This window comes from Achromobacter sp. PD1, assembly GCF_048541815.1.
GTDB classification, from domain to species: Bacteria; Pseudomonadota; Gammaproteobacteria; order Burkholderiales; family Burkholderiaceae_B; genus Achromobacter; species Achromobacter bronchisepticus_A.
Window position 1 is genome coordinate 2,905,139 of sequence record NZ_CP183349.1, and the last position, 57,671, is coordinate 2,962,809.

47 protein-coding genes (2 of these 47 running past the window's edge) are annotated in these 57,671 nt (G+C 68.3%); 26 read left to right on the forward strand and 21 right to left on the reverse strand.

The features are described 5' to 3' along the window. Positions 1–47 carry the start of a TRAP transporter substrate-binding protein gene (locus tag ACM1PE_RS13685; protein ID WP_059380142.1) on the reverse strand. The gene continues 1,078 nt to the left of window position 1, outside the view, so the window shows 47 of its 1,125 coding nt (coding positions 1–47); its start codon is at positions 45–47; its stop codon lies beyond the left edge, outside the window. Positions 48–311: 264 nt separating this feature from the next. Here ACM1PE_RS13685 and ACM1PE_RS13690 point away from each other — a divergent pair, with 264 nt between their 5' ends. After that, positions 312–1,049, forward strand: a complete 738-nt coding sequence (locus tag ACM1PE_RS13690; protein ID WP_280016865.1) for a hypothetical protein — start codon at positions 312–314, stop codon at positions 1,047–1,049. Here ACM1PE_RS13690 and ACM1PE_RS13695 read toward each other — a convergent pair. The 4 genes from ACM1PE_RS13695 to ACM1PE_RS13710 all read right to left on the reverse strand — a co-directional run bounded on the left by ACM1PE_RS13695 (position 1,036) and on the right by ACM1PE_RS13710 (position 5,125). Next, the gene (locus ACM1PE_RS13695) at positions 1,036–1,701 is read right to left on the reverse strand and encodes a glutaminyl-peptide cyclotransferase (RefSeq protein WP_251879782.1); all 666 of its coding nucleotides are present in this window, start codon (positions 1,699–1,701) and stop codon (positions 1,036–1,038) included. The two genes, ACM1PE_RS13690 and ACM1PE_RS13695, sit on opposite strands and share 14 nt — an antisense overlap. 35 nt (positions 1,702–1,736) lie before the next feature. Then, positions 1,737–2,966 carry a helix-turn-helix domain-containing protein gene (locus ACM1PE_RS13700; RefSeq protein WP_419343582.1) on the reverse strand — a complete coding sequence of 410 codons (1,230 nt, stop codon included), beginning with the start codon at positions 2,964–2,966 and terminating at the stop codon, positions 1,737–1,739. A 111-nt stretch (positions 2,967–3,077) separates the two neighbouring features. Then, positions 3,078–4,466, reverse strand: a complete 1,389-nt coding sequence (locus ACM1PE_RS13705) for an ATP-binding protein (RefSeq protein WP_419343584.1) — start codon at positions 4,464–4,466, stop codon at positions 3,078–3,080. Continuing rightward, complete coding sequence (locus ACM1PE_RS13710) at positions 4,463–5,125, reverse strand: response regulator transcription factor (protein ID WP_059379509.1); 663 nt, start codon at positions 5,123–5,125, stop codon at positions 4,463–4,465. The genes ACM1PE_RS13705 and ACM1PE_RS13710 overlap by 4 nt, the downstream gene beginning before the upstream one ends. 139 nt (positions 5,126–5,264) lie before the next feature. Between ACM1PE_RS13710 and ACM1PE_RS13715 the strand changes: the two genes are divergently transcribed. The 10 genes from ACM1PE_RS13715 (at position 5,265) to ACM1PE_RS13760 (ending at position 14,664) form a co-directional block, all read left to right on the forward strand. Continuing rightward, on the forward strand, positions 5,265–5,402 hold the full coding sequence (locus ACM1PE_RS13715; RefSeq protein ID WP_251879778.1) for a hypothetical protein: 138 nt from the start codon (positions 5,265–5,267) through the stop codon (positions 5,400–5,402). After that, a complete protein-coding gene (locus tag ACM1PE_RS13720; RefSeq protein ID WP_419343586.1) occupies positions 5,399–6,340 on the forward strand; it encodes a LysR substrate-binding domain-containing protein in 942 nt (313 codons plus the stop codon). Before ACM1PE_RS13715 ends, ACM1PE_RS13720 begins: the two co-directional genes overlap by 4 nt. 129 nt (positions 6,341–6,469) lie before the next feature. Continuing rightward, positions 6,470–7,303 carry a DUF3348 domain-containing protein gene (locus tag ACM1PE_RS13725; RefSeq protein ID WP_419343587.1) on the forward strand — a complete coding sequence of 278 codons (834 nt, stop codon included), beginning with the start codon at positions 6,470–6,472 and terminating at the stop codon, positions 7,301–7,303. 10 nt (positions 7,304–7,313) lie between these two features. Beyond that, complete coding sequence (locus tag ACM1PE_RS13730; protein ID WP_419343588.1) at positions 7,314–10,217, forward strand: DUF802 domain-containing protein; 2,904 nt, start codon at positions 7,314–7,316, stop codon at positions 10,215–10,217. Next, on the forward strand, positions 10,214–10,864 hold the full coding sequence (locus ACM1PE_RS13735; RefSeq protein ID WP_059373067.1) for an OmpA family protein: 651 nt from the start codon (positions 10,214–10,216) through the stop codon (positions 10,862–10,864). The genes ACM1PE_RS13730 and ACM1PE_RS13735 overlap by 4 nt, the downstream gene beginning before the upstream one ends. After that, the gene (locus tag ACM1PE_RS13740) at positions 10,854–11,504 is read left to right on the forward strand and encodes a DUF2894 domain-containing protein (protein WP_059373069.1); all 651 of its coding nucleotides are present in this window, start codon (positions 10,854–10,856) and stop codon (positions 11,502–11,504) included. Before ACM1PE_RS13735 ends, ACM1PE_RS13740 begins: the two co-directional genes overlap by 11 nt. Positions 11,505–11,584: 80 nt before the next feature. Continuing rightward, positions 11,585–11,830, forward strand: coding sequence for a ParD-like family protein (locus ACM1PE_RS13745; protein WP_054456412.1), 246 nt, complete (start codon positions 11,585–11,587; stop codon positions 11,828–11,830). Then, positions 11,831–12,622: a type I methionyl aminopeptidase gene (gene map, locus ACM1PE_RS13750; protein WP_419343590.1), complete on the forward strand. Its 792-nt coding sequence runs from the start codon at positions 11,831–11,833 to the stop codon at positions 12,620–12,622. It abuts the gene before it with no gap. Positions 12,623–12,725: 103 nt separating this feature from the next. After that, entirely contained in the window at positions 12,726–13,946 is a 1,221-nt protein-coding gene (locus ACM1PE_RS13755) for an MFS transporter (protein WP_059373071.1), read from the forward strand. Positions 13,947–14,040: 94 nt separating this feature from the next. Further along, positions 14,041–14,664 carry a glutathione S-transferase family protein gene (locus tag ACM1PE_RS13760; protein ID WP_280016872.1) on the forward strand — a complete coding sequence of 208 codons (624 nt, stop codon included), beginning with the start codon at positions 14,041–14,043 and terminating at the stop codon, positions 14,662–14,664. A gap of 12 nt (positions 14,665–14,676) precedes the next feature. Here the strand turns inward: ACM1PE_RS13760 and sodC are convergent, their stop codons facing one another. The 4 genes from sodC to ACM1PE_RS13780 form a co-directional block, all read right to left on the reverse strand. Beyond that, the gene (gene sodC / locus ACM1PE_RS13765; protein ID WP_054456408.1) at positions 14,677–15,201 is read right to left on the reverse strand and encodes a superoxide dismutase family protein; all 525 of its coding nucleotides are present in this window, start codon (positions 15,199–15,201) and stop codon (positions 14,677–14,679) included. Between the two features lie 589 nt (positions 15,202–15,790). Further along, on the reverse strand, positions 15,791–17,110 hold the full coding sequence (locus ACM1PE_RS13770; protein ID WP_373429127.1) for a DUF445 domain-containing protein: 1,320 nt from the start codon (positions 17,108–17,110) through the stop codon (positions 15,791–15,793). Between the two features lie 52 nt (positions 17,111–17,162). Continuing rightward, entirely contained in the window at positions 17,163–18,551 is a 1,389-nt protein-coding gene (locus ACM1PE_RS13775; RefSeq protein ID WP_059373075.1) for a gluconate:H+ symporter, read from the reverse strand. Between the two features lie 139 nt (positions 18,552–18,690). Next, positions 18,691–19,620: a LysR family transcriptional regulator gene (locus ACM1PE_RS13780; protein ID WP_059373077.1), complete on the reverse strand. Its 930-nt coding sequence runs from the start codon at positions 19,618–19,620 to the stop codon at positions 18,691–18,693. A 203-nt stretch (positions 19,621–19,823) separates the two neighbouring features. On the opposite strand from ACM1PE_RS13780, the gene ACM1PE_RS13785 reads away from it, so the two are divergent. From ACM1PE_RS13785 to ACM1PE_RS13810, 6 genes are read left to right on the forward strand one after another with little or no spacing between them, the layout of a single operon-like run. Then, positions 19,824–21,944 carry a 3-hydroxyacyl-CoA dehydrogenase NAD-binding domain-containing protein gene (locus tag ACM1PE_RS13785; protein WP_419343594.1) on the forward strand — a complete coding sequence of 707 codons (2,121 nt, stop codon included), beginning with the start codon at positions 19,824–19,826 and terminating at the stop codon, positions 21,942–21,944. Positions 21,945–21,969: 25 nt separating this feature from the next. Beyond that, a complete protein-coding gene (locus tag ACM1PE_RS13790) occupies positions 21,970–23,151 on the forward strand; it encodes an acetyl-CoA C-acyltransferase (protein WP_419343596.1) in 1,182 nt (393 codons plus the stop codon). A 9-nt stretch (positions 23,152–23,160) separates the two neighbouring features. Continuing rightward, on the forward strand, positions 23,161–24,357 hold the full coding sequence (locus tag ACM1PE_RS13795; protein WP_419343598.1) for an acyl-CoA dehydrogenase family protein: 1,197 nt from the start codon (positions 23,161–23,163) through the stop codon (positions 24,355–24,357). Between the two features lie 9 nt (positions 24,358–24,366). Continuing rightward, a complete protein-coding gene (locus ACM1PE_RS13800; RefSeq protein WP_059373086.1) occupies positions 24,367–25,500 on the forward strand; it encodes an acyl-CoA dehydrogenase family protein in 1,134 nt (377 codons plus the stop codon). A 15-nt stretch (positions 25,501–25,515) separates the two neighbouring features. After that, positions 25,516–27,447 (forward strand): acyl-CoA synthetase, encoded by a 1,932-nt coding sequence (locus tag ACM1PE_RS13805; protein ID WP_419343599.1) that lies wholly within the window; start codon positions 25,516–25,518, stop codon positions 27,445–27,447. A 44-nt stretch (positions 27,448–27,491) separates the two neighbouring features. After that, a complete protein-coding gene (locus ACM1PE_RS13810; RefSeq protein ID WP_059373090.1) occupies positions 27,492–28,475 on the forward strand; it encodes a tripartite tricarboxylate transporter substrate binding protein in 984 nt (327 codons plus the stop codon). A 20-nt stretch (positions 28,476–28,495) separates the two neighbouring features. Here ACM1PE_RS13810 and ACM1PE_RS13815 read toward each other — a convergent pair whose 3' ends face one another. Continuing rightward, entirely contained in the window at positions 28,496–29,110 is a 615-nt protein-coding gene (locus tag ACM1PE_RS13815) for an ABC transporter ATP-binding protein (protein ID WP_118933278.1), read from the reverse strand. A gap of 312 nt (positions 29,111–29,422) precedes the next feature. Between ACM1PE_RS13815 and ACM1PE_RS13820 the strand changes: the two genes are divergently transcribed. Beyond that, complete coding sequence (locus ACM1PE_RS13820; RefSeq protein ID WP_419343600.1) at positions 29,423–36,973, forward strand: autotransporter-associated beta strand repeat-containing protein; 7,551 nt, start codon at positions 29,423–29,425, stop codon at positions 36,971–36,973. 132 nt (positions 36,974–37,105) lie between these two features. Here the strand turns inward: ACM1PE_RS13820 and ACM1PE_RS13825 are convergent, their stop codons facing one another. Beyond that, positions 37,106–37,702, reverse strand: coding sequence for a short chain dehydrogenase (locus tag ACM1PE_RS13825; protein WP_059373096.1), 597 nt, complete (start codon positions 37,700–37,702; stop codon positions 37,106–37,108). Between the two features lie 130 nt (positions 37,703–37,832). Here ACM1PE_RS13825 and ACM1PE_RS13830 point away from each other — a divergent pair, with 130 nt between their 5' ends. Next, positions 37,833–38,723: a LysR family transcriptional regulator gene (locus ACM1PE_RS13830; protein WP_059373098.1), complete on the forward strand. Its 891-nt coding sequence runs from the start codon at positions 37,833–37,835 to the stop codon at positions 38,721–38,723. A gap of 43 nt (positions 38,724–38,766) precedes the next feature. On the opposite strand, the gene gcvA is transcribed toward ACM1PE_RS13830, so the two are convergent. Beyond that, positions 38,767–39,684 (reverse strand): transcriptional regulator GcvA, encoded by a 918-nt coding sequence (gene gcvA / locus ACM1PE_RS13835; protein WP_419343601.1) that lies wholly within the window; start codon positions 39,682–39,684, stop codon positions 38,767–38,769. Between the two features lie 149 nt (positions 39,685–39,833). On the opposite strand from gcvA, the gene ACM1PE_RS13840 reads away from it, so the two are divergent. The 6 genes from ACM1PE_RS13840 to ACM1PE_RS13865 all read left to right on the forward strand — a co-directional run bounded on the left by ACM1PE_RS13840 (position 39,834) and on the right by ACM1PE_RS13865 (position 45,785). Continuing rightward, the gene (locus ACM1PE_RS13840) at positions 39,834–40,508 is read left to right on the forward strand and encodes a cupin domain-containing protein (RefSeq protein WP_419343602.1); all 675 of its coding nucleotides are present in this window, start codon (positions 39,834–39,836) and stop codon (positions 40,506–40,508) included. Beyond that, positions 40,505–41,617: a flavin monoamine oxidase family protein gene (locus tag ACM1PE_RS13845; protein WP_419343604.1), complete on the forward strand. Its 1,113-nt coding sequence runs from the start codon at positions 40,505–40,507 to the stop codon at positions 41,615–41,617. Before ACM1PE_RS13840 ends, ACM1PE_RS13845 begins: the two co-directional genes overlap by 4 nt. Beyond that, on the forward strand, positions 41,614–42,684 hold the full coding sequence (locus ACM1PE_RS13850) for an alcohol dehydrogenase catalytic domain-containing protein (protein WP_419343605.1): 1,071 nt from the start codon (positions 41,614–41,616) through the stop codon (positions 42,682–42,684). The genes ACM1PE_RS13845 and ACM1PE_RS13850 overlap by 4 nt, the downstream gene beginning before the upstream one ends. Before the next feature lie 25 nt (positions 42,685–42,709). Continuing rightward, complete coding sequence (locus ACM1PE_RS13855) at positions 42,710–43,933, forward strand: MFS transporter (RefSeq protein WP_419343607.1); 1,224 nt, start codon at positions 42,710–42,712, stop codon at positions 43,931–43,933. 57 nt (positions 43,934–43,990) lie between these two features. Beyond that, positions 43,991–45,019, forward strand: coding sequence for a MerR family transcriptional regulator (locus ACM1PE_RS13860; RefSeq protein WP_059373637.1), 1,029 nt, complete (start codon positions 43,991–43,993; stop codon positions 45,017–45,019). Between the two features lie 79 nt (positions 45,020–45,098). Next, complete coding sequence (locus ACM1PE_RS13865) at positions 45,099–45,785, forward strand: GntR family transcriptional regulator (RefSeq protein ID WP_059373109.1); 687 nt, start codon at positions 45,099–45,101, stop codon at positions 45,783–45,785. A 16-nt stretch (positions 45,786–45,801) separates the two neighbouring features. Here the strand turns inward: ACM1PE_RS13865 and ACM1PE_RS13870 are convergent, their stop codons facing one another. Continuing rightward, positions 45,802–46,686 (reverse strand): LysR family transcriptional regulator, encoded by an 885-nt coding sequence (locus ACM1PE_RS13870; RefSeq protein WP_419343610.1) that lies wholly within the window; start codon positions 46,684–46,686, stop codon positions 45,802–45,804. 153 nt (positions 46,687–46,839) lie between these two features. On the opposite strand from ACM1PE_RS13870, the gene ACM1PE_RS13875 reads away from it, so the two are divergent. Beyond that, complete coding sequence (locus tag ACM1PE_RS13875; protein ID WP_419343611.1) at positions 46,840–48,351, forward strand: MFS transporter; 1,512 nt, start codon at positions 46,840–46,842, stop codon at positions 48,349–48,351. A gap of 26 nt (positions 48,352–48,377) precedes the next feature. Here ACM1PE_RS13875 and ACM1PE_RS13880 read toward each other — a convergent pair whose 3' ends face one another. The 8 genes from ACM1PE_RS13880 to ACM1PE_RS13915 form a co-directional block, all read right to left on the reverse strand. Beyond that, the gene (locus tag ACM1PE_RS13880; RefSeq protein WP_419343612.1) at positions 48,378–49,661 is read right to left on the reverse strand and encodes a cystathionine gamma-synthase family protein; all 1,284 of its coding nucleotides are present in this window, start codon (positions 49,659–49,661) and stop codon (positions 48,378–48,380) included. A 290-nt stretch (positions 49,662–49,951) separates the two neighbouring features. Then, on the reverse strand, positions 49,952–50,965 hold the full coding sequence (locus tag ACM1PE_RS13885) for a response regulator (protein ID WP_059373117.1): 1,014 nt from the start codon (positions 50,963–50,965) through the stop codon (positions 49,952–49,954). Between the two features lie 34 nt (positions 50,966–50,999). Beyond that, positions 51,000–52,010, reverse strand: a complete 1,011-nt coding sequence (locus tag ACM1PE_RS13890; protein WP_059373119.1) for a chemotaxis response regulator protein-glutamate methylesterase — start codon at positions 52,008–52,010, stop codon at positions 51,000–51,002. Continuing rightward, positions 52,007–54,265, reverse strand: a complete 2,259-nt coding sequence (locus ACM1PE_RS13895) for a hybrid sensor histidine kinase/response regulator (RefSeq protein ID WP_059373121.1) — start codon at positions 54,263–54,265, stop codon at positions 52,007–52,009. The genes ACM1PE_RS13890 and ACM1PE_RS13895 overlap by 4 nt, the downstream gene beginning before the upstream one ends. After that, positions 54,262–54,915 carry a chemotaxis protein CheW gene (locus tag ACM1PE_RS13900; protein ID WP_223283417.1) on the reverse strand — a complete coding sequence of 218 codons (654 nt, stop codon included), beginning with the start codon at positions 54,913–54,915 and terminating at the stop codon, positions 54,262–54,264. The genes ACM1PE_RS13895 and ACM1PE_RS13900 overlap by 4 nt, the downstream gene beginning before the upstream one ends. 1 nt (position 54,916) lies before the next feature. Further along, positions 54,917–56,200, reverse strand: a complete 1,284-nt coding sequence (locus ACM1PE_RS13905) for a CheR family methyltransferase (RefSeq protein ID WP_419343613.1) — start codon at positions 56,198–56,200, stop codon at positions 54,917–54,919. Then, positions 56,197–56,733, reverse strand: coding sequence for a chemotaxis protein CheW (locus tag ACM1PE_RS13910; protein WP_118933288.1), 537 nt, complete (start codon positions 56,731–56,733; stop codon positions 56,197–56,199). Before ACM1PE_RS13910 ends, ACM1PE_RS13905 begins: the two co-directional genes overlap by 4 nt. Next, positions 56,733–57,671, reverse strand: partial view of a methyl-accepting chemotaxis protein gene (locus tag ACM1PE_RS13915; RefSeq protein ID WP_419343614.1) — the 3' portion only. The gene runs 681 nt beyond the window's last position; the window shows 939 of its 1,620 coding nt (coding positions 682–1,620); the start codon falls outside the window, past its right edge; its stop codon occupies positions 56,733–56,735. Before ACM1PE_RS13915 ends, ACM1PE_RS13910 begins: the two co-directional genes overlap by 1 nt.

The following is a 57,671-nucleotide window of genomic DNA, read 5'->3' on the forward strand; positions in this document are numbered from 1 at the left end:
GCGGCGCCGGAGATGAACTTGCGGCGGGGCTTGGTAACGTGTTGCATGGCGTCTTGTCTCCTGAATTAGGACTACATGGACCAGCTTGTAGTTACTACTCCTGCGTGGGCGCGGGATGGTGAAGCCTGCTGCGGGATCCCGCCGGCGCGATTGCGGACGATGCGCAAAGCGTGAGCCTGATTAAACCTTTCTGACTAATCGCTGACAATCAGCTTCTTGTCAGGAATTACCCTAGAAATGCGGATTAGGTCTTTTGGATGATGGACAGTGCACGCGTTACCATCTCGGCACTGTCATCAGCAGGGGTAGGAATGAACCAGAAGCAGCGCGCCGTCAACCGCCGCCGGATGCCACGCAAGGCCTGGGCCTTGGGCCTGATCATCGCTGGCGCCGCGGGTTTTTATGCATGGTGGCAATCGCCGCTGGGCCCGGGCCTGACCGAAGGCAAGATGCGCAAGATCCTGGTCGAGGCCACGGCGCAACCGGAATATGCGCCGGTCGGCGCCTGCGTCAACGTCGTGGGCGTGCGGCCCTTGCCCACCGATGTCTACACCGCGTTCCTGGAAAGCCAGGACAGGATCGTGCAGGGGTTGATCAAGCATCAGCTGGTCACGGTCAAGCGCGTCAGCGCCAGCGGCGACGGCGGGCCGCCGCGAGCGGACGAGGATCCGGAGGACGCGAGCAGCCGCATGGAGCTGACGGATAAAGGCCGGCCCTACTACACCGATGGCGAGGCCCGCCTCAGCTCCAAGCTGGTCTATACCGCGAAGTTCTGCGCCCCCGGCCTGCAGATCGGCAAGATCCTCACCCATACCAAGCCGCTCAAGAATCCATTCGACGACAACCCCAACCTGGTCTCGGCGGTGAAGTTCGAGTGGCGGCTGGACCGCAGCACTGCGGATTGGGCGGCGGATCCCGCCTTCCGTCCGTATCTATCCGGCTTTGCGCCGGAGGACCAGCCGGACGAATGGCAGACCGAGTACATCATGCTGGAACGGAAAAACGGCGTGTGGGAACTGGGAGACAGGCCCTACATCATCCGTTGGTGACCGCCGTATCGTCGGCCTTGGCTGGCGGACGGCGCACCGCCCTCAGCTTGCCGCTGTCGCCGCCGCCGCAGAAAAAGCAGCCGGCGCCATCCGATTCCAGCCCCGACACGCCGATGCCGGCCGGCATCTCCACGCTTTGCAGCACTTCGCCGGTCTTTTCGTCCAGCTGCCGCAGATCGCTGGCGCCGTCCTCCCAGGTGCCGTGCCACAGCTGGCCGTCCACCCAGGTCACGCCGGTGACGTAGCGGTTGGATTCGATGGTGCGCAGCACGCGGCCGGTTTCGGGATCCACCTGGTGGATCTTGCGCTGGCGGTACTCGGCCACCCACAGGCTGCCTTCGGCCCAGGCCATGCCCGAGGCGCCGCCGCCGCCGGGCGCTGGGATGCGGCTCAGCACCCGGCCGCTCCGCGGTTCCAGCTTGACGATGGTGCCGTCGGAGATTTGATAGAGATGCTTGCCGTCAAAGGCCGTGCCCGCGTCGGCGACGATGTCGATCGAGGCTTGGGTGCTGCCGCTATCCGGGTCCATGGCAATCAGCTTTTCGCCGGCGGCGAACCACACCTGCCGGCCGTCATAGGTCACGCCATGCACGGCCTGCACGCCGGGAAATGGGCCGTACTCGCGGATGATCTGGGCTTGCGTTCGTTTCATGTCGATGTCCTTGAACTGGAGTTCGAGCATTCATGCTAGTCGGCGGCCAGCGCGGCCGGGAGTAACAAGGTTGTCGTGAATCCCGGCACCGGCGGCGTCATCCAGCGGCGGGACCGGCCCTGTCCGCAAGCCTGCACCTTGCCCGCCACGGCCAATGCGTCCAACGTACGCTGCACCGTGCGCTGGCTTGCCCCCAACGCCAGGGCCAGGGCGGAACTGGACCAGGCTTCGCCGTCCGCCAGGCAGGCCAGCACCGCTCCCTGATCCCTGTCGCCTTCGCCGCCAGGCTGGGCCAATAGCGCGACCGGCCGGCCGGCCTGCGGTTTGAGGACGAAACCGCCGCGCGCGGCGCTGATACCGGCCACACCGTCCAAGGCCGCGCGCAGGCGCCCAATCTCGACGCGCAGGCGCGCGCGGTGCGTTTCATCGAAATAGGCGGTGCGGAAGGCCTGCTCGATGAGCGTTTCCCTGGGCGCGGGCTGCGGCCAGGCTTCGGCCAGGACACGCGCCAGCGCGAACAGCACCGGCCGGCTCGCCAGCGCAATCTCGCGGCCCGCGCTGCGCACCGCGTGGCGGCAGCCGTCCACGACCAGCGTGTCGGATGCCAGCAGCGCCTCCACTTCATCCAGCAGAATGGGCCGCTGCACGCCCTGCCCGATCAGGCGCGCGGCTGGCGTATTCAGGACCAGGGTGGCCTGTTCCACCTCGGCCATCAGCGCGGGGATGCCGGCGACGCGGGCCGCCAGCTCCGCCTGGGTCAGCGCGGCGCGCGCGCGCTCGGTGCGCAGGCGCCGCAAGGCAATACCGGCAGCTATCAATTCATGGATGGCGCGGGAAGCCGGGGCCAGCAAGGCCGGGTCCAGCGTGGTCAGGGCGTCCTCGGCCCGGTCGAGCTGGCCAAGCAGCAGTTCGCGCCGGGCCTGCAGATGACGCGCATGCGCGGCATTGGCCGGGTCGCCGTGGGCTTGCAGCGCAGCGCGCGCGGTCTCCAGGGCCTTTTCCGGCCAGGCCAGATCGCGCGATACCAGGGCGATCTCGGCCTCGGCCACGACGCATCGGGAGCGGGCCAGCACATTCTTGTGATCGAAGTTCCGGGCCGCGCTGCGCAGCAAGGTCCGGGCGCGGCGGAAATCGCCCAGCTGGGCCATGGCGATGCCGCGCAGGGCCAGCGCGGGCGCGTCGTCGCGCAGGGCCACAAGGTTCAGGGCGCCCAGCGGATTGCCGGCGGCCAGCGCGCGCGCGGCCGAGGTGATCAGAACATCCATGGAACTCCCGCCACTGACGCTGCTCCCGCAGTCCGCTTACCGGGAACTAATCTACCATCCGGCGGCGATTCGCAGCGTAGTCGGGGCAGCCGGCTTCACGGCTGGCGGGATTCAGGCGCGCGGCGCCCCTGCCGCGGCAGTTCCCCCGACCGCAGGCGGGAAACACACTGTCAGCGCCACGCCCGCGCCGCGCAGGCCCTCGCCCAGCGTGACCTCGGCGCCGTGCTGCTGCGCGATCTGCGCCACCAGCGACAGGCCGATGCCGCTGCCGCCCGCGGCGCTGCCCGGGGCGCGATAGAAACGGTCGAACACGCGCGCGCGTTCCTCCGGGGCGATGCCCGGCCCATCGTCCGCCACGCGCAGACAGGCTCCGCCGTCCGCCGACGGTCCGCAGGACACGGCGATCTGGCCGCCGCTCTGCGTATAGCGCACGGCATTGTCCAGCAGGTTGCGCACCAGCACGCCCAGCGCGTCCAGCCGCCCCCGGACGACGCAGGCCTGCACGTCCAGCTGGATGCGCAGCTGCTTGCGGGTGGCGTCGGTTTCCCAGTCGCGCACCAGCATGGCGACCAGCGCGTCCAGTTCGACCAGTTCCGGTTCATCGGCGCTGGCGCTGAGCGCATCCATGCGGGCCTGGTCCAGCAATTGTTCCGACAGGCGCGAGGTGCGCTGGGCGACCAGGCGCAGTTTCTCGATGGCGGCCGGGGCGTCTCCCGAACCCGCGCTGCGGGCCACCAGCTCCGCGTGCGCGCTCAGCGCGGCCAGCGGGGTGCGCAGCTCGTGCGCGGCATCTTCCAGAAAACGCCGTTCGCGGTCCAACCCGCCCTTGACCCGCAGCAGCAGCTGGTTGATCGAGCGTATGAAGGGACGCAGTTCGCCCGGCATGCCGGCCATGGGCAGCGGCGCCAGGTCAAACGGACCGCGCCGCGCAATGGCCACGCCGGCACGGTCCACCTTGCGGAAGGCGCGGCCGACCACCATCCAGCTCACCACGGCCAACAGCACGAACAGAATAGACACGATGAGCAGTCCGCGCTTCAAGCTGTACAGCGACTGCGCGCGCAATTCGCTCTGCGGCCGCGCCACCTGCACCTGCACCCGCCCCTGCGCGTCGGAGATCGCGTACACGCGCCAGTCCATGCCGTCGGCGCTCACGTCGAAATAACCGTCCTGGAAGCCGCCGCTCAAGGGCTGCGCGGGCGACTCGGGCGAGCGCAGCAGCAGCCGGCGGTCGGCCAGCGACCACAGGTGGAAACGCACCTTGTCGCCGTCGACACGGCTGGATGCGGGCGGGGTAAAACGCTCGGACGGGGCCTCGTTGCCCAGCAGGCTGACCGGCAGCGACGCCAGCATCTGGCTGGCCGCGTCGTGCAGCCATTGATCGCGCGCGCCGGTCTGCGAGCGCGCGGCTTCGTACTGCTGGAAGGCGAACACCGCGATCCAGGACAGCGCCATCGTCAACAGCAGCGTCAGCGTGAGCTGCTTGCGCAGCGTCTTCATTCGCCGGCCTCGATGCGGTAGCCCAGGCCGTGGACGGTGGCGATGAGCTTGTCGCCCAGCTTGCGGCGCAACTGGTGGATATAGACGGCCACCGTGTTGCTTTCGATGGCGCCGCTGTCGCCGTAGACGGCGGCCTCCAGCTGTTCGCGGCTGACGGTGTGGCCGACGCGCTCCATCAGGGCCAGCAGCGTGCGGTATTCATGCGCGCTGAGGCTGACCTCGACGCCCGCGCGGGTCACCGCCCGCCTGGCCGGCTCCAGCACCACGTCGCGGCAGCGCAGCGCCGAGACCACGGCGTTGCTGCTGCGCCGGACCACGGCGCGCAGCCGCGCCAGCAGTTCGTCCAGTTGGAATGGCTTGACGATGTAGTCGTCGGCGCCGGCATCCAGGCCCTGTATCCGCTCGCTTAGCCGGTCGCGGGCGGTCAGGATCAGCACCGGCGTGGCATCGTAGCGCGTACGCAGATGCTTCAGGACCGCCAGTCCGCTGCCGTCCGGCAGCCCCAGGTCCAGCAGCACGGCTTGAAAGCCGTGATCCACCAGGGCCAGCCGCGCCTGCGCGACGTCGCGCACCCATTGCACGTCGGCGCCGGACTGCGCCAGGCTGGTGTGCACGGCGTCGCCCAGCATGGCGTCGTCTTCAACTAGCAGGACACGCAAGAAAACTCCAGAACCGTCAACGATGCCGCAGCATGCAGGCATCGCTTTAAAAAATTATTAAAACCCCATGCCGACAATGCGCTCCTATGACGGGGAACTGGACCCCGGCCCGCCGAAAAAACGCATGGGAAGCAACGGAATGAAGCAACACATTTTAGCAAGCGGCCCCCTGACGGCCGGCGCGCTGCCCGCCGCGAGCGGCGCGCTGGCCAGCCAGGGCCGTCCGGACTTCATCAGCGCGCCAGCGCGCCTGGCCGCAGGGGAGGCACGCCCATGAAACGCCTGCAAGGCATGGAACTGTTCGCCGAAGTGGCGAAGGCGCATAGCTTCAGCCGGGCCGCCGCGACGCTCGGCATGCCCACCTCCACGGTGTCGCGCCAGGTGGCCGAACTGGAGCGCTCGGTCGGCCTGCGGCTGCTCAGCCGCAACACGCGCCGCGTGGAGCTGACCGACGCCGGGCGGCTGTATTTCGAACGCTGCCGCCGCATCGTGGCCGAGGCCGAGATCGCCCACGAGGAACTGCGCGAACAGCTGGAAATCCCCAGCGGGCCGCTGCGCATCCAGCTGCCCGCGGCCTATGCGCTGGACGCCTTGATGCCCGCCATGGTGGCGTTCGGCAGCCGCTACCCGGCTATCCAGCTCCAGATGAGCGTGGCCGGACCCGAGTTCGCCGAGCACCCGCCCGAGATCGGCGACGTCGCCATCCGCCTGGGCGAACTGCCCGACTCGTCGCTGGTGGCGCGCCGCCTGGGCGCGGTGCATGCCGGCCTGTATGCCTCGCCCGCCTACCTGGCCGCGCGCGGCACGCCTGTCAGCCCCGCCGACCTGGCGCGCCACGACTGCATCGGGCTGCGCGCCGGCGGCGGGCAGCCCGCGCCCTGGCCGCTGCAGCGCGGGCGTGAACAGTTGCTGGTTCCGGTGGAGCACCGCTACGGCGCCAACGACGCCTGCATGGCCAGGCAGCTTGCCGTGTTGGGCGCCGGCATCGCGGCGCTGGGCGGCGACGAAAGCGGCCGGCTGCGCTCGGGCGAGCTGGCGCGCGTGCTGCCGGTCTGGAGCCTGGGACCGATCGAGGTCCATGCCCTGACTGAAACCCGCTTGCTGCCAGCCCGGACCCGGTACCTCATCGATTTTCTGGCCGAATACCTGGACGCCCGGCAGGACAACCCGGCGCATGGCTTGGCGCCAGAACTCCGGATCCGCCGGGTGGCATAACCCCGTCACAATATTGCATCCGCAGATGATGCGACCCTCTTTTTTCCGGCGGCACGCCCTTGCCGCCCGCCCCCTGCCCCTGACGCCGCCCTCCACCGTGTAAACTCCCCCCTTTTTGACTCTGGTGGTATGTTGCAGGCCCCACAGCGCACAGGTTTAAGCGGCCCGACGCTCATTCGCTTGCTGACTCGCCTGACGGATGTCGACGTTCCGCAATCCAGGCAATCGCTCTCGGACCATCTGAGCCAGTGGCTCGGCTGGACGGATGCGATCGCGCTCTCCGCGGCGCTGAATACCAGCCCGCCGGTGATCGCCCCCGGCGCGCGCATGTTCAGCAGCGCCGAAGAGCGCGAGTGCGAACGCGTGCGGACCACGTTGGCCGACGCCATCGCCAGCGACACCGCGGCCACGGCCGCCAAGCGGCGCACGCCGGGACACGCGCCGGCCCCCGCCAAACAACTGGCGGCGCTGGCCGAGGCCGACGCCGATTACGCGAATTTTCGCCAGCGCTATCTGTCGTTGCAGCACACGATGGAAACCGCGGTGGGCAATCTGCGCAGCCGGCTGCGCGGCATGGTCGCGGCCAAAAACGGCGAAATGACGCGCCTGGCGGTGGTCGACGCCATCATGGACCGCGCCCTGCTGCCCAAGGAACGCGCGCTGTTCGGCGCGATTCCGAAGTTGCTGCAGGGCCATTTCGAGCGCCTGCGCGACGCGGAGGCCGCGGCCTTGGCCGAGGCTGCCGCATTGGCTGAAGTTCCAGCCGAGGCCGGCGCCGAGACCGAGGCGCAAGGCGATGCCGCGGCCGAGACGGGCGCGGCGCCCGCTGCGGCGCCGGCATCGATAACGCCGGGCGCCTGGCTGGACACGTTCCGCAAAGACATGCGCAGCGTGCTGCTGGCCGAATTGGATGTTCGTTTACAACCGGTCGAAGGGCTGCTTGCCACCCTTCGCGCCAGCTAACCGGGACACTATGTCCAAATATCTGACTAATCTCGTGGTTTTCTTGGCGGGTCTGGCCGTCGTGGGCTGGATCGGCGTGGGCTATGCGGGCACCAACCCGCTGGCGCTGGCCGTGACCTTGCTGATAGGCGTCTGTTACCTGGGAGGCGCGCTGGAACTGCTGCGCTACCAGCAGGCGACGTCCTCGTTGACGCGCGCGCTCTCGGGCCTGTCCGAAGCGCCCGGCAATCTGGGATCCTGGCTGGACCAGTTGCCGCCGGGCCTGCGCAACGCCGCGCGCCTGCGCATCGAAGGTGAGCGCGCGGGCCTGCCTGGCCCGGCGCTGACGCCATACCTGGTCGGCCTGCTGGTGCTGCTGGGCATGCTGGGGACCTTCCTGGGCATGGTCGTGACCCTGCGCGGCACCGGCCTGGCGCTGGAAAGCGCCACCGACCTGGCCGCCATCCGCGCCTCGCTCGCCGCGCCGGTCAAGGGCCTGGGCTTTGCCTTCGGCACCTCGATCGCCGGCGTGGCCAGCTCCGCCATGCTGGGTCTGCTGGCAGCCCTGTGCCGCCGCGACCGCGTGCGCGCGGCGCAACTGCTGGACAGCAAGGCCGCAACCACCCTGCGCGTGTACTCGCAGGGCTATCAACGCGAAGAATCCTTCAAGCTGCTGCAACGCCAGGCTGAAGTGATGCAGCGCCAGGCGGAGGCCATGCCCACCCTGGTCGACAAGCTGCAAGCCATGATGAGCGACATGGCCCGCCAGAACCAGGCCCTGAGCGACCGCCACATGGCCAGCCAGGACGCGTTCCAGGGCAAGGCCGAGGCCGCCTATTCGCGCCTGGCCGCCGTCATGGAACAGTCCATGAAGGAAAGCGTGTCGCAAAGCGCGCGCTCGGCCGGCGCCGCCCTGCAACCCGTGGTGGAAGCGACGATGGCCAGCCTGTCGCGCGAAACCGCGTCCCTGCAGGACACCGTGACGCAAGCCGTGCAGCGCCAGCTGGAAGGCCTGACCTCGGGCTTCCAGGCCACCACCAGCAACGTCGCCGGCATCTGGAACCAGGCCCTGGCCGGCCAGCAGCGCGCCAGCGAGGCCCTGTCGCAGGACCTGCGCGCCTCGCTCGACCACTTCGCCCAGACCTTCGAACAGCGCTCGGCCGCCCTGCTGGACAGCGTGTCCTCGCGCCTGGAGGAATCGTCGGGCAGCATGTCGCAAGCCTGGACCCAGGCGCTGTCGCGCCAGGAGCAGGCCAGCGAAAAGCTGGCTGGCGACAATCTGCAGGCCCTGACCGCGGCCGCGGCCAGCTTCGAGCAGCATTCGGCCTCGCTCTTGCGCACGCTGAACCAATCGCACACCCTGCTGCAGTCCGAGCTGGCCTCGCGCGACCAGCAGCGCCTGGCCGCCTGGACCGACACCCTGGGCGCCATGGGCGCCACGCTGCGCCAGGAATGGGAGCAGTCCGGCGCGCAGGCCGCCGAACGCCAGGAAGCCATCAGCGCCACGCTGGCGCAGACCGTGCGCGACATCACCGCGCAGGCGGAAGTCCAGGCGCGGCTGCTGGAAGGCGTGTCCACCCGCATGGAGGCGGCCGCCAACGGCGTCTCGCAGCAATGGGCCAGCGCCCTGGCGCGCCAGGAACAGGCCGGCGAAAAGCTGGCTGGCGACAACCGCGAGGCCCTGGCCGCCGCGGCCGCCACCTTCAAACAGCATTCCGCGGCCCTGCTGCAGACGCTGGACCAGTCGCACACGCAACTGCAGGCCGCGCTAGCCTCGCGCGACCAGGAACGCCTGGCCGCCTGGACCGGCACGCTTACCGCCATGGCCGCCAAGCTCGGCCAGGAATGGGAACAGGCCGGCACCCAGGCCGCGCTGCGCCAGCTGGAAGTCAACGACACCCTGGCCCAGACCGCGCGCGACATCACGACCCAGACCCAGGCCCAGGCCGGCCTGCTGGAAAGCGTATCGGCCCGCCTGGAAACGGCCGCCACCGGCGTCACCCAGGCCTGGACCGAGGCGCAGGCGCGCCAGGAGCAGGCCAACGCCAAGCTGGCCGGCGACAACCAGCAGGCGCTGGAAACCGCCGCCGCGGCATTCGAACAACACTCCGCCGCCCTGCTGCAAACGCTGGAGCAATCGCAGACGGACCTGCAGAACGCGCTCGCCGCCGAGGACGAAGCGCGCCTGGAAGCCTGGACCGGCAAGCTCGGCACGATCGCCGAGTCGCTGCGCGCCGAATGGGAACAGACCAGTTCCTACACGGCCAACCAGCAGCAGCAGATCTGCGACACGCTGGCCATCACGGCGCAGGACATCAGCGCGCAGACGCAGGCGTCCGCCAACGACACCATCGCCGAGATCGGCCGCCTGGTGCAGGCCGCGTCCGAAGCGCCGCGCGCCGCCGCCGAAGTCATCGGCGAACTGCGCCAGAAGCTCTCCGACAGCATGGAGCGCGACAACGACATGCTGGAGGAACGCAACCGCCTGCTGGAAACCTTGGGCACCCTGCTGGACGCCGTCAACCACACCGCCGCCGAACAGCGCACGGCCGTGGACGCGCTGGTGTCCTCGTCGGCAGAGCTGCTGGACCGCGTCGGCACGCAGTTCACCGAACAGGCGCAGGCCGAAACCGGCAAGCTGGCCGAGGTGGCCGCGCAGGTCGCCAGCGGCGCGGCCGAAGTGGCCAGCCTGGGCGAGTCCTTCGGCACTGCCGTGCAGCTCTTCGGCGAGTCCAACGACAAGCTGGTGGCGCACCTGCAGCGCATCGAAGCGGCGCTGGACAAGTCCATCGCGCGCGGCGACGAGCAGCTCGCCTACTACGTGGCGCAGGCCCGTGAAGTGGTGGACCTGAGCATGGTGTCGCAGAAGCAGATCATCGAGAACCTGCAGCAGCTGGCCATCCAGCGCGCGACGGCCGGGGCGGAAGCGGCATGAGCGAGGACATCGACGGCGGCGTGGAGCCCACAGTCCCGGCCTGGGCCGTCTTCGGCGACCTGATGTCGGTGCTGCTGGGCGCCTTCGTCCTGATCCTGGTGAGCGTCGTCGCGGTCCAGCTGCAGCTGTCCACCCAGCTGGAGGAAGAGGTCAAGCAGCGCCAGGTCGAAACCCAGCGCCGCGAAACCCTGGAGCAGGCGCTGGCGGGTCCGCTGGCCGCCGGCCGTGTGACCCTGATCGACGGCCGCATCGGCATCAGCGGCAGCGTCCTGTTCGCCCTGAACTCCGACCAGTTGCAGCCCGAGGGCCGTGAAGTCCTGAAAAGCCTGATCGAACCCTTGTCGGCCTATCTGAAGTCGCACAACGAGATCCTGATGGTCAGCGGCTATACCGACGACCAGCAGGTGCGCGAAGGCAACCGGCGCTTTGCCGACAACTGGGACCTGTCCGCGCAGCGCGCCTTGACCGTGACGCGCGCGCTGATCGACGAGGGCGTGCCTTCGTCGGCCGTGTTCGCCGCCGCCTTCGGTTCGGAACAGCCGGTGGCCTCGAACGCGGATGAGGACGGCCGGTCCAAGAACCGCCGGGTCGAAATCGCGCCCATTCCCAAGCCCTCCAGCGACGCCGGGACCTTGCATGGCCAGTGACGGCACCCGCGGCGAGATCATCGACGCCCGCGCCATGCTGGACGCCTGGCGCGAGGCCGGCGCCGACCGCGTGGCTCCCGTCCGCTTCCAGTTCATGGACGCGCTGCAACGGCGCGCAGCCGCCCAAGGCGGCGAAGCCCGCAGGCTGCTGGACGGCAAGCTGGCGGCGCTGATCCAGGCCTACGAGGCCGAGCTGGACGGCGCGCCCGCGGATGCGGCCGAACACGTCTCGGCGCCTGCTGCCGGCATCCCGGAACCCGGACCGCTGGCGGCGCTGACCGCGTACATCGCCGATCCCGGCCCCGACGCGCGCGGCGCCGCCGACCTGCGCGCTTCCTACCCCGAACTGCAAACGCTGGAATACTTCCGCGGCGTCTGGTCGCGGGTCAGCGCCGACCGCCAGGTGCGGCAGTCCCAGGAGCAGGTGCACAAGAACGCCGGCCCGCTCAACTCCAACCAGCTGGTGCACCGCGCGCTGTCGCTGATGCGCGAGGTGTCGCCCGGCTATCTGCAGCAGTTCCTGTCGTACACCGACGCGCTGATGTGGATGGAGCAGGTACACGCCGCCATCGCGCCCCCGCCCAAGGAAGCCGCGCCCCGCGCCGGCGCCAAGAAGACGGCGCGCGGCAAGGGCCGCTAGCCCACCGCCGATTTGCGCCCTGCCGCCCATCGGCGGTAAGATACGATCCATATACAAACCATATATGGATCATTCACTCCATGGGCATCGTCAAGATCTCCGAGCAGATGCATGAGAACCTCCGCGTCGCCAGCGGCGCGCTCAGCCGCTCCATCAATTCCCAGGCCGAACACTGGATGCGCATCGGCATGCTGTCCGAGCTCTACCCCGAGCTGCGCCACGCCGACATTTGCCAATTGCTGATCCGCATCGAACAGGCCGAGGGCTTCGCCATCGCCTCCTTGTCCCAAGGCTTGCCACAGCCAGCCCAGCAGGAGGCCGCGTAAATGGCGAAGAAGGTTTCCATCAAGTCCGCCGCCGACATCGAAATGGCCCGCAAGGCCGGCGCCATGGCGGCGGAAGTGCTGCACATGATTGCCGAACACGTCCGCCCCGGCGTCACCACCGATGAGCTGGACCGCATCTGCCACGACTACATCGTCAACGTGCAGAAGGCGATACCCGCCAACGTCGGCTACCACGGCTTTCCCAAGACCATCTGCGCCTCGGCCAACCACGTGATCTGCCACGGCATCCCGTCCGCCAAGGTGCTGAAGAACGGCGACATCCTCAACATCGACGTGGCCGTGATCAAGGACGGCTGGTTCGGCGACACCAGCCGCATGTACTACGTGGGCCAGCCCAGCCCGCTGGCGCGGCGCCTGGTCAATACCACCTATGAAGCCATGCGCGCCGGCATCATGGCCGTCAAGCCCGGTGCGACGCTGGGCGACATCGGCCACGCCATCCAGACCGTGGCGCACCGCGAGCACTTCAGCATCGTGCGCGAGTACTGCGGCCACGGCATCGGCCAGATCTACCACGACGATCCGCAGGTGCTGCACTACGGCCGCCCCGGCGAAGGCATGGTGCTACAGCCTGGCATGATGTTCACCATCGAACCCATGATCAACGCCGGCAAGCCCCAGACCAAGCAGCAGCCCGACGGCTGGACCGTGGTCACCAAGGACCGCTCGCTGTCGGCGCAATGGGAGCACATGGTGGTCGTGACCGAGACCGGCTACGAAGTGCTGACGCCCTGGCCGGACGGCTTCGGCGACTATCCGCCCATCCCTTGATGCGGTGAGCTGAGGCGCCGCCTTGCCCATGGCAAGGAACGGAGTGCCGGCGGACAAGGGCACGATCATGATCGTGCCCTTGTCGTTTCCGCCGTCCGCCCCCATGTCCGCCCTGCCCTCAGCGTTCCGCCGCCTGGCCGCCTCCAACCTGGCCGCCCAATTCTCCGAACAGATGGCGCTGGCGGCCGCCCCGCTGGTCGCGGTGCTGGCGCTGGGCGCCAGCGCGGCCGAAACCGGCTATCTGCAAACCGCCCAGACCCTGCCCTTCCTGCTGCTGTCCCTGCCCGCCGGCGTGCTGGCCGACCGGATGTCCCGGCGCGCGCTGATGACCGCGGCGGAGTGCGTGCGCGCCGCCAGCCTGCTGGGCCTGCTGGCGCTGCTGGCCACGGGCGGGCTTGACCTGGGCTGGCTGGCCGCACTGGGATTCCTGGGCGCGGTCGGCACGGTCGCGTATAACGTCGCCGCGCCGGCGCTGGTGCCGCGGCTGGTCGCGCCCGCCGGACTGGCCAGCGCCAACCGCTGGCTGGAACTGGCCCGCAGCACCGCCTTTTCCGCAGGGCCAGCCGCCGGCGGCGCGCTGGTCGGCTGGATGGGCGCGCCCTCGGCCTATGTGCTGGCCACCGTGCTGTCGCTGCTGGCGGCCCTGCTGCTGGCCGGCCTGCCCCACGACACGCCCGGCCTCGCGCCGCGCCGCCGCCTGCTGGAGGAACTGCGCGAAGGCGCGGCGTTCGTCCTCACGCATCCGCTGCTGCGCCCGGTGCTGGTGACCGCCGTGTTCTTCAATACCGCGTGGTTCGTGCTGCAGGCCATCTATGTGGCCTACGCCATCGAACGGCTGGGCCTGTCGGCCGCGGCCGTCGGCCTGACGCTGGGCGTGTACGGCGGCGGCATGGTCGCCGGCGCCTTGCTGGCCCCCTGGCTGGCGCAGCGGCTGAGCTTCGGCGGCATGATCGCCGTGGGCCCGCTGGCCGCGCTGATCGCAAGCGCCATCCTGCTTTCCACGCTGGCATTCCCGTCCGGCGCATGGGCCGCGGCGGGCTTCTTCCTGTTCGGCGCGGGCCCCATACTCTGGACCATCACCACCACCACGCTGCGCCAGGCGATCACGCCCAACGCCCTGCTGGGCCGCGTGTCCGCCGTGATCCTGACCGCCACCTTCGGCGCCCGCCCGGTCGGCGCGCTGATCGGCGCCGCGCTTGCCGCCCGGGTCGGTGTCGAAGCCTGCCTGTGGGTATCGACCGCCGGCTTCGCAGTGCAATTCGTGGTGCTGTACACCTCGCCCGTGCTGCGCCTGCGCACCCAGCCCGAGGCCGGCGCCTATTGAGCGCTGTTGCGCACGCAAAACCGGCAATCTGTATCTGTGCGCGCCCGCCGGCGACCGCTAGACTGCCGCCGTCAATCAACACGGCGGCGGCAAGATGCTGAAAATCCTGGGTAAAGCCTCATCCATCAACGTGCGCAAGGTGCTCTGGACCTGCGCCGAACTGGACCTGCCTTTCGAGCGCGAAGACTGGGGCTCCGGGTTCCAGCCCACCGGCGATCCCGCCTTCCTGGCGCTCAACCCGAACGCGATGGTGCCCGTCATCCAGGACGGCGACTTCGTGCTGTGGGAGTCCAACAGCATCATCCGCTACCTGGCCGCGCAATACGGCGGCCAGCGCCTGTATCCCGTCGAACCCAGACTGCGCGCCCGCGTCGACCAATGGATGGACTGGCAAGCCACCGACCTGAACCGCGCCTGGAGCTACGCATTCATGGCCCTGGTGCGCGAATCCCCCGCCCACCGCGACCGCGCCGCGATCGAGGCGTCCTGCCGCGAATGGGCGCGCTACATGGCGATACTGGACCAGCGCCTGGAACAGGCCGGCGGCTACGTCGCCGGCCCCGCGTTCTCGCTGGCCGACATACCGGTCGGCCTGTCGGTGAACCGCTGGTTCAGCACCCCATTTGAAAAACCACGGTTGCCGGCCGTCGCCGCCTATTACGACCGGCTCGCCGAACGGGCCGGCTACCAGCTGTACGGCCGCAACGGCACGGCCTGACCGCCCAAGCGGCTACTTCACCACGCCGCAAACCAGCCGGCCGCCCCCGCCGCCCAGCGGCGCCGGGGTATCGCTGTAGTTGTCGCCGCCCACGTGCACCATTACCGCACGGCCCTTCACATCGGCCAGCTTCAGATGCGGCGCCACCACCGCCTTCGTCGCCGTGCCGTCGGCAGCGACCACGATGAACGGCAGATCGCCCTGATGCCCGTCGGTCGCCATCGGCCCCTTGTGCGCCTTGGTGCCCTTGGGATCGAAATGCCCGCCCGCAGCGCCGCCAGCCGCCATCTGGTTGTTCACCATGCCAGGCTCGCAAGAACCCTTCTCATGCACATGAAAACCGTGTTCGCCCGGCGGCAAACCCTTCAAATGCGGCGTAAGCTGCAGCCCGCCCTTGGTGTCCTTGAGCGTGATCGTGCCAGCGCTCTTGCCCACGCCGTCCACGCTCAGGAACGACATCGACACGTCTTCCGCCAGCGCCGCGCCAGACGCGCCTGCGAACGCAAGCGCCGCGACCAGCATCGAGATTTTCTTCATGGGGTGCCTCCAGGATACGCGCCCGCAGGCCGCGGACGCCCGTTGCTACATGGCCGGCCCGTTGCCGTCCATTCCGAAAAAAACAATAGCACCGGCTTCCGCGCACCTGCCAGCAATCTTCGTTCCTGATACAAACAAGGGCGATACGGCCAGAGAAAATCTGACTGCTCTGCCTGCCCGCCAAAAATCCCGCGCCCACCCCGTCCGCGCGTACCCAGCGCCCCACCACCACGTACGCAACCGTGTAAGCCGCCAATGGCCGCCCGCGCGGCCATTGGCGGCGGGCCCCGCAAACCTCGCAACCAAACACCGCTGCAGCAGCGCCCCATACCAAGACATGGATAGCCCGTCGGCGCGGGCGCCTGGGTGGCGAGCAACCTCGATGCGCCCGAGGGAATCGGAAGGAGCCGCCGCAGGCGGTGACGACGATGACGACGGGGCAGTCCGGAGCGAACGCTCCGGACCGCAATCGTGGGCGCTCGCCACCCAGGCGCCCGCGACGACGGGCGGCCTACGAAGCACAGGAAACAGCAGTCAAATCCCGGCCCACGAAGCACAGGAAACAGCAGTCAAATCCCGGGCACCCGCATCACCCTCGAACCAGCAACACCACAGCATGCAGCACCACCCCTATCAACCCGCCCACCAAGGTGCCATTGAACCGGATGTACTGCAGATCCTTCCCCACGCTAAGTTCAAGCTCATCCACCAGATGCCGCTCATCCCAATTCTTCACCGTGCGCGAAATATGCTCCGTGACCCCGCTACGCAAGCGCCCCGTCAGCCTCCGCGCCCCGCCCAGCACGTGATTGTTGATCGCCTCCCGCAACCCCGGATCCTCCCCCAGCTTGCGCCCCAAGGCCAGCAAGGCGCTCTCCAGATGCCGCGCCAGCGCCGAATCCTCCGATGACAGATCGCGCCGCAACGCCGCGTGGATATCGTCCCACAGCCCCTGCACATACTCCTGCACCTTCGGATGATCGATCGCCCGCTGCTTCAAGGCCTCCACCTGCGCCGACAACGCCGGATCATCCCTCAGCCGTCGGATGTAATCCTGCACCCAGGCCTCATAGTCCCGCCGCACCGGATGCCCAGGCTCGGACAGCACGTCCCGCAGTTCCTCCACCAGCGCCCGCGCCAGCCGGTCCGCCAGATTGTCGGCAATCCCGTCCACCGACTTGACCACGTCCACCGCCGCAATGATGCGCGGCCATTCCTTCTTCGCGAACTTCACCAGCAGGCTCGAGGCCCGCGCCTTCACGTCCTCGTCGCCCAGATAGCCGCCCAGCCGCTCCAGCGCCGCGTCCAGCAGCTCCTGGTGCCGCCCGTCGCGCGTCAGCAGCCCCAGCACCTCGCCCGCCGTGTCCGCCGCGTCCCAGCGCCGCAGATTCTTCACCACGAACTCCTGGATCACCCCGCGCACCGCCCGCTCGTCCAGCAGGTCCAGCGTCTGCAAGGCCACATTGCGCGCCCCCTCGCTCAAGGCCCGCGCCTGCCGCGGACGCCCCAGCCAGCGCGCAAGCCGCGCCGCGGGATCGAACACCCGCAGCTTCTCCATCAGCGTGTCCGGGTCCAGGAAATGGTCGCGCACGAACACCGCCAGGTTGTCGCCGATGCGGTCCTTGTTGCTGGGAATGATGGCCGTGTGCGGGATCGGCAAGCCCATCGGCCGGCGGAACAGCGCCACCACCGCGAACCAATCGGCCAGCGCGCCCACCGTGGCCGCTTCGCAGAACGCCCGCACCCAGGCCCAGGCGCCCTGCCCGCCCATGACGTGGCTGGTGATGAAGCCGCAGACCATCGCCACCAGCAGCGCCAGCGCGGCGATCTTCATGCGCCGCAACTGCGTGCGGCGCGCTTCGGAAGCCAGCGCGGAATGCGTGGCGGCGGAACGGGGCATCTCTGTCATGGGGTCTCCGGAAACGACAGACCCAGCATAACAATTGCGGCCCGCAGGCGTGTCAGCCCAGCGGCGGCAGCATGTTGAACAGCAGCACCATGACCAGCCCCACCACCGACACGATGGACTGCACCACCGAGATGGTCTTGGTCGCTTCGCCCATGGTCATGCCGAAGGACTCCTTCACCATCCAGAAGCCCGCGTGATTGGCGTAGTTGAAGAACAGCGAACCGCAGCCGATGGCCAGCGCCAAGAGCGGCAGGTTCAGGCTGGGATCGGCGCCCGCCAGCGGCGCCAGCAGGCCCGCCGCGCCCACGATGCCGACCGTGGCCGACCCCGTGGACACCGACAGCAGCATGGCGATCAGCCAGCCCAGCGCCAGCGGCGGCAGCGAAAACTGATGCGTCAGCTGCACGATGGCATCGCCCACCTTGGCGCTGGTCAGCACCTGCTGGAACGCGCCGCCGCCCGCGATGATCAACATGATGCCGGCGATGGGCTTGAGGCTCTTGCCCATGGCGTCGCGCAGTTTTTCCGCGTCGCCGCCGCGCATCAGCACCAGGGTGAATGCGGCGAACAGCACGCCCAGCAGCATCGCGACCATCGGGTCGCCCAGGAACGCCGCCACGTGCATGGCGCGGGAATCCTTGGGCAGCAGCATCTCCGCGCCCGCGTGCACCAGCATCAGCAAGGCGGGCAGCAAGGCCGCCAGCACCCCCAGGCCCACGCTCGGCGCATTGCGGCCGGCGGCATCCTGGCGGGTCGTGGTGAACTGTTCCAGCAGCGCCTCGTCCGGACGCGTCGTCATGCGCCGCGAAATGAAAGCGCCATACAAGGGACCGCCGAAGACCATGGCCGGCAGCGCCGCGATGAAGCCGTAAATCATCGTCGGCCCCACCGTGGTCTTGAGCGTGGCGATCGCCGTCAGCGGCCCCGGATGCGGCGGCACCATGCCGTGCATCGCCGCCAGCGCCGATATCACCGGCACGCCCACGTACACGTAGGCCGAGCCCTTGAAGCGCTCCTGGCTTTCCAGCTTGCGCGCCACGCTGAAGATCAGCGGCAGCATCACCACCAGGCCGACTTCGAAGAACATCGGTATGCCGATGACGAAAGCCACCAGGGTCATGGCCCAGGGAATCATGCGAGGCGAAGTATGGTTCAGGATGGCATTGGCCAGGCGTTCGGTCGTGCCCGAATCCGCCAGGATCTTGCCCAGCATCGCGCCCAGCGCGATCACCACGCCCACCGCTCCCAGCGTCTTGCCCGCGCCATTGCTCAGGTTCTTGACGATGGCCACCGGCTCCATGCCGGTGGCGAAACCCACGCCGATGGAAACGATCAATAGCGCCAGCAACGGATGCATGCGGATGCGCGAGACGATCAGCGCAACCAGCACCAGCACGCTTGCCAGCGCGGTAAGAAGCAATTGGACGTCGGAGGAAGACATGGACGGGCCTGGGAAAAAATGGGCGCGGCCCCGCGGCCGTTTGCCGTAAAGAACAGGAATTTTATGCCTGCCAAGCTGAACGCCCAGTCAGGAACGCCGCGCCTCCCGACCCTGTACAGCCCTCCACGGACCGCCGCCGCTAGCCCGCCGCCTCCAGCAATCCCGGCTTGCCTTCGTGCGCGGCCTGGGCGCGTTCCAGGATGAATTCGATGATCATCGAGATCGCCCGCGGGTGGTGGCGGTTGGGCATGTACAGCATATACATGCCGCGCCCGAAGATGCTCAGCCGCCACTGAGGCAGCGCGGCCACCAGGTCGCCGCGCGCGATGTCGTCGTGCACCACGTAATCCGGCACCACGCCAACGCCCAGCCCCGCCAGGGTCGCATCGCGCAGGAAGGCGTAGTTGCGCGAAATCACGGTCGGCTCCAGCACCACGTGCTGCCGCGGCTGGCCGCCGTAGTAGGCGGAAAGCCGCAAGGGGCGGCCGATGACCGCCGCACTGATGGTGGGCGTGCGCGCCAGCTCTTCCGGATGCTGCGGCAGGCCCCGGGCGGCGACATAGTCCCGCGAGGCGCAGGCCACGTAGCGGACCTGGCCCAGCTCGCGCGCCACCAGGTTCTGCGGCGGCTCGGACATGATGCGCACCGCGATGTCGACCTCGTCGCGCAGCAGGTCATCGACACTGTTCTCGAACAGCACGTCCAGCACGATGTCCGGATAGGTCCGCTTGAACTCCAGCAGCCAGGGCGTCATCACGAACTGCCCGTAGCCGCTGGGCACGCTCAGCCTGACCTTGCCCTGCGGCGTCTTGCCCAGGGTCTCGACGGATTCACGCGCCGCCGCGAGTTCGTCCTGGATGCTGCGGCCGTGGCGATACAGCTTCAGTCCGATTTCTGTCGGTTCCACATGCCTGGTGGTGCGGCGCACCAACTGCATGCCAACCGAGCGTTCCAGCTGATTCAGGTGGTAGCTGACATTGGCGCGCGTCATCTTCAAACGGCGCGCGGCCTCGCTGAGATTGCCCGCGTCCAGGATTTCCACCAGCAAGGTCAGGGATTTGGTGTCCATTCGGGCCTCCACGCCACCGCAATTCACCCCGGCATTGTCAAATTTTTTTGACCTCAATGTCAATTATCGATGCCATTGTCAAGACTTCTTTACTGCGAAAGAATGAGCCCATAAAAGACGGGCCGTTCCTGGTCCGCCCGGCCGGGCCCTGGCGGCCGCCCCAAGCGGCGTCGCAGCGGCAGGCCTCATCGGAGACACTGTCCATGACAGACAGCGCAAGCACCGGCGCGGCCAGCGCGCGCCGCTACGACGACATCCTTGTCGTCACCATCGATCATCCCCCCGTCAATGCCCTGAGCGCCGCCGTGCGCCGCAATCTGGCCGCGGCCGTGCGCGACGCCCAGGCCGATCCGCAAGTACGCGCCATCCTGCTGATGGGCGCGGGCAAGAACTTCATCGCCGGCGCCGACATCCGCGAATTCGGCAAGCCGCCGCAGCCGCCCATCCTGCCCGACGTCTGCAACCTGATCGAAGCCAGCGCCAAGCCGGTCGTGGCCGTGCTGCACGGCGCAGCGCTGGGCGGCGGGCTGGAAGTGGCGCTGGCCGCGCACTACCGCGTCGCACTGGGCGGGGCCAAGCTGGGCCTGCCCGAAGTGAACCTGGGCCTGCTGCCCGGCGCCGGCGGCACCCAGCGCGCGCCGCGCCTCATGGGCGCGCAGGCCGCGCTGGACTTGATGCTGACCGGCAAGCACCTCTCTGCCGGCGCCGCCCTGGAAGCCGGATTGGTGGACGCGCTGTCCAGCGAAACCGATCCCCTGGACGCGGGCCTGGCCTATACCCGGCAATTGCTGGCGATCGGCGCCGGTCCGCGCCGCACCCGCGACGCCGGCGCGCTCGCCGACCGGGCCGCCGCGCAGGCCCAGGTCGAGGCAGCGGCCGAACGCGTGGCCCGGACCACCCGCGGACTGTACTCGCCCGGCAAGATCGTCGAGGCCGTGCGCGCCGCCATCGAGCAGCCTTTCGAGGACGGCCTGCGCACCGAACGCGCGCTGTTCCTGCAATGCCTGGACAGCCCGCAGCGGGCGGGCCTGGTGCATGCCTTCTTCGCCGAACGCGATACGGCCAAGATGCCGGGACAGCAGCCCGCCCGGGCGCGGCGGCTGGAGCGCATCGGCATCGTAGGCGGCGGCACCATGGGCGCTGGCATCGCCGTTTCGGCGCTGGACGCCGGCTTTCCCGTGACCATGGTCGAACAGGACGAGGCCGCGCTGGAACGGGGCCGCGCCCGCGTGGCGCAGGTCTACGAGCTGCTGGTCCAGAAAGGCCGGATCAGCGCCGACGAGCGCGACGCCCGCATGGCGCGCTACACCGGTTCGACCCGCTACGAGGCGCTGGACGACGCCGATCTCATCATCGAAGCCGTGTTCGAGGACATGACGGTCAAGCAGGCCGTGTTCGCGCAGCTGGACCGCGTGGCCAAGCCCGGCGCGGTGCTGGCCACCAATACCTCGTACCTGGACGTCAACCTCATCGCCGCCGCCACGCGCGGCCCCGCCGACGTGCTGGGCCTGCACTTCTTTTCGCCGGCCAACATCATGAAGCTGCTGGAAGTCGTGGTGGGCGAGCACACCGCGCCCGACACCGTGGCCACCGGCTTCGAACTGGCCCGGCGCCTGCGCAAGATCCCGGTGCGCGCGGGCGTGTGCGACGGCTTCATCGGCAACCGCATCCTGGCCGTGCACCGCCAGGCGGCCGACATGATGATGGAGGACGGCGCCTCGCCCTACCAGATCGACGCCGCCGTGCGCGCCTTCGGCTACCCCATGGGCCCCTATCAGATGGCGGACCTGGCCGGCGGCGACATCGGCTGGGCCACGCGCAAGCGCCGCGCGCCCACGCGCGATCCGGCGCTGCGCTACGTGCAGATCCCCGACCGGCTGTGCGAACGCGGCTGGTTCGGCCAGAAGACGGGCCGCGGCTTCTACCTCTACGCCGATGGCGCGCGCCAAGGCGAACAAGACCCCGAAGTCCTCGCCATCATCGACGCCGAACGTACGCGCGCCGGCGTCGCGCCGCGCGCCTACACCCAAGAGGACATCCAGCGCCGCTACCTGGCCGCGATGATCAACGAAGCGGCCAACGTTCTGCACCAGGGCATCGCCCAGCGCCCGTCCGACATCGACGTGGTGTTCCTGTCCGGCTACGGCTTTCCGCGCCATCGCGGCGGCCCCATGCACTACGCCGACAGCGTGGGACTGGAGCGCGTGCTGGCGGACATCCGCGGCTACGCGCAGGAAGACCCCGCCTTCTGGAAGCCCTCGCCCCTGCTGGTGCAGTTGGCTGAATCCGGCCGCGATTTCGCCAGCCTGAACCAGACCGCCTGACCCGCACTCCACACAGGAACACGCCATGCGCGAAGCCGTCATCGTCTCCACCGCCCGCACCCCCATCACCAAGGCGGGGCGCGGCGAATTCAACCTTATCGCCGGCCCCACGCTGGCCGCGCACGCGGTGCGCGCCGCCGTCGACCGGGCCGGCATAGACCCCGCCCTGATCGAAGATGCCTTCATCGGCTGCGGCTATCCAGAAGGCGCCACCGGCCGCAATATCGGCCGCCAGTCCGTGGTGCGCGCCGGCCTGCCGGTCAGCGTGGGCGGCGCCACCGTCAACCGCTATTGCGCCTCCGGCCTGCAGGCCATCGCCTCGGCCGCCAGCCGCATCGTCATGGACGGCGCGCCCGCCATGATCGCGGGCGGCGTGGAACTGGTCTCGCAGATCCGCACCCGCGACGACGGCGTGAGCGGCATGGATCCGTGGATCGTCGCCAACAAGCCCGAGCTCTACCTGCCCATGATCGAAACCGCCGACATCGTGGCGGCCCGCTACGGCATCAGCCGCGAAGCCCAGGACCATTTCGCCGCGCAAAGCCAGGCGCGCACCGAAGCCGCCCAGGCCGCGGGACGGTATCTGGAAGAGATCATCCCCGTCACCACAACCATGTCCGTCACCGATCGCGCCACCGGCGCCGTCAGCGAACGCGAAGTCACCGTGGACCGCGACACCTGCAACCGCCCCGGCACCACCTACGAAGCCCTGGCCTCGCTGGCGCCGGTGCGCGGCGCGGGCCAGTTCGTCACGGCGGGCAATGCCTCGCAGTTGTCCGACGGCGCCGCCGCCTGCGTGCTGATGGAAGCCTCCGAGGCCCAGCGCGCCGGCATCCAGCCGCTGGGCGCGTTCCGCGGACTGGCGATCGCCGGCTGCGAACCCGACGAGATGGGCATAGGCCCGGTCTACGCCGTGCCCAAGCTGCTGGCGCGCCACGGCCTCAAGGTGCAGGACATCGACCTCTGGGAACTGAACGAGGCCTTTGCCTCGCAAGCCCTGTATTGCCAGCAGAAGCTGGGCATCCCGATGGACCGCCTGAACGTGGACGGCGGCGCCATCGCCCTGGGCCACCCCTTCGGCGTCACCGGCGCCCGCCTGGCTGGCCACGTGCTGATCGAAGGCCGCCGCCGCGGCGCCCGCTATGCCGTCGTCACCATGTGCGTGGGCGGCGGCATGGGCGCGGCCGGCCTGTTTGAAATCTACTGAGGATCCCCCATGGACCTGGAATTCACCCCCGAAGAAAACGCCTTCCGCGACGAAGTGCGGGCCTTTCTCGCCAGCAAGCTGCCCGAGCGCCTGTCCGCCAAGGTCGCGCAGGGAAAGCTGCTGACGCGCGCCGACATGGTCGAGTGGCACGCCATCCTCAACCGCCAGGGCTGGCTCGCCAGCCACTGGCCAATGGAATACGGCGGTACCGGCTGGAGCGCCGTGCAGAAGTACATCTTCGAAAACGAATGCGCGCTGGCCGGCGCGCCGCGCATCGTGCCCTTCGGCCTGAGCATGCTGGGCCCGGTGCTGATCAAGTACGGCAGCGAGGCACAGCGGCGCCACTGGCTGCCGCGCATCCTGGACGGTTCCGACTGGTGGTGCCAGGGCTACTCCGAACCCGGCGCGGGCTCGGACCTGGCCTCCGTCAAGACCACCGCCGTGCGCGACGGCGACAGCTACGTCGTCAACGGCCAGAAAACCTGGACCACGCTGGGCCAGTACGCCAACATGATCTTCTGCCTGGTGCGCACCTCGCAGGAAGGCCGGCGCCAGGAAGGCATCAGCTTCCTGCTGATCGACATGACGAGCCCCGGCGTGGAAGTGCGCCCCATCATCACGCTGGACGGCGAACACGAAGTCAACGAAGTGTTCTTCTCCGACGTGCGGGTGCCTGCCGCCAACCTGGTGGGCGAGGAAAACCGCGGCTGGACCTGCGCCAAGTACCTGCTGACCTACGAACGCACCAACATCGCCGGCGTCGGGCAATCCACGGCAGCGCTGGAACGCCTGAAGACGCTAGCCGCAAGCCTACGCAAGAACGGACGTCCGCTATCTGAAGACCCGGACTTCGCTGCCCGGCTGGCGCGCGTCGAGATCGAGCTGGCCAATATGCGCACCACCAACCTGCGCGTGGTCGCGGCGGTTGCCGGCGGCGGCGCGCCCGGCGCCGAAAGCTCGATGCTGAAGATCCGCGGCACCCAGATCCGCCAGGAAATCAGCGCGCTGAACCGCCGCGCCATGGGACCTTACGCCCGTCCCTTCGTACCCGAGGCGCTGCACGACGGCTACGACGCGCCGCCCATCGGCCCCGATGGCGCCGAGAGCGCGGCCGCGCAGTACTTCAACAACCGCAAGCTGTCGATCTTCGGCGGCTCCAATGAAATCCAGAAGAACATCATCTCCAAGATGATCCTCGGACTGTAAGGGCCGGCCATGAATTTTGAACACACCGAAGACCGGCGCATGCTCTCCGACATGCTGCGCCGCTTTGTCGCCGAACAGAGCGACTTCGCCACGCGCGACCGCAACGCCCGCTCGGAGCGGGGCTACAGCCTGGAACTGTGGCAGCGCTATGCCGAACTGGGCGCCATCGGCGCGCTGTTTGCCGAAGCAGATGGCGGGCTGGGCGGAAGCGGCTTCGACATTTCCGTCGTGTTCGAGGCGCTGGGCCGCGGCCTGGCCGTCGAACCGCTGCTGGACGCGCTCATGGTCGGCAGCGCCATCGCCGCCGCCGGCACGCCAGCCCAACGCGAAGCCCTCGAAGGCCTGATCGCGGGCGCCATCACCGCCGCGCTGGCCCACGCCGAGCCCGGCTCCGGCTATGAACTGGCGCACGTCGAGACCCGCGCCGAACGCAGCGCGGACGGCTGGGTGCTCAACGGCGCCAAGGCCGTGGTCGCGGCGGGCGAACACGCCGACCTGTTCCTGATCCCGGCCCGCAGCGCGGGCGGTCCGGACGACGAGGCCGGCATCAGCCTGTTCCTGGTCAGCGCCGGCACGCCCGGCCTGAAAGTGCGCGGCTATGGCCTGATCGACGGCGGCCGCGCGGCCGAACTGGTGCTCGACGGCGTACAGCTTGCGCCAGATGCCCTGCTGGGCGAGGCCGGCGCAGGCTACCCGCTGCTGGAGCGCGCCGCCGGCCGCGGCATCCTGGCGCTGTGCGCCGAAGCCGTGGGCGCCATGGACTGCGCCCGCGACGCCACCCTGGAATACCTGCGCACGCGCCGCCAGTTCGGCGCGCCCATCGGCAGCTTCCAGGCGCTGCAACACCGCATGGCCGATGTGCTGCTGGAAATCGAACAGGCGCGCTCCGCCGTGATCAACGCCGCGGCCGCGCTGGACCACCCGGACCGCGCCACCCGCGAACGCGCGCTGTCCGCCGCCAAATTCACCATCGGCCGCATCGGCACGCTGGTGGCCGAGGAAAGCATCCAGCTGCACGGCGGCATCGGCATGACCTGGGAGCTGCCGCTGGCGCACTACGCCAAGCGCCTGGTCATGATCGACCACCAGTTGGGCGACGAAGACCATCACCTGCGGCGCTACATCGCGCTGGGGCAGGCCTGAGCGGAGGACCACGCCATGACCCAGGTCCATGCCGCCCCGCCCCTCTCGCCGCCTTTCGCCGCCCCGTTCCCCGTGCGCAGCGCCGCGGACGTACAGCGGCTGCAGGCCCGCCCGCTGACCGAGACGCTCACGGTGCGCAGCACCTACGAGATCTTCCGCAACTCGGCCGCGGCCTTCGGCGACAAGACCGCGCTGACCTTTCTGCGCAGCGCCGACCCCGGCGACGCGCCGGTGCGCTGGAGCTACCGCGAACTGTTGGCCGGCATCCACCAGACCGCCAACCTGCTGCATGAACTGGGCGTGGGCCCGGGCGACGCCGTCGGCATCCTGCTGCCCGGCTGCCTGGAGTACCACCTGGCGCTCTGGGGCGGCGAGGCCGCCGGCATCGTCCAGCCTTTGAACCCCTTGCTGGCCGAGGACAAGCTCGCCTCCCTGATGACCACGGCGCGCGCCAAGGTGCTGATCGCCTATGGCTCCGACGTGGAATGCGGCTCCTGGTCCAAGGCGCTGCGCCTGCGCGAACGCGTGCCCACGTTGCACACGCTGCTGCGCGTGGCGCCCTTGGACGAGCCGCCCTCGGCGCGCCCGGCGCTGCCCGGGCATGCGCTGGATTTCAACGCTGCGCGCACCGCGCAGCCGGCCGACCGCCTGGTCAGCAACCGCGACATCCATGCCGGCGACGTGGCCGCCTATTTCCATACCGGCGGCACCACCGGCGCGCCCAAGCTCGCCATCCACACGCACGCCAACCAGGTCTTCAGCGCCTGGGCCGCGGTGCAGTTGCAGAACGCCGGACCGGACGACGTGGTCATCAACGGCTACCCGCTGTTCCATGTGGCGGGCGTGCTGCCGGCATCCCTGGCCGCCTTGTCGGCGGGGGTCGAGACCGTCATCCCCACCACCCTGCTGCTGCGCAACCGTGACGTGCTGCGCAACTACTGGCGCCTGGTCGAACACCACCGCGCCACCTCGCTGCAAGGCGTGCCGACCATACTCGCGGCGCTGGCCGAGGTGCCGCTGGCCGGCGCCGACATCTCGTCGCTGCGCTATTGCCGCACCGGCGCCGCGCCCTTGCCCGCCGAGCTGGCCGCGCGCTTCAAGCGCCTGTTCGGGCTGCACGTCAACGAAAGCCTGGGCATGACGGAGATGGCGGGCATCTCCACCATTTCGCCGCCAGGCTGCGAGTTTCCGGTGGGTTGCGTCGGCTTTCCGCTGCCCTACGTGCAGGTACGCATCGTCGGGCTGGACGTGCCGGCTGGCGCGCCCGCGCGCGACCTGCCCACCGGCACGCCCGGCATGGTGCTGTTCAAGGCGCCCAACGTGATCCCGGGCTTTCTGGACGCCGAAGACACAGCGCGTGCTTTCACCGACGACGGCTGGCTGATCAGCGGCGACGTCGGCTATCTGGACGAAGCCGGCCGCCTGCATCTGCAGGGCCGCGCCAAGGACCTGATCATCCGCAGCGGCCACAACATCGATCCCAAGACCATCGAGGATGCGCTCGCCTCGCACCCGTCGGTGCAGCTCTGCGCCGCGGTCGGCGCCCCCGACGCCTATGCCGGCGAGCTGCCCATCGCCTTCGTCACGCTGGCCGAGGGCGCGCGAGTCGAGGAAGCCGAACTGCTGGCCTACGCCGCCGAACACGTGGACGAAAGCCCGGCGCGGCCCAAGCGCGTCATCGTGCTGGACACCATGCCCATGACCAACGTGGGCAAGATCTACAAGCCCGATCTGCGCCGCCTGGCCACCGCCGTGTCGGCGCAGGCCGTGGTGGCGCGCACCCTGCAGGACGCTGGCCTGATCGACGACGGCGCGCTGTTCCGGGTCGAGCCCGACGCGCAGCCCGATATCGCAGTCCTGGCCGACGCCCGCGCGCCCGCGGCGCTGAAAGCCAGCCTGCGCGACGCGCTGGCCCGCCTGCCGGTCAAGGTCGTCCTGCGCGACTGAGCAGTCCCCCTCCCACACACAACAACACCCCAGGAGACAAACCCATGACCCACCAGCCCCTGCGGCGCGCCTGCCTCGGCGCCGCACTGCTCTCGATCGCCGGCGCCGCCCTGCCATTCGCCGCCGCGGCGCAAGGCGCCTATCCGTCAAAGCCCATCACGCTGATCGTGCCCTTCCCGGCCGGCGGCTCCACCGATCGCCACATGCGCATCGTGGCGCAGGACGCCTCCAAGTACCTGGGCCAGCCCGTCATCGTCGAAAACCGGCCCGGCGCCGGCGGCACCCTGGGTCCGGCCACCATGGCCAAGACCGCCAAGCCCGACGGCTACACCATTACCCTGTACACCCTGGCCATGCTGCGCATGCCGTACATGCAGAAGAGCAGCTGGGACCCCATCAACGATTTCACTTTCATCCTGGGTCTGTCCGGCTACACCTTCGGCTTCACCGTCCGCTCCGACTCGCCGTACAAGACCTTCAACGAATACATCGAGGCGGCGCGCAAGGCGCCCGGCACCATCGACTACGGCTCCACCGGCATCGGCTCATCGCCGCACCTGCTGATCGAGGAAGTCGCCATCAATGCCAAGGTGAAGCTGAACCACGTGCCGTTCAAGGGCAACGCCGACATGCAGCAGGCGCTGCTGGGCGGCCACGTCATGGCGCAGAGCGACGCCACCGGCTGGGACCAGTTCGTGGATTCCGGCAAGATGCGCCTGCTGGTCACCTTTGGCGAAAAGCGCACCACGCGCTGGCCCGACGTGCCTACCGCCCAGGAGTTGGGCTACAAGGTCGTGTCCACCTCGCCCTACGGCCTGGCGGGCCCCAAGGGCATGGACCCGGCAGTCGTGAAGACCCTGCACGACGCCTTCAAGAAGGCGCTGTTCGATCCCGCCAGCCTGGACGTCATGAAGCAGCTGAACCAGGAACCCGCCTACCGCAACAGCCAGGACTACAAGGAATGGGCGCAGGCCACCTACGTCAAGGAAAAAGGCCTGATCGAATACCTGGGCTTGATGGCGAAGTAGTAATAAGGGCGGCAGCGCCTTCAGCGCAGCGCCGCAACCTCGACTGATCTGGCGCCGCTGGCTTCCACCAGCTCGGGGTCGTGGCTGGCGAACAGCACCACCCGATCCTGCGCCCAGATCTTGAACTGTTCGGCCAGCACGCCGCGCGCCTGCGCATCCAGGCCGTTGCTGGCCCCATCCGCAATGATGACGGCCGGGTCGCCCAGGGCGGCGGCCGTCAGGTAGACCTTGCGCCGCGTGCCGGTGGACATCTGCTCGAAGCGCTTGTCCAGATGCGGCTCCAGCCCCAGCCGGAAGGCCAGGTCCAGCACGCTGTCGGCCAGCGGCACATTTTTCTCCGCCGCAACCTGCTCCAGCAATCCGCGCCCCGTCTGCGCGGGCAGCGCCATGCAATTGTCGGGCACATAGGCCAAGCGGGACCGGGCTTGCGCCGGTGCCTGGGTCAGCGCGTGTCCGTCGATCCAGACCTCTCCCGCATCCGGCGCGATCACGCCCGCAATGATGCCCAGCAGCGTGGACTTGCCGGTGCTGTCTTCTTCGCATAACGCCACGCATCCGGGTGTGAACGTATGGGTCAGCCCCTGGAAGACGAGATGGTCGCCGTAGCGCTTGCCGAGATTGTCGATTCGTAGCATGGCCGGGAGTGTACGCAGGAATGCGGCGCTCGGCCATCGCCGCCTCGGCGTGGCGTCAACGCAGCAAATGTGAACTGAACTCAAATTTTTCCGCATTGACGATGTGGAAATCTGCATTTTTGCCGTACATTACGCGACGTAAATAAATGTTAATTTTTAGCAAAACATTTCGAATTCTGTAACGGTTGCCTCGTCCGTTCGTGCTATCGGCCCAGTTGAGCGACCTACCACCAAGACGCATTTAGTTTCATTTACATCAATACAACGTCCAATTTTGCCGGGCTGGCATCGGCTCCGGCATAGAAGAGATCAATGAATCACGTCTATCGAGTAGTCTTCAACGCCGCCGCCGGCGTGTGGCAGGCCGTCAGTGAAATCGCCCGCGGGCCGGCAAAAAGCAGCAGTCCTGCCCGGCGCCTGCGTCGCGGCGGTGCACAACTGGCGGGCGCGCTGGGCATGGCGATGGTCGCCGCCAACGCCTACGCAGTTCCCCCCAGTCTGTACTGGGACGGCAGCCAATCCGTGGCGAACGGTTCGGCGGATGGCGGCTCTGGCATCTGGGATTACTCCGATACCAACTGGACTTCCGATATCGGGACGCCGAATCAATCCTGGAACGGCGGCAACGCGGTATTCTCCGGCCCCCCCGGCACCGCCGGCACCGTGGCGGTCGGCGGCCAGCACAGCATCACGGGCCTGGAGTTCCAGAACGACGGCTACAAGCTGGTGGGCGGAGCCAATGGTCAGCTGAATACCAGCGGCATTGCCAATATTCGGGTCAATCCCAACGTGACCGCAACCTTGGGCGTCGCCATAGGCGGCAGCGGCATCCTGCGCAAACAAGACAGCGGCACGCTGGTACTCAACGGCAACAACAGCTATACCGGCGGCACGATAATCGAGGCCGGCCGTCTGGAGGTCGGCAGCAATACCGCTCTGGGCAGCGGCGCCCTGACGGCGCTCAACAACACGGTTCTCGACGCCAATAACAAGGTGGCCCTCGACAACAATGTGAATCTGATGGGCAGCGTGGGGATAGGCGGAAGCGCCGACCTGACGCTGAACGGCGTCGTTGACGGCCCAGGAGGATCGCTGATCAAGAACGGCGCCGCCAACCTTGCCTTGAACGGGGCCAATGTCTACCAGGGGGGCACCACGCTGAACGCCGGCACGCTGACGGTGGGCAACGATCAGGCTTTGGGTTCCGGCGGCCTGACCGTGGGCGGCGCTTCCACCCTGACGGCAAGCAACACCGTAACGCTAGGCAACGCCATCGCCCTCAATGCGAACCTGACGGTTGCCGGCGACAATGACCTGACCTTGAATTCGCTGATCTCGGGCCCTGGCCAATTGGTCAAGACCGGCACTGGCACGCTCACCCTCAACAACACCAACCCCGGCCACGCCGGCGGCATCGCCCTCAATGGCGGCACATTGGCGTTCGCCAACGCGACTTCCCTGGGGAGCGGCACGCTGGTCGCCAACGGCACGGCCACGCTGAAGAACAACGGGCCCGTGATGCTGCAGAACGCCATCAGCGTCAATGGCGAACTGACCATGCAGACCTCGAATCCGCTGCAATTGGCCGGCCCATTGAGCGGCAGCGGCAAGCTGATCAAGACTGGCGCGGAAGAATTGCTCCTGTTTACCAGCAACACATACTCCGGCGCTATCGAAATCGAACAAGGGCACGTCACGACATTCGCCAACAATGCGCTGGGTACCCCCGGCAGCGTGAAGTTGGCCGCAGGCACTGTTCTGACCCTTACTGGCAACGCGCAGATTGGGGCTCTTAGCGGCAGCGGCACCACCAGCACCGGCGTGGCCAGCTTGCTCCAACTGGGCGGCACCAACGCAGACAGCACCTATGCCGGCGCGCTGGTCGGCGGCGGTTCGGTTGAAAAAGTGGGCATTGGCACACTGGAACTCTCGGGCAACAGCTCCCTGAGCGGCCCTGTCACCGTCAAAGCCGGCACCCTGAAAGTCAGCGGCGCCTTGAACAACACCGGTGTCACCGTCCAGAGCGGCGGCACCGTGAGCGGCGGCGGCGCCATCAACGGCACGCTGACCGTTGCCAACGGTGGCACCCTGGCCGGCAGCAGCGGCCAGAAACTGACCGCGGGCGCGATAGACCTCTCGCAGACCTCCAATATCAATGTCGCGCTGGGTGCTCCTAGCACGGGCAATCCCGCGCTCTTCCAGGCCAACAACGGCTTGACCTTGGATGGCGTGTTGAACATCACCGATGCCGGCGGGCTCGGCACTGGCGTCTACCGCCTGTTCGACTACTCCGGCAGCTTCGTGAACAACATCCTCGACTACGGCACCTTGCCTGGCACGATGCCCACGACGGAACTGAACTTGCAGACCGTGAACCACGGCCAGGTCAACCTGATAGTCGACTCGCCGAACCGAATAGTGCAATTCTGGGATGGGAACACCACGGTGCCCGACGGTAATATCGTCGGCGGCAGCGGCGTGTGGACCGCCACAAACACCAATTGGACCGATTACAACGGCGTTATCAATCAGCAATGGGCTGACCACTTCGCCGTATTCCAAGGCAACGCCGGCGTCGTGCTAGTGCAGGGAGAACATACCGTCAACGGCATGCAGTTCATGACCGACGGCTACCACCTGTTGACAGGCTTCGAGGGCAAGCTCAATGCGGTCAACCCCGATGGCGGCAAGTTCGCCGTGCGGGTCGATCCGGGCGTCACCGCGACGATCGGTGTGGACATCAATGGCACCGGCACCCTGCAGAAGCTGGACCAGGGCAAGCTGGTGCTCAATGGCAACAACGGCTACCAGGGCGGTACCCTGCTGGCGGGCGGCACGCTCGTGGTCGGCAATAACAACGCGCTGGGCACGGCGACCCTGACCGCTACAGGCGGCACCACGCTGGACAACAACCAGGCCCTCACGCTGACCAACCAGATCGTTGCCCAAGGCCAGCTGAACCTGGGCGGCAGCAATAACCTGATCCTGAACGGCGACATCGCCGGCAACAGCGGCGGCCTGAACAAGAACGGCAGCGGCACCCTGACCCTGGGCGGCAACAACTCCTTCGGCGGCACGATGGCGCTGAACGGCGGCACGCTGGTGCTGGCCTCCAGCAATCCGCTGGGCAACAGCACCCTGACTGCCGCCTCCGGCATGCAGCTGGACAACAGCGTGGCATTGAGCCTCGCCAACACGGTCAACCTGGCCGGCGACCTGAGCCTCGTCGGCAACCAGGACCTCACTTTGGACGGCCTGGTCAACGGCACAGGCGGCCTGGCCAAGCGCGGCACGGGCAAGCTGACCTTGAACGGCGCCAACACCTTCCAGGGCGGCGTCAACCTGACGGGCGGCAACCTGGCCGTGGGCCACGACGCCGCGCTCGGCGAGGGCACGCTGACCGTGCGCAACGCGGCCACCCTGGAAGCCAGCCGCGCGGTGACCCTGGCCAACAACGTGCAACTGAGCGCTTCCCTGACGCTGGACGGCAGCAATGATTTCACCCTGAACGGCGTGATCAACGGCTCCACCGAGCTGGTCAAGAACGGCGCCGGCCGACTCACCCTCAATGGCGAAAACCGCCATAGCGGCGGCACCACGGTCAATGCCGGCGACTTGAGCCTGGGCAATGCCGCGGCGCTGGGCACCGGCATGCTGACCGTCACGGGCAACACGCAGCTGGACACCGCCGGTCCGATGCGCCTGAACAACGACGTCAATGTAGGCGGCACGCTCAAGGTGGCGGGCAACAACAGCCTGATCCTGGATGGACAGCTCAACGGCAACGGCACGCTACGCAAGACGGGCGCGAACGACCTCTCGCTCACCAGCAGCGCCAACACCTTCAGCGGCATGATCGATCTGCAAGGCGGCAGCTTGACCACCGCGGGCAACAACGCGCTGGGCCAGAATGCCACCGCGAACGTGGCAGCCGGCGCCAATCTGTTCATCACCAATCTGGCTCGTCTGGCCAGCCTGAACGGCAACGGCACCGTAACGGTCTCGAACGGGAACAACCTGACCATCGGCGCCAACGGGGCCAACAGCAACTTCGGCGGCCAGCTCGACGGCATGGGTTGGTTGACCAAGAGCGGCACGGGATCGATGGTTCTTTCCGGCAACAACACGCTTACCGGCCAGACCTCAGTCAGCGCCGGCAGCCTGTGGGTAGACGGCTCGCTCGCCAGCACGAATGTGATGGTGTACAGCGGCGCCGCCCTGGGCGGAACCGGCAGCATCGCCGGCGACGTGACGCTCATGAGCAACGCCAGCCTGAACTTGACGGACGGCCACACCCTGTCGGTCGGCAGCATGGGGCTCGGCACCCAGTCGATCGTGAATGCCAGCCTGGGCGCCCCCGCCCTCGGCGGCGGCACTGCCTTGGTGAACGTCGCCGGCAACCTGCTGCTGGGCGGCACGCTCAATATCAGCGACGCCGGCGGCTTCGGCACCGGCGTGTACCGCCTCATGAACTATGGCGGCAGCCTGACCGACAGCGGCATGCGCTTCGGCGATCTGCCCAGCAATGTGCAAGCGGCCGACCTGACGCTGCAGACCGCCGTCGCCAACCAGGTCAACCTGCTGGTCGCCGCGCCCAACGTCACCGTGCAGTTCTGGGATGGCTCGCAAACCGTCGGCAACGGCGCGATCGAAGGCGGCAGCGGCACCTGGGACGGCGCCAACGCCAACTGGACCGGCGTCGACGGCAACGGGAACCGCTCCTGGGCCGGCAACTTCGCGGTGTTCCAGGGCGCCGCAGGGACGGTCACCGTCGCAGGCGCGCAAAGCACGACGGGCATGCAGTTCTTGACCGACGGCTATGTCCTGGAGCCCGGCTCGTTGGGATCGCTCAACCTGGTCAACGGCGGCTCGGGCTACGCCTTCGTGCGCGTCGATCCCGGCGTGACCGCGACCATCAACGCCCCGCTCGTTGGCAGCGGCACGCTGGCCAAGGTCGACCCCGGCACCCTGGTGCTCAACGCGTCCAACGGCTATACCGGCGGCACGGCGCTCAACGGCGGCACGCTGGTGCTGGGTAACGACAAGGCCTTGGGCAACGGCCTGCTGACCGCTGCCAACGGCACCACGCTGGACAGCAACACGGCAGTCACCGTGCGCAACAAGGTCGCGCTGAACGGCGCGCTGACGATCGCCGGTTCCAACACCATGGAGCTGAACGGCACCGTCGGCGGCGCGGGCGGCCTGATCAAGAACGGCGCGGCCAACCTGACCCTCAGCGGCGTCAACAGCTACGTCGGCGGCACCCTCCTGAACGCGGGCGGCCTGATCGTCGGCAACGGCGCCGCGCTCGGTTCCGGCACGCTGACGGTAGGCGGCGCGGCCACGCTGGACAACACCCAGGCGCTGGCGCTGGCGAACAACATCGCCCTGAACGCCGGCCTCACGGTGCAAGGCAGCCAGGACCTGACGCTCAACGGCAACATCTCGGGCGCGGGCAGCCTGACCAAGAACGGCGCCAGCACGCTGACGCTCAACGGCGCCAACAGCTACACCGGCGGCACCTACGTCAACAGCGGCACGGTCGCGTTGGGCGCGGGCAGCAGCCTCGCCGCCACCGGCGTCGTGACCGTCGCCAACGGCGCGACCTTCGACCTGTCGGCAGGCCAAGGCGCCCAGGTGTTCGGCACCCTCGCGGGCGCCGGCAACATCAAGATGGGAACCAACACCCTGCTGGCGGGCGGTTCGGCCGACGGCATCTTCGCCGGTTCGGTCATCGGCACCGGCACCCTGGTCAAGCAAGGCTCGGGTACGCAGACCCTGACCGGCGTAAACAGCTATACCGGCGGCACGCTGGTCGCGGGCGGCACCTTGCGCGCAGGCTCCGCGACGGCATTGGTCCAAGGCACCGGCTATCAGGTATTGACGGGCGCCGTGCTGGACCTCAACGGCAACTCGCTGCTGGCCAGCAGCCTGAGCGGCGGCGGCACCGTGGCGCTGGGCGGCGGGCGCTTGACCGCCGACATCGCGGCGGGCAGCGCGTCCACCTACATGGGCATCTTCGTGGGCGGCGGCGACCTGGTCAAAACCGGCGCTGGCGCACTCGCGCTGACCGGCGGCAGCACCTTCACGGGCGGCGTGCAGCTCAAGCAAGGCAGCATCGCCCTGGGCCATGCGCAAGGCCTGGGTACGGGCACGCTGGCCATGGACGACGGCACCGTCATCAGCCTGATCGCCAACGGCATGACCATCGCCAACGACCTGGCCATGACGGGCACCAACGACCCGGTCATCGACACCGGCGCCAACACGGCCACCTGGGCCGGCGCCATCACCGGCGGCGGCTTCCTCACCAAGCAGGGAACCGGCGTCCTGACGCTGACCAGCGCAGGCAACAGCTACACCGGCGCGACCGATGTCGCGCAAGGCACGCTCAAGGCCGGCGCGGCAAACACCTTCAGCAGCGCCTCGGCCCACACCGTGGCCAGCGGCGCGGTGCTGGACCTGGCAGGCTACAGCCAGACCGTGGCCAGCCTGAACAACAGCGGCGCGGTCAATCTCAGCGGCGCCACGCCGGGGGCCGTGCTCAAGGTCACCGGCCCCTATGTCGGCAACAACGGCAAGCTGGGCGTTTCCACCGCGCTGGGCGCGGACGGCAGCGCCACCGACAAGCTGCTGTTGAGCGGCCCCAGCGCCATCGCCAGCGGCAGCACCACGGTGCAGATCGCCAATGCCGGCGGCCTGGGCGCACAGACAGGCAGCCAGGGCATCCAGGTCATCGCCACCGAAAACGGCGCCAGCCTGCAACCCGGCAGCTTCACCCTCGCGGGCAACCATGTCGACGCCGGCGCCTATGAGTACCGCCTGACCCAGACGACGCAGGGAGCCGCGCTGCACTCGACCAACACGCAGAACCCCGGCCCCGGCGTCACGCCGGCGCCCGCCTACCGCGAAGAAGTGCCGCTGCTGTCCGCCCTGCCCGCGCAACTGCGCCAGGCGGACATGGCGATGCTCGGCGACATGCGCAAGCGCATGGGCGACGACGCCGCTCAAGGCGCCATCGATCAGGACCCGAACCACCGCGCCTGGGCCCGGGTGCTGCGCACGGCGCCGACCATCACGCAGCAAGGCACGGTCAATCCCGAGAGCAGCGGCCACCTGACCGGCTTCCAGGCAGGCGTGGACGTGTACGCCGACCGCAACCTCAAGGCCGGCCTGTACGTGGGCCAGCTGGACGGCGACATGGGCGTGCGCGGCTTCTCCAGCGGCATGGAGCGCAAGTACGCGGGCTACAACAACCTGCGCGGCCGCTACGTCGGCCTGTACGGCACCTGGCAGCATGACTCCGGCCTGTACGCCGACGCCGTGATCCAGGGCGCCGACTACCGCAGCAGCCTGCGCACGGCCGACACCGGCGCTGGCGCCACCACCAAGGGCCACGGCTGGCTGGCCTCTCTGGAAGTGGGCAAGCCCTTCGACCTGGGCGGCAGCTGGCAGTTGGAACCGCAAGCGCAAATCATCTACCGCAAGCTCAACCTGGACGACACCACGCTGAGCCTGGCCAAGGTGAAGAACGATGCGGACGATGACTGGACCCTGCGTCTGGGCGCCCGCGTCAAGGGCAGCTACAGCATTGGCGGCACCGTGCTGCAGCCCTTTGCCCGCGTCAATCTGTACAAGGCCAGCAACACCACCGACGTGGCCAGCTTCAGCGCTCCAGCCGGCACCACCGACATCCGCGCCAAGGGCGGCTACACGTCGACCGAGTTCGCGGTGGGCGCCATGCTGCAGCTGACCAAGAACACCAGCCTCTACGGCGACGTGGGCAAGCTCTGGGCCAACAGCGGCGACAGCCGCGTCAAGACCGGCGCGCAGGGCTCTGTCGGGTTGAAGGTGCTCTGGTAAGCCTCATGACCTGGGCCGGGCAGCCGATCCCTGGCATGACCAAGCCCGCAGCGGTTCGTCCGCTGCGGGCTTTGTTTTGGCTGGGTCCCAGGGTGGCGGCATGCCGCTACCGCGCCAGGACCTCCTGAGCAATCACCACACCCGGAACACCCGCCCCGTCTGCGCGCCTTCCACGCTGCGGCTGTAGGCCAGCGCGACGCGGCTGGCCGGCGCGGATTCGAAGCCCTGGAAGTACGGCCCGTAGGCATCCAGCGATTCCGTCAGGACCGTGGGGCTGACCGAATTGATGCGCACGCCCCGCAGTTCCACGGCGGCGCCGCGCACGAAACCGTCGATGGCGGCATTCACCGCGGAAGCATTGGCGCCGTAGCGGATCGGTTCATCGGTCAGGATGCCGCTGGTGAGCGTGATGGAACCGCCTTCGTTGACGTAATGCTGGCCGATCAGCGCCAGATCCACCTGCCCCAGCAGCTTGTCGTGCAGGCCGATCTTGAACTGCTCCGCCGTCATTTCGGCCAGCGGTCCGAAGTGCAGGCTGCCGGTGGTGGAGACGATGGCATCCACCTTCCCCACGCGCTCGAACAAGGCGCGGATGCTGTCGCTCCGGGTCACGTCGACCTGATGCTCGCCGCGCGTCTTGCCGACGGCAATGATGTCGTGGCGCTGGCCCAGCTCTTGGGCGACCGCGCGGCCGATGGTGCCGGTGGCGCCGATCAGGATGATTTTCATGGGAACTCCGATTCGTATGTTGTGGGGTGCGCCCGCGATACCGCCAGCGCTTGTACGCATTCTGGCCAAGGACGCATCCTGGAAAAATCCTAGAATGGTGGGTTCACTTCACACTCAGGGTGCGTAATCCATGGACCGCTTGCTCAGCATGGAAGTCTTTGTGGCGGTCGTTGAGCTGGGCAGCCTGACCGCGGCGGCGGCCCGCCACGAGATGTCGCCCGCCATGGCGGCCAAGCACATCAAGGGCCTGGAAGCGCGGCTGGGCCTGAGGCTGATGAACCGCACCACGCGCCGCCAGAGCCTGACGGAAGCGGGCCAGGCCTATTTCGCCCGCTGCAAGGTCATCCTGTCGGACATCCGCGATGCCGAACAAGGCGCCGAAGCCATGCGCGCGGCGCCGCGCGGCCATCTGCGCATCACCTCCACCGTGACCTTCGGGTCGTTCGCGCTGGCCCCCGCCATCGCCGACTACCTGTCCGAGTACCCCGACGTCAGCGTGGACCTGGCCTTGAGCGACGCCGTCGAAGACGTGGTGGCCTCGCGCTACGACCTGGCGGTACGCATCGGCGAACCCGCCGATTCCGGCCTGGTCGCGCGCAAGATCGGACGCTACCAGATGATCATCTGCGCGGCGCCAGCCTATCTGGAACGCCACGGCACGCCCGAAACGGCAAGCGACCTGGCGCGCCATCAATGCCTGGACTTCTCCTACTGGAACCGCCGCACCGGCTGGCGCCTGAACGCGGAGAATGGCGGCGCGGCCTACCCTGCGGGCCGCTTCGTGTCGAACAACGGCCAGGCGCTCAGGCAGGCGGCGCTGGCCGGATTCGGCATCGTGCTGCAGCCGGAGCTGCTGCTGGCCGAAGACGTGCGCGCGGGCCGACTGGTCCCGATTCTTGAATCGGCCTGGCCCGTGGCCCGGCCGATCACGCTGCTCTATCCCAAGGACCGCAAGGCCCTGCCCAAGCTCACGACCTTCGTGGAATTCATGGTGAAGAGATTCACCCGCGCCGCGAAGTAAGCGCGGCGGGTGTCACGCAAGGTCCGCCGGACTCCGAACCCGGCTACCGACAGGCAGCGGCCTCGTCGAACAGCCAATCGCGGAAGGCGGCCAATCGGGGCAGCTCCCGCTCCTGCGGCCGATAAACAACGTAGTAGGCCAACGCGGAGGGAACCGCCAGCTGCGGAAACAGGCGCACCAGGCGGCCGGCGGCGAGATCATCATGGGCCATCACGCTGCGGGCCAGCGCCACGCCATGGCCATCGATAGCCGCCTGCAGCACCGCGGCGGAATTGTTGATCTTCATGCCTCGGGCCGTGGATACGCCTTGCACGCCGACTTTCTCCAGCCACATGGCCCAGGTCGGAAATCCCGTCTGCGCGTCCATCGACAGATCATGGATCAAGGTCTCGCCCGCCAGCTCGGCCGGACGCTTCGCCGCCTTGCGCCGACGCAGCAGTTCCGGGGAACAGACCGGGTAGACCTCTTCGTCCATCAGCTTTTCCGCCGCCAGGCCGGGCCAGACGCCAGCGCCATAGCGCACACCGATATCGATCTGCTGGGCCGCGAAATCCACCGGCTTGAGGTTGGTGTCCAGGCGCACGTCGGTATCGGGCCAGGCATGCTGGAAGCGCTCGATCCGGGGCAGCAGCCACTTGGCGGCGAACGCCGGACTCACGGCCACGGTGAGCATGCCGCTCAAGGAACCTTCCTTCAAGCGCTCCAGGCCCAGCGCCAGCTTGCCGAGCCCCGCCTGTATCTCCGGCAACGCGCGTTCAGCCGCCGCCGTCGGGACCAGCCGCGCCTTGCCGCTGGCGCCGCGATGGAACAGCGGCGCGCCCAGCCATTGCTCCAGCGCGCGCACGAGCTGGCCCACTGCGGCAGGCGTCACGTGCAGCTCGGCCGCGGCTGCCGAAAAGCTTTGATGGCGCGCGCTGGCCTCGAAGGCGCGCAGCGCGTTGAGGTGCGCAAGAGACTTCATGGCGATAAAGTTTTTCTTTCTATTAGAGGTAGTTTATCTGGTTTGTCTGCTGCTGCCGATTGGCCAAGAATACGCTCTATCTCTAGCCTTTTCAGCACATGACAGCCAAGGGCCAGACGTCATCCTGAAATAGCTTTTCTACCAATATCATGCTTATCAACGTCGATTTCTCACGCAACGTCATCGTTACGCCGGAGCAGTACCAATGGATGCCGTCGCCGCAGCACGGCGTGGAACGCATGATGCTGGACCGCGTGGGCGGCGAACAGGCCCGCGCCACCAGCATCGTGCGCTACGCGCCGGACAGCCGTTTTCCACCGCACGCCCATCCCGGCGGCGAAGAAATACTGGTGTTGTCCGGCACTTTCTCCGACGCCAGCGGCGACTATCCGGCAGGCTGGTATCTGCGCAATCCGCCCGGTTCCGCCCATGCCCCTTCCAGCAGGAACGGCGCCACCATCTTCGTCAAATTGCGGCAGATGCCCGCGGATGAACAATCCATCGTGCGCATCGACACGCGCGATCCCGCTGCCTGGACGCGCGAGCGCGGCGGCGAAACCTGCCCGCTTTACTCCGCGTCCTATGAGCAGACTTGCCTGCGGCGCCTGCCCGCCCACGCACCGCTGCCACGGACCGCGGCCGCGGATGCGGAAATACTGGTGCTGGCCGGATCAATTGCCGATGGACAAACCTCTTACCCGCAAGGCAGCTGGCTGCGCCTTGCCCGTGGCGCGCACGCCGCGCTCGCCGCTGGCGCCCAGGGCGCTACCGTCTATCTGAAGACCGGCCATCTGCCGGACCCGAACGGCGGGAGCCAGCCATGACGACACAAGTGGACACCGTCATCGTCGGAGGGGGACTCTCCGGCCTGTACGCGTCCCTGCTGCTGCAGCGGCATGGCGCCGGCGGCCATCTGCTGCTGGAAGCGCGCGACAGGCCCGGCGGCCGCATCCTGGGCGCCGGTTCCTACGATCTGGGCCCCACGTGGTTCTGGCCTGCGATCCAGCCCGGGCTTGGCGCCATCGTCCGCGATTTCGGCTTGTCTATCATCCCTCAACACGAAGCGGGTTCCATGATGGTCGAGCGTTCAGGAACGCCGGTGCGCATGCATGGCTACCCCAGCCATCCGGAGTCCATGCGGCTGGCGGCCGGCATGAGCGGCCTGATCGATGCCCTGCGCGCACGCCTGGATCCGGCACGCATCAAGCTGGGCCAGACCGTGACCCGGCTGCGTGCGACCGGCCCCGCCATCGAAGTGCACGCGCGGGACAGCGAGGGACGGCCCAGCGTCTTTCAGGCCTCGCGAGTGCTGCTGGCCGTGCCTCCGCGCCTGGCGCAATCCCGTATCGATTTCGACCCTCCGCTGCCGAGCGCGCTGGCAACGCAATGGCGCGGCACGCCGACCTGGATGGCTCCCCATGCGAAGTACCTCGCCGTCTACGGCTCGGCATTCTGGCGCGAGCAAGGCATGTCTGGCGCGGCCCGCAGCAGCCGGGGGCCTCTGGCCGAGGTCCACGACGCCAGCACCCCGCAAGGTCCTGCCCTGTTCGGATTCGTAGACGTGCCCGCGGCGGCGCGCCGTTCCGTCGGCCAGGACGTGCTGATGGCCCACAGCCGCGCGCAGCTCGCCCGGCTGTTCGGCCCCCAGGCGCTCAAGCCCGAGCGGGAGTTCTACAAGGACTGGTCGCAAGACCCCGACACCTTCACGGCGGCGGACTGCATGGATGGCGGCGCGCACCCGGCCGCACCCGCGGTTGCGGCCGAGACTGGCGTATGGGCGGGCCGCCTGGCCGGGATAGCCAGCGAATGGTCCGCCGCATTCCCCGGCTATCTGGCTGGCGCCATCGATGCCGCGGACGCCGGCGTGAAGTGGCTGCTGGACCGCGCTGCACCCACCCCCAACGCGGTCCCGCCCGGAGTCCCCGCCCGATGACGCGCGTCCCTTCCACCTATCGCGCCATTCGGACCACCGCGCCCGGCCGGCTCGAATTCGTTGAATTGCCCACGCCCGAACCCGGCCCCGGAGAAGTACTGCTGCGTGTCGAAGCCTGCGGCGTCTGTGGCGCCGACGCGGCCGATATCGACAATCCGGCGCTGCAACGGCCGCGCATCCCGGGCCACGAAGCCGTCGGGCGCGTCGCCGCGCTCGGCGCGGGCGTCGACGCCCACTGGAACATCGGCCAACGCGTCGGCGTGGGACGCCTGGGCGGTCATTGCAGTACCTGCGCGCAATGCCGCCAAGGCCTCTTCAATCTGTGCACGAATCAACCGGTAGTCGGCGTCACCCAGGACGGCGGCTATGCCGAACTGATGCTGGCCCGGACGACCGGACTGGTTGCCATACCCGACGAGCTCGACGCCATACAAGCCGCCCCGATACTCTGCGCCGGCATCGCCACCTTCAACGCGCTCAGGAAATGCGGGGCGCAGGCCGGCGATCTCGTCGCCGTGCTGGGCATAGGCCGCCTGGGCCACATGGCGCTGCAATACGCCCGCCGCATGGGCATGAAGGTTGTAGCCATCGGCCGGGGCTGCGACATAGCCGCCGACGCCTTGCGCCTGGGCGCCCATGTCTACATCGACAGCAACGGTGAAGACGCCGCGCAACGGCTCCTCGGCATGGGCGGCGCACAAGCGCTGATCGCCACCATCACCGACACGCAGGCCGTGTCCGAGGCCATGCGCGGACTGGCTCCGCAAGGCCGCACGATGTTGCTGGGCGTGGGCCGCGTCCCGCTGGCGGTGCCTCCGGGCTTTCTGGTGGGCGGCGAGCGGACCGTTGCCGGGTCCATGACCGGCACGCCCTGGGAAACTGAAAAAGCGCTGAACTTCAGCGTACTTGCAGAGGCGCTGCCCATGGTCGAGACTCTACCCCTGGAACGCGCAGCCGACGCCTTGCTGCGCCTGAAGTCCGGCGAAGCGAAGTTCCGCGTGGTCCTGACCATGGACGCCGCGCGGGAACGACGCCGCACATGGCAAACCGCTACCCATAGCAACTAAAACCGCAAGCCTCGAGGAGACCCACTTGTCCGCATCAACCCCGGCGCCATCGGCCGCGCCCAGCGCTGAACTCTCGCCCCAGGCGCAGCGCGGCAACATCGCCCGGCTGACGATCGCCCAGGCGCTGGCAGGCGCCAACGCCGTCGTGGTCTACGCCACCGGCGCCATCGTCGGCGACATGCTGGCGCCGGACAAGGCGCTGGCGACCTTGCCCATTTCCCTCTTCGTGGTCGGCATGGCCGCCTGCATCCTGCCCATGGGCGCCATCGCCCGGCGTTACGGCCGCCGGGCCGCCTTTCTCGCCGGCACGGCCTGCGGCGTGCTCGTGGGTCTGCTGGCCGCAGCCGCCATCGTGCTGAGCTCATTCTGGCTGTTCTGCCTGGGCACCTTCTTCGGCGGCGCGTACGCCGCCGTCGTGCTGTCGTTCCGCTTCGCGGCGGCCGACGGCGTGTCTCCCGCCCGGCGCGCCCGCGCCCTGTCCTTCGTGATGGGCGGCGGCGTGCTGGCCGGCGTGGTCGGCCCGCAACTGGTCACATATACGATGTACCTGTGGCCGCTCCACATGTTCGCGGCGACCTATCTTGTGCAGGCCGCGGTCGCGGCGATCTCGGCCCTGGTCCTGCTGGGCGTGCACCTGCCCATGCCCAGCGCGGCCGAAGTCGCGGGCGGACGGCCGCTGGGCTTGATCGCGCGCCAGCCGCGCTTCATCACGGCCGTGGTCTGCGGCGCCGTCTCCTACTTGCTGATGAATTTCTTGATGACCGCCGCGCCGCTGGCCATGCATCTTTGCGGCCATTCGCAGGAAAGCGCCAACCTGGGCCTGCAATGGCACGTCATCGCCATGTACGGCCCCAGCTTCTTCACCGGACGCCTCATCACGCGTTTCGGCGCCGGACGCATCGTCACGGCGGGCCTGGCGCTGACCGGCCTGTCCGCGGCCATCGGCCTCACGGGGATCGACGTGGCGCATTTCTGGGTCACGTTGATCCTGCTGGGCCTGGGCTGGAACTTCGGCTTCGTGGGCGCGTCGGCCCTGGTTCTGGAATGCCACCGGCCCGAGGAAAGGACCCGGGTGCAGTCGCTCAATGACTTCATCATCTTCGGCACCATGGCGGTCGGCTCCTTCGCATCGGGCGGCCTGCTGGCCGCGTACGACTGGGCCACGGTGCTGTGGGTGTCATTCATTCCCCTGGCGATTGCGGCGGTCGCGCTGCTGGCCGGGTCCGCCAGGAGCCGCCAACAGGCTTGACCCTCACGCAACGTCATGTCCCAGAGTTCGTTCCGCGCCATCAACAGGAGGAATGCCGTGCAACTGAAAGTAGGAGAACTGGCCAAGCGCAGCGGACTGACCGTCCGCACGCTGCACCACTATCACGCGATCGGGCTGCTCACGCCTTCGGCGCGCGCCGACAACGGCTATCGGCTATATGGCCGCGACGACATTGCCCGGCTGCATCAGATCCAGGCGCTGCGCCGCTTCGGATTGCCGTTGGCCGAGATCGGCGCTTATCTGGACCAGCCCGACACTCCCATGGACGAGATCATCGCCAGGCAGATCGCGATGCTCGACCGCCAGATCCAGCAAGCCTCCCGGCTGCGCGAGCGTCTCGCCCAGCTGCAGGGCCAGTTGGCGCAAGGCAAGGAGCCAGAGCTGGCCGATTGGCTCACCACTCTGGAACTCATGACCATGTACGACAAGTATTTTTCCCCCGATGAACTGGCCCGCCTGCCCATGTACCGCAGCAGCCAGGATGGCGACGCGGACTGGCTCGCGCTGATCAAGGAGGTGCAGGCGCAGATCGATGCCGGCGCCGCACCCGAAGAGGCGCGACCGCGCGAATTGGCGTTGCGCTGGATGACCTTGCTGCTGCGCGACACCAATCGCGACCCGCGCCTGCTGGTCAAGCTGAACCGGATGCACGAACGGGAGCCCGCGATGCAGGCGCACATGGGCGTCTCGCCGGCCTTGCGCGACTACGTGCTGCAGGCCTTCTCGGAAAGCAAGCTGCGGATCTACGAGAAGTACCTCACCGCGGACGAGGCGCGCTACATGCGTGAGCATTATGGCGACCGCATCGGCGAATGGCCCGAGCTGATGGCCGACGTGCGCGACGCGCTCGACGCGGGCGCGGCGCCGGACTCGGCCACGGCGCTGGCGCTGGCCCGGCGCTGGCTGGACCTGTTCCGCAGCTATGCCGGCAACGACCCCGCCACCCAGGCGAAATTCCGCCAGGCGCTGATGAACGAGCCCGAACTCACCGCCGGCACCTGGACCGATGACGCCACCCTGTCGTTCATGCGGCAGGCGATGGGCGCGCTGGCGGCGGCGCGCTAGGCCCGGTCCGGCAGGCCCCGTCACCGCCGGGCCTGCCCATTTGCTAGACTGACCGGCCCTGTCCCTCTCCTGCCCCAACATGTCCCAGGAAGTCCGCCCCGACCCCAGCGCCGACGATATCGCCAAGGAAATCTCGGCGGCCATCGTCGCGCACAAGCTGCCGCCGGGCACACGGCTGCGCGAAGAGGCGCTGGCGGGGGTGTATCAGGTCAGCCGGACCAAGATCCGCGCCGCGTTGCTGATGCTATCCAAGGACAAGCTGATCAACATCGTGCCGGACAAGGGCGCCTTCGTGAGCAAGCCGGACGCGAACGAGGCGCGCGAGGTCTATGCCGTACGGCGCATCCTGGAAGCGGCGCTCGCGCGCGAGTTCGTGGCGCGGGCAACGGCGGCGGACTACCGCCGCATCGACGCGCACCTGGCCGCGGAGCGCCGCGCGCTGGAAGGCGGCGACGTGCAGGAACGCAACCGGTTGCTCGGGCATTTCCACATCCTGCTGGCCGAGGCCGTAGGAAATTCCGTGCTCACGGGGATGCTGCGCGAACTCTCGGCACGCAGCGCCGTCATCACCGTGCTGTACCAAAGCTCGCACGATGCCAGTTGCTCGTCGCAGGAACATCACGCCTTCATCGAGGCCGCCCGCGCGGGCGATGCCGACCGCGCCTGCGCGCTGATGGATGCGCATCTGGAACACGTGCAGACGGCGCTGGATTTCAAGAACGGCGGCCGCAGCGGCGGCGATCTGGTCAGCGCGCTGCTCAGTTGAAACCGGTCCGGCCGTGCTACGGCCGCGCCTGCGTCCCCGCCAATAGCTGGCCCATGCGCTGCTGCAGCCAGAGTTCCGTCTCGCTCAGGCTGCCGCCCCTGAGCCACAGCGTGCGCACGGACAGCATGGGCAGGAACAGGTCCGCGCAACGCACGCTGACCAGCGCGTTGCTGAAGCCCTCGTATTCGCCGATATTCAGCGGCAGGATGGCCCAGCCCACGCCATTGGCCGCCATGGCCGCGATGTTGTAGCTGCTGTCGGCCCGCCAGACCGAGGGGCTCAGCACCACCTGGTCTACGCCGTCCATCTGCATGAGCAACTGCCTGTGCCGCGCCAGATCGTTGCGCCCGACCTCGGGCAACGCGGCCAGCGGATGGCCCTGGGCCACGAAGATGCCTTGCGCCACGTTGCCCAGATGGCGGTGGGCGAAGGCGCTGCCGGGATCGCCGCGATCGAACTGGAAGGCCAGGCTGGCGCGGCCCTGCTCCACGTATTCGGCGACCTCCGTCGCGGTGCCGTTGAGCTGGGTCAGCTCCAGCGCCGGATAGCGTTCGGCCAGTTCCTTCAGCAACTGGTCGGCCACCAGATAAGGCAGGCCTTCGTCCAGCGCAAGGCCCAGGCGCGCTTCGCGCCCGGCGGCGAACGACAAGGCGCGCTGCTCCAAGGCGCCCGCTTGCCGCAGCAGCTCCTGGGCCTCCTGCAGCATGACTTCCCCGGTAGCCGTCAGCGCGGCGTTGCGCCGCGACCGGTCGAACAGCTCCACGCCCAGATCCGTTTCCAGCAGGCCCACCGAGGTGCTGATCGCCGATTGCGCCTTGCCCAGGCGCCGCGCGGCCGCCGAGAACGATCCCGATTCCGCGGCGGCGACGAAATGCCGCAGCTGGTCCAGTGTCCATTGCATATCCCAGCCCTCCCTTATCCATCCATTTTATAGATGATTTCCAACTTTTTTATGGCAAATAGAAGATGGATAATGGCGCGCTCTGGAACCCGGCCATCCCGGCCCCGCCCGTATCCTCGGCGCGGCAGGCGTTTCAGTTTCAGGAGTAGAACCATGCAGCGGACTGAACCGAACGCTGTCGCCACGGCCGCGCCCGGCCGCTGGCTGGTGCTGGCCATCGTGTCCAGCGCCTTGCTGTTGATCGTGGTCGACATGACCGTCCTCTATACCGCCCTGCCCCGGCTCACGCATGAGCTGAACGTCAATGCGTCGGAAAAGCTGTGGATCGTGAACATCTACGCGCTGGTCGTGTCCGGCCTGCTGCTGGGCATGGGTACGCTCGGCGACCGCCTCGGCCACAAGCGCCTGTTCATGGCGGGGCTGGTCGTGTTCGGCGCGGCGTCCCTGTGCGCGGCCTACTCGCCAGGCGCGGCCACGTTGATCGCGGCGCGCGCGCTGCTGGCCGTGGGCGCCGCCATGATGATGCCGGCCACGCTGTCCATCCTGCGCCTGACCTTCGCCGACGAGCGCGAACGCGCCATCGCCATCGGCGTCTGGGCCTCGGTGGCCTCGGGCGGCGCCGCGGTCGGTCCGGTGGTGGGCGGCGTGCTGCTGGAGCATTTCTGGTGGGGTTCCGTATTCCTCATCAACGTGCCCATCGTGCTGCTGGCGCTGCCGCTGGCCTGGCGCCTGATCCCGGCCAGCCGTCCGGACGCCTCGCGCCCCTGGGATCTGCTGGGCTCGCTGCAGGTCATGGCCGGCTTGATCCTGTGCGCCTACGCGCTGAAGGAACTGGGCAAGACCGCCCCTTCCTGGCGCGATGCCGGCCTGGCCTGCGCCGCGGGCGCGGCCATGCTCGCCGTATTCGTGCGGCGCCAGCGCGCGCGGCCCTATCCGCTGATCGACTTCGCCATCTTCCGCAACCTCAGCTTCAGTTCGGCGGTGGCGGCCGCGCTGTTCGCCGCCGCCGCGCTGCTGGGCATGGAGCTGGTGTTCAGCCAGCGGCTGCAGCTGGTCATGGGCATGTCGCCGTTGGAAGCCGCGCTCTTCATCCTGCCGCTGTCGCTGGCCGCTTTCATCGCGGGTCCTCTGGCGGGCTGGCTGCTGGGCCGCGTCAACAGCGCCACCATGCTGTTCCTGTCGCTGCTGGTCTCGGGCCTGGGCATGACCGGCTACCTGCTGAGCTATGACGCCGCGCTGCTGCCGCAGATGGTCAGCCTGTGCGTGCTGGGCGCGGGCATAGGCGCCACCATGACCGCGGCGTCCAGCACCATCATGCAGAGCGCCACCCCGGAGCGCGCCGGCATGGCGGCCTCGATCGAAGAGGTCTCGTACGAACTGGGCGGCGCGCTGGGCGTCACCCTGATGGGATCGATCCTGTCCGGCGTCTATGCGCACACGCTGGCCGTGCCGGCGGGCCTGCCCCAGTCCGAGCTGGCGCGCGACAGCCTGGACCAGGCCCTGATCGTGGCGGACGGACTGTCGTCGGACCTGGCCATGGCCTTGACGCGCCTGGCCAAGACCGCCTTCGACACCGGCTATGCCGCGGTCATCGCCACCGCGGCGCTGATGCTGCTGGTCACGGCGGGATTCGTGCTGTTCAACCGGCGGCGCATGGCGGCCTGAAACCGGCCGGCCATGCCGGCCCCGGCTCAGCAGTTGCGGAAGGCGTGGTCCATGTCCGCGATCAGGTCTTCCTCGTGCTCCAGTCCGATCGACACGCGCACCAGCCCCTCGGACACGCCGGCCGCCTCGCGCTCGGCCGCCGGCACGCCGGAATGCGTGGTGGACGCCGGGTGGCAGATCAGCGATTCAGTGCCGCCCAGGCTGACGGCCGACTTGAAGAGGTGCAGCGCATTGATGAAGCGAAAGGCCTTGGCGCGCCCGCCCTCCAGCACGAAGGCGAAGGTCGAGCCCGGCCCGCTGCACTGGCGCTTGTAGACGTCCTGGTAGGCCCGGTCGGCAATCATTTCTGGATGGAAGATCTGCACTTTTTCATGTGGATTGCCGGACAGCCATTGGGCCACCTTGGTCGCCGTGCGCGCGGCCTGCTTCATGCGCAGCACCACGGTTTCCATCGAGCGCGTGATCATCCAGCAGGAATGCGGGTCCAGCTGCGAACCGAAGGCGCTGCGGATGGCGCGCACCTTCTTGATCAGCGCCTTGCTGCCGGTGACGGCCCCCGCAACCAGGTCGCTGTGGCCGCCCACGTACTTGGTCAGCGAATACACGCACAGATCCACGCCATGCTCGGCCGGCTTCTGGAAGATCGGGCCCAGCAGCGTGTTGTCGCACACCGACACGGGACGATAGCCGTGCCGTGTTTCGAAGGCGTCCAGCTCATTCTTCATGGCTTCGAAATCGATCAGCGCATTGGTCGGATTGGCGGGCGTTTCAACAAAGAACAGGCGCACCGGCCCCTGGGCCGCCGCGGCCTCCAGCGCGGTGCGCATGCTCTTGGCCGACAGGCCGTCTTCGACCGCATGCGAGCCTATGCCCCACTCCGGGAAGATCTTGGAGATCAAGGTCTCGGTGCCGCCATACAGCGGCACGGACTGCACCAGTTGATCGCCTGGCCGCAGAAAGGCCAGGAACACCGCGCTGATCGCCGACATGCCGCTGGAAGTCACCGCGGCATCTTCCGAGCCATCCAGCAGCGCCAGGCGGTCTTCGACGATTTCCAGATTGGGATGGTTGAAGCGGCTGTACACCAGCCCCGCCGACTCCCCCTGCGGCAAGGGCTTGCGGCCCGAAACCAGGTCGAAGAACGCCGCGCCGTCCTCGGCCGAGCGGAACGCGAAGGTGGACGTCAGGAACACCGGCGGCTTGACCGCGCCCTCCGACAGGAAGGGATCGAAGCCGTAGGACATCATCTGGGTTTCGGCATGCAGCGGGCGGCCGAAAATGTCCTTCTTGTGATAGCTGGAGTAACTCATGCTGTGCCTCTCTGTCTGGTTTCCGGATGCCCGGCCGGGCCGCCGGGCAGACGCGTCACGCATGCGGAAACGATAGCGCTGCCGGCCCCGGACTGCATGGAAGAATGACGGTGGCCGGCCTCAAGGGCCCTTCCACCTGCATCGTCCGGCAGGGACAGTGAGAAACAATATTTCTCTTCAGCAGGATTTCATGAAAGACGCTGCCGGGTTACATCAACTTGGCGCAATCGCTTGGAAAATCATGAGATCCCGCGGAAGATGGCTGGCGCAGCCTGCCCGCGGCCGCGCCCCTACATCACGCCGGGAACGACGCGGTTGCGGCCCTGCCGCTTGGCTTGATAGAGGCCGCGGTCGGCCACCTGGATCAGGTCGGTGCAAGGCTGGTCGCCCTGAGGCACCGCCGTGGCCGTGCCTATGCTGACCGTCAGCCAGGGGCCATCACCCGTGTCCTTCTGCGGAATCTGCATGGCCTCGACGGCGCGGCGCAGCTTCTCGGCGGCCAGCCGCGCGCTGCCGGCCGGCGTGCCCGGCAGCACCAGCGCGAACTCTTCGCCGCCGAATCGCGCCGCCAGGTCGGTGGACCGGTCGCAGCTGGCGAAGATGGTGTTGGCCACCCGCTTGAGCGCCTCGTCGCCAGCGATGTGGCCATAGGTGTCGTTGTAGGCCTTGAAGTGGTCCACGTCGATCATGAGCATGCTGATTTCGCGGCCGTCGCGGCGCGCGCGCTGCCATTCCGCATTCAGGTACTCGTCGAAATAACGGCGGTTGCCCAGGCCCGTCAGGCCGTCGGAATTGGTCAGCCGGCGCAGCTCCATATTGCTTTCCAGCAGTTGCTGCTGGCTCTGGCGCAAGGCCTGGTAGGCCTCGTCGCGCTGCACCAGCGCCAGATACGAGCGCGAGTGATAGCGGATGCGCGCCACCAGTTCAATGGAGTCGGGCAGCTTGACCAGGTAGTCGTTGGCGCCGGCGGCAAAGGCCGCGCTCTTGATAGCCGGATCTTCCTTGGTGGACAGCACGATGATGGGGATGTCGCGCGTCACCGGATGGCCACGGTACTCCTGCACCAGGCTCAGTCCGTCCACGCCCGGCAGCACCAGGTCCTGCAGGATGACGGTGGGCCGGGTCTGGATCGCCACGGTCAGCGCTTTTTCCGGGTCCGAGCAATAGTGGAAGTCGATGTTGCCCTCCGTGGCCAGGGCCCGTCTGATGGCCTCGCCGACCATCACCTGGTCGTCGACGAGCAACACCATGGCCGCATGCGAATTCAGGTTCGCCGAAGCCGAGCTGTCAATGGGAGGTTGCATAGTGAGTCCTTGAATGCTGTCGTGGTCCGCGCGCTCAGGCAAAGGCCTGGATCACGCGGGGAGCGATTTGGTCCAATGGGCGGATTTCCACGGCCGCCTGCATGGCGGCCGCGGCCTTGGGCATGCCGTAGACGGCGCTGCTGGCCTGGTCCTGTGCAATCGTCAGGTAGCCGCGCTCGCGCAGCGCCTTCAGCCCGCGCGCGCCATCCTGGCCCATGCCCGTCAGCAGCACGCCGACGGCCAGGCCGCGCCAGTGCTGCGCCACGCTATGGAAAAAAACGTCGATGGAAGGCCGGTACAGGCTTTCCTTGGGGGTTTCGGTGTAACGCAGCGTACCGTCAGCCAGCATGTGCAGGTGATCGCCCGTGCCAGCCAGCAGTATCTGGCCGGGCTCGGGCCATTCGCCCTCGCGCACCAGCCTGACGGGCAGCGGCGCCTGTTCATTGAGCCAGTCCGCCATGCCCGCGGCAAACGAGGCGTCCACGTGCTGTACCAGCACGATACCGGCGGGGAACTCCGGCGGGATTCCCTTCAGCAGTTGCGCCAGCGCCGGCGGGCCGCCAGCCGACGCGCCGATGACCAGGAGCCGCTTGGCGTCCGCCAGCTGCATGGGCCGTGCGACCGGCGTCAGGGCGGGCCGCTTGCCGTAGCGGCCGATCAGCCAGCCCACGTTGCGGATCTTGCGCAGCAGCGGCGCCGCCGCCATGCGCATGTCGCCGCTGCCGATCACTGGCGTGTCCGCCGCGTCCAGCGCCCCGTGGCCCATGGCGTCGAACACGCGCGAGGTATGGCGCGCCACGTCGGCGGTCACCACCACGATCGCGCAGGGCGTTTCGGCCATGATGCGGCGCGTGGCTTCGACGCCGTCCATGATGGGCATGATGAGGTCCATCAGCACCACGTCCGGCCGGTCGCGGGCGCACAGGTCCACGGCCTCCTGGCCATTGGTCGCGACCCAGGCGAGGTCCAGCCCCGGCTCCAGCGCGATCGCGCGCCGCAGCACTTCCACTGCCATCGGCATGTCGTTGACGATTCCGACTCTCACGTGCGCGCCTTTCCGATCAGGTCTTCCACCGCGTCGAGCAGCGCGTCGTCATGGAAGCTGCCCTTGGCCAGATAATAGTCGGCGCCGGCGTCCAGCCCGCGCCTCCTGTCTTCTTCCCTGTCCTTGTACGACACCACCATCACCGGCAGGCCCTGCAGCTTGGGATCGGCCTTGATGCGCGACACCAGTTCGATGCCGTCCATGCGCGGCATGTCCACGTCGGTCACCACCAGGTCGAATGCCTCGCTGCGCAACATGTTCCAGCCGTCCATGCCGTCCACGGCCACGGCCACGTCGAAGCCGCGGTTCAGCAGCAGCTTGCGTTCCAGCTCCCGCACCGTGAGCGAGTCGTCCACCACCAGCACGCGCTTGCGCCGCCGCGCCTGTTCGGCCGCGCCCGCGCCGTCCACCCGGCTCAGCTGTCCGCCTTCCACCAGCTTCTGCACCGACACCAGCATGTCTTCCACGTCCAGGATCAATAGCGGCGTACCGTCGTCCATCAGGGCGCCCGCCATCACGTCCTGCACCTTGCCCAGGCGCGGGTCCAGGGGCTGCACCACCAGCGTGCGTTCGCCCACGTAACGGTCCACGGCCACGCCGTAAAGCCGGTCGTGGTCGCCCACCAGCACCACGCACACCGTTTCGGCGGCCGGCGCGGCGCCGCCCGTGCGCAGGATCTGGCGCGCGGAAACCAGCCCGATCTGGCGGTCCATGAAACGGAAATGCTGATGCCCTTCGAGCTGTTCGATGTCTTCGGCGCGCACTTGCAGCGCGTGGTTGACGTAGGCCAGCGGGAAAGCGTAGATCTCTTCCTGCACCTCGACCAGCAGGCTGCGCACCACCGACAGCGACAAGGGCATCTCCAGCATGAAGCGGGTGCCCTGCCCCGTCACTTGCTGGATGCGCACCGCGCCGCGCAACTGGCGCACCATGGTCTGCACCACGTCCAGCCCCACGCCGCGCCCCGAGATCTCCGTGACTTCGCCGCGCGTGCTGAAACCCGACAGGAACAGGAACTCCAGCAGCTCGGCCTCGGTCAGCCGGGCCGCGGTTTCCGCGCTGGCCAGCTTGCGCTGCACCACTTCCACGCGCAGCCGGTCCAAGGAAATGCCGGCGCCGTCGTCGCTCAGTTCGATCAGCAGCATGCCGGCCGCATGGCGCGCCGACAGCCTGATCCGGCCTTCGGCCGGCTTGCCCGCGGCCAGCCGGTCCTGCGGCATCTCGATGCCGTGGTCCACTGCGTTGCGCAGCAGGTGCATCAGCGGCGCATCCAGCTTTTCCAGGATGTCGCGATCCACCTGGGTGGATTCGCCTTCGATCTCCAGCCGCACCTGCTTGCCCAGCGCGCGGCCTACATCGCGGACCATGCGCGCCATCCCGCCCACCCCGTCGCCGAACGGCCGCATGCGGCAGGCCAACGCGGTGTCGTACAGACGCTGGGCCAGGTGGCCCATGCGCCAGCCAAATTCGTCGACCTCGCTGGTGCGCTGCGACAGCTCCTGCTGGCATTGCTGGACGATGCGCAAGGCATCGTCCAGCGCGGCTTGCGCCTGCGCGTCCAGCGCCTGGCCAGCCAGGGCCGCGCGCACGCCATCCAGCGCCTGGACCGCGCCCGCCTGCATGCGCTTCAGACGCAGCATGGACGCGCCGAAGGGCGCGATCCAGTGCGACTCCACCAGGGTTTCGCTGGACAGGCCCAGCAATTTGTTGAGGGTGTCGGCAGTCACGCGCAGCACGCGTTCGCCCTCGCCCAATCCCGCGTCCGAGCTGCGCCGTTGCGGCGCGGTGGCGGGCGGCTCATCCAGGACCGGAATCGGCGGCAGGAAATCCGCGGGCTTGGGGAGCGGCGCGGCAGCCGGCGCTGCCGGCAGCGCATGCGGCGCATTGCTCAGCCGCGCCACCAGTTCGTCGATCTCGCTGCCCAGCTCCGCGCCCGGCGTGGCCACGCGCTGCAACAGGTCCGCGCCCATCAACAGGGCGTCGATGTCCGCGGCCTGCAGCCGCAGCCGGCCTTCGCGCGCCTCGACCAGGCAATCCTCCATGGCGTGCGCGATGCGCACCGCCGGATGCAGATCGACGATGCGGGCCGCGCCCTTGAGCGAATGCGCCGCGCGCATGCAGGCTTCCAGCTGCGGCGCGGACGTGGGGTCGTGTTCCAGTGCCAGCAGGCCCTTGTTCAGCACCTGCACCTGGGTGCGGGTCTCCAGCTGGAACAATTCCAGAAGCGAGGCGTCGCGCATCTGTTCCGGATTCACGCCAGGCTCCGTTCCAAAGCTTGCATCAGCAAGGTCTCGTCCAACACGCCCACCGCGCGTCCGCCGCAGCGGGCCATGCCGCGCGAGTACTTGAGGCTTGCGCCCTCCACGGTCGCGGGCAGGGGCTCCAGCCCGTCCAGGTCCACCGCATGCATGCCTTCGACCTCATCCACCGGCACGACCACCGCGCGGCCCGCGCCGCCCAGGATCAGCATACGCGCCGTGGCGGGCCGCTCGCGCGCGTCCTCGACCGCGGCCTCCAGGCCCAGCAGGCGCGCCAGCGATACGCACACGGTAAGGGAGCCGCGCACGTTGGTCACGCCCAGCATCGCCGGGTCACGGCGGTGCGGCAGGCTCAGGATGCCGCGGCTGCCGGCGACTTCGTCCAGCGCGCGGGTGGGCAGTCCCAGCCATTCGCGGTGCACGCGGAACACCAGCAACGAAGACAGCCTGCCGCGCTCCTGCGGGGCCGCTTCGGCGCCCTGCTCTTCCATTTGCGGCGGCAGACGGTCAAGTATGCGCTTGGCCGCCGCCGCATAGACCGGACAGTTGCGGCAGTGCACGTGCTCGGCCAATTGCGCGCAACTCTTGTCGCCGCGGATGCCGATGCGGTTCCAGCAGTCGTCCACGTCGGACAGCGCGTGCATCATTTCATCCACGTCGCGCCTCCCCGCGCGCCGCGCGCGCCTGCAGGCGGCTGGCCGCTTCGTGATCGCCGTCCGACGCCACCAGCGCGGCCAGGTGCAGCAGGGCTTCGCGATGGGTCGGATCCAGGTAGAGCGCCTTGCGGTAGGCCGCTTGCGCCTGGCGCGCGTCGCCTGCCGCGTCCTGCAGCAGGCCTTGCAGATACAGGGCCTCGGCGCTCGCGCCGTGGGTGCCTATGTGCGCCAGGCACTGCGTCATCGCGTCCTGCACCCGGCCCTGGTCGGCCAGGGTCGCGATATGGCGTAAGGAGGCCTGCGCGTCGGGCAACGCGGCCGAGGCGGCCACGGGCGCCGCGGGTATCGCCGGCATGGGCGCATGCGCCAAAGGCAGGCCTGGCTCCGGCGCCTGGGCCAACGGCCTCCTGGGCGGCGTCCAGCTGTGCACGATGGGCCGCGCAGCCACCGGCGCGGCAGGTTCCGCGGGCGGCGGCAGCGGCTTGGCCAGAAAGGCGAACGAACGCGCCATCGGCACCGCGGGCAGCCTGCGGCCCGTCAGCAAGGTGGTTTCGGCCGGGCCGACGAAAAGCACGCCATCCTCGCGCGTGAAGCTGCGCAGCACCTGCACCGCGCGGGCCTGCGTCGCCGCGTCGAAGTAGATGAGCAGGTTGCGGCAGAACACGAAGTCATAAGGCGCCACCCCGGCCAGCAGATCGGGATCGAACAGGTTGCCCGCCTGAAACCGCACCTGCGCCGCCACCTGGGCGGCCAGTTGGTGGCCGTCGGCGGTCTCGGAAAAATAACGGTCGCGATAGCCCAGGTCATCGCCGCGGAACGAATTGCGGCCGTACAGGCCGCGCCGCGCGAACTCGACCATGCGCACGCTGATGTCGAAGGCGTCGATCTGGAAGCGTTCGGCGGGCACGCCGGCGTCCAGCAGCGCCATGGCAATGGAGTAAGGCTCCTCGCCGCTGGAACAGGGCACGCTCAGCACGCGCAGCACACGGCCTTCGGCGCCCGCGACGTACAGGCGCGCCCGCGCCAGCGCGGCCATGGCCGTCTGCGATTCGGGATAACGAAAAAACCAGGTCTCCGGCACGATGACCGCTTCGATCAGCTGCTGCATCTCGGCGGGTGCAGCCTGCACCTGCCACAGATAGTCCTGTTCGTCGGCAATGCCGGCCATGCCCATTCTGCGCCGCACCGCGCGCTCCACGGCGGCCTTGCCGATGGAGCCGCTATCCAGGCCCATGCGCCGCTTGAGCAAGGCGCTGAACTCGTCGATCAGCATCATGGCCGCGCCTCGCGCGCCGCGCCAGCGGCATCGGCATGGGCGGGAAACAGCAGCGCCCGCACCGGGGCGGGCAGCAGGTCGTCCACGTTGACGGCCTGCACCATGCCGCCGGCATCGCCGAGCACCGCGCCCAGATAGCGCGCCTGCGGATTGTCCAGGCCGCCGGACTGGAACGCGGCGGGATCGTAGTGCACGGTTTCGGTCGCCTGCTCCAGGATCAGTCCCAGCAGATGCTCCGGCCCGCCCGCCTGCGCCTGATAGCGCACCAGGGCCAGCCGGGTGCTGGTCACGGCGGCGGCCGCTCCGCCCCCCGCCAGCGCGCTCATGTCGATGACGGGCACTGCCACGCCGCGGCGGTCCATCACGCCGGCCACCCACGCGGGCGCGCCCGGCACCTGCTTGAACTGGCGCAGGCCCAGCACCTCGGCAATGTCCCTTGCGTCCAGCGCATAGCGGTCGCCGCCGATGCGGAACAGCAGGTACAGCCGGCGTCCGGCCGCGGCAGAGGGAGCGTGCTGCGCCATGGCAACCATCACACCTTGAAGCGCGAAACGCCGCTGCGCAGGTCGTTGGCGACCAGCGTCAGTTCCTCGATCGCCAGCGTGGACTGGCGCAGCGATTCCACGGTCTGCTGGGCGGCGTCGCTCAGCTGTTGCAAGGCCTGGTTGATCTGTTCGGCGCCGGTGGCCTGCGCCTGCATGCCTTCGTTGACCATCTGCACGCGCGGCGCCAGCGTCTGCACCTGCTGGATGATCTGCGACAGCTGGTCGCCCACCTGTTGCATGTCGGCCATGCCGCGCCGCACTTCCTCGGAGAACTTGTCCATGCCCATGACGCCGGCCGACACGGAGGACTGGATCTCGCGCACCATCTGCTCGATGTCGTAGGTAGCGACGGCGGTCTGGTCCGCCAACCGGCGGATCTCGGTCGCCACCACCACGAAGCCGCGGCCGTATTCGCCCGCCTTCTCGGCCTCGATCGCCGCGTTCAGCGACAGCAGGTTGGTCTGGTCCGCCACTTTCGTGATGGTAGTAACCACTTGTGTGATATTGCCGGCCTTCTCGTTCAGGATCGCCAGCTTGGCGTTGACCGAACCGGCCGCGCCGACCACGTTGCGCATGGTGTCTTCCATGCGCGCCAGGCCCACCTGGCCGCTGCCCGCCAGCGCCGCGGTCTGCTCGGCGGCGCCGGAGACTTCGGCCATGGTGCGGACCAGCTCGCGCGAGGTCGCGGAAATTTCGCGCGAGGTCACGCCGATCTCGGTGGTGGTGGCGGCGACTTCGGAAGCCGTCGCCTGCTGCTGCTTGGAGGTGGCCGCGATCTCGGTAACGGAGGTGGCCACCTGCACCGCGGAGCGCTGCGTCTTGCCGACCAGCCCGGTCAGCTCGTCCACCATGCCGTTGAAGCCGGTTTCGATGGCGTTGAATTCGTCCTTGCGCGCCAGCGTCAGGCGCCGCGTCAAATCGCCGCC

Coding starts and splice junctions, on each gene's coding strand:
- ACM1PE_RS13690 (WP_280016865.1), top strand. CDS start 312: ATGAACCAGAAGCAGCGCGCCGTCAACCGCCGCCGGATGCCACGCAAG.
- ACM1PE_RS13695 (WP_251879782.1), bottom strand. CDS start 1,701: ATGAAACGAACGCAAGCCCAGATCATCCGCGAGTACGGCCCATTTCCC.
- ACM1PE_RS13700 (WP_419343582.1), bottom strand. CDS start 2,966: ATGGATGTTCTGATCACCTCGGCCGCGCGCGCGCTGGCCGCCGGCAAT.
- ACM1PE_RS13705 (WP_419343584.1), bottom strand. CDS start 4,466: ATGAAGACGCTGCGCAAGCAGCTCACGCTGACGCTGCTGTTGACGATG.
- ACM1PE_RS13715 (WP_251879778.1), top strand. CDS start 5,265: ATGAAGCAACACATTTTAGCAAGCGGCCCCCTGACGGCCGGCGCGCTG.
- ACM1PE_RS13720 (WP_419343586.1), top strand. CDS start 5,399: ATGAAACGCCTGCAAGGCATGGAACTGTTCGCCGAAGTGGCGAAGGCG.
- ACM1PE_RS13725 (WP_419343587.1), top strand. CDS start 6,470: ATGTTGCAGGCCCCACAGCGCACAGGTTTAAGCGGCCCGACGCTCATT.
- ACM1PE_RS13730 (WP_419343588.1), top strand. CDS start 7,314: ATGTCCAAATATCTGACTAATCTCGTGGTTTTCTTGGCGGGTCTGGCC.
- ACM1PE_RS13735 (WP_059373067.1), top strand. CDS start 10,214: ATGAGCGAGGACATCGACGGCGGCGTGGAGCCCACAGTCCCGGCCTGG.
- ACM1PE_RS13740 (WP_059373069.1), top strand. CDS start 10,854: ATGGCCAGTGACGGCACCCGCGGCGAGATCATCGACGCCCGCGCCATG.
- ACM1PE_RS13745 (WP_054456412.1), top strand. CDS start 11,585: ATGGGCATCGTCAAGATCTCCGAGCAGATGCATGAGAACCTCCGCGTC.
- map (WP_419343590.1), top strand. CDS start 11,831: ATGGCGAAGAAGGTTTCCATCAAGTCCGCCGCCGACATCGAAATGGCC.
- ACM1PE_RS13755 (WP_059373071.1), top strand. CDS start 12,726: ATGTCCGCCCTGCCCTCAGCGTTCCGCCGCCTGGCCGCCTCCAACCTG.
- ACM1PE_RS13760 (WP_280016872.1), top strand. CDS start 14,041: ATGCTGAAAATCCTGGGTAAAGCCTCATCCATCAACGTGCGCAAGGTG.
- sodC (WP_054456408.1), bottom strand. CDS start 15,201: ATGAAGAAAATCTCGATGCTGGTCGCGGCGCTTGCGTTCGCAGGCGCG.
- ACM1PE_RS13770 (WP_373429127.1), bottom strand. CDS start 17,110: ATGACAGAGATGCCCCGTTCCGCCGCCACGCATTCCGCGCTGGCTTCC.
- ACM1PE_RS13775 (WP_059373075.1), bottom strand. CDS start 18,551: ATGTCTTCCTCCGACGTCCAATTGCTTCTTACCGCGCTGGCAAGCGTG.
- ACM1PE_RS13780 (WP_059373077.1), bottom strand. CDS start 19,620: ATGGACACCAAATCCCTGACCTTGCTGGTGGAAATCCTGGACGCGGGC.
- ACM1PE_RS13785 (WP_419343594.1), top strand. CDS start 19,824: ATGACAGACAGCGCAAGCACCGGCGCGGCCAGCGCGCGCCGCTACGAC.
- ACM1PE_RS13790 (WP_419343596.1), top strand. CDS start 21,970: ATGCGCGAAGCCGTCATCGTCTCCACCGCCCGCACCCCCATCACCAAG.
- ACM1PE_RS13795 (WP_419343598.1), top strand. CDS start 23,161: ATGGACCTGGAATTCACCCCCGAAGAAAACGCCTTCCGCGACGAAGTG.
- ACM1PE_RS13800 (WP_059373086.1), top strand. CDS start 24,367: ATGAATTTTGAACACACCGAAGACCGGCGCATGCTCTCCGACATGCTG.
- ACM1PE_RS13805 (WP_419343599.1), top strand. CDS start 25,516: ATGACCCAGGTCCATGCCGCCCCGCCCCTCTCGCCGCCTTTCGCCGCC.
- ACM1PE_RS13810 (WP_059373090.1), top strand. CDS start 27,492: ATGACCCACCAGCCCCTGCGGCGCGCCTGCCTCGGCGCCGCACTGCTC.
- ACM1PE_RS13815 (WP_118933278.1), bottom strand. CDS start 29,110: ATGCTACGAATCGACAATCTCGGCAAGCGCTACGGCGACCATCTCGTC.
- ACM1PE_RS13820 (WP_419343600.1), top strand. CDS start 29,423: ATGAATCACGTCTATCGAGTAGTCTTCAACGCCGCCGCCGGCGTGTGG.
- ACM1PE_RS13825 (WP_059373096.1), bottom strand. CDS start 37,702: ATGAAAATCATCCTGATCGGCGCCACCGGCACCATCGGCCGCGCGGTC.
- ACM1PE_RS13830 (WP_059373098.1), top strand. CDS start 37,833: ATGGACCGCTTGCTCAGCATGGAAGTCTTTGTGGCGGTCGTTGAGCTG.
- gcvA (WP_419343601.1), bottom strand. CDS start 39,684: ATGAAGTCTCTTGCGCACCTCAACGCGCTGCGCGCCTTCGAGGCCAGC.
- ACM1PE_RS13840 (WP_419343602.1), top strand. CDS start 39,834: ATGCTTATCAACGTCGATTTCTCACGCAACGTCATCGTTACGCCGGAG.
- ACM1PE_RS13845 (WP_419343604.1), top strand. CDS start 40,505: ATGACGACACAAGTGGACACCGTCATCGTCGGAGGGGGACTCTCCGGC.
- ACM1PE_RS13850 (WP_419343605.1), top strand. CDS start 41,614: ATGACGCGCGTCCCTTCCACCTATCGCGCCATTCGGACCACCGCGCCC.
- ACM1PE_RS13865 (WP_059373109.1), top strand. CDS start 45,099: ATGTCCCAGGAAGTCCGCCCCGACCCCAGCGCCGACGATATCGCCAAG.
- ACM1PE_RS13870 (WP_419343610.1), bottom strand. CDS start 46,686: ATGCAATGGACACTGGACCAGCTGCGGCATTTCGTCGCCGCCGCGGAA.
- ACM1PE_RS13875 (WP_419343611.1), top strand. CDS start 46,840: ATGCAGCGGACTGAACCGAACGCTGTCGCCACGGCCGCGCCCGGCCGC.
- ACM1PE_RS13880 (WP_419343612.1), bottom strand. CDS start 49,661: ATGAGTTACTCCAGCTATCACAAGAAGGACATTTTCGGCCGCCCGCTG.
- ACM1PE_RS13885 (WP_059373117.1), bottom strand. CDS start 50,965: ATGCAACCTCCCATTGACAGCTCGGCTTCGGCGAACCTGAATTCGCAT.
- ACM1PE_RS13900 (WP_223283417.1), bottom strand. CDS start 54,915: ATGATGCACGCGCTGTCCGACGTGGACGACTGCTGGAACCGCATCGGC.
- ACM1PE_RS13905 (WP_419343613.1), bottom strand. CDS start 56,200: ATGATGCTGATCGACGAGTTCAGCGCCTTGCTCAAGCGGCGCATGGGC.
- ACM1PE_RS13910 (WP_118933288.1), bottom strand. CDS start 56,733: ATGGTTGCCATGGCGCAGCACGCTCCCTCTGCCGCGGCCGGACGCCGG.